Source organism: Mesorhizobium intechi, assembly GCF_002879535.1.
Taxonomy (GTDB): Bacteria; Pseudomonadota; Alphaproteobacteria; order Rhizobiales; family Rhizobiaceae; genus Mesorhizobium; species Mesorhizobium intechi.
Map to the genome: position 1 here is coordinate 1 of NZ_PNOT02000206.1, position 48,369 is coordinate 48,369.

Genomic DNA, 48,369 nt, shown 5'->3' on the forward strand with positions numbered 1-48,369 from the left:
TCCTCGCGGCGCATCCGGATCTCGCCGGCTTCTTTGCCGCCAACGACATCATGGCGCTCGGCGTCGAACGCGCCGTGCAGACCTCGGGCAAGGACGTCAAGGTGATCGGCCTCGACGGCATCGTCGACGCGCTGAAATCGATCGCGGCAGGCGAACTCACGGCCACCGTCGCCCAATATCCCTATGTCGTCGGCGCCATGGGTGTCGAAGCCTGTGCGTTGGCCGCCAAGGGCAAGGAACTGCCCGCCAACGTGCCCGCACCTGTGCTCCTGATCAACAAGGCCAATGCCGACGCCTCGCTGAAGAACTTTCCGCGTCCCGGCGGCGACTATCCCGATCCCTTCCGCGAGATGCTGAAGTGAGCAGTCCCACGGAACGCGCGCCCGTCGCCCATTCGGCGGGCGCGGCGGAGGAGAGCCGCCCCTCCCTGTCGGCTCTCCTCCTGGATCCTTCCTTCTGGGCCGACTGGGCATCCGTCGTCGGCCTGGTCGGTCTCGTCATCGTCTTCGGCATCGCCCAGCCGGTCTTTCTCAGCGTCGCCAATCTGCAGGCGCTCTTGCTGGCCGCGGCTATCCTGGTCGTGTTGTCGATCGGCCAGACATTCGTCGTCGCAACGTCAGGCATCGACCTGTCGCTGGCGGCGGCCGTCATGCTCGGCGCCATCATCCTCGGTCTGGTCAATGCGGCCGGCTACGGCATCTTCATCGCCTGCGTGCTCGCGGTGCTCGCCACCAGCGCCATCGGCTTCCTCAACGGCCTCATCATCACGGCGGGCAAGATCCCCGATTTCGTGGTGACGCTCGGCACTCTGTCGGGCATCACCGGGCTTGGCCTGATCCTGTCGGGCGGCGAACCGACCATGGTCGGCTCGACCTTCCTGCTGAAACTCGCTTCGGGCTCGTTCGGACCGTTCGGCTATCCGGTCTGGGTGGCGATCGCGGCCATCATCGTGGCGCATGTCGCGCTCTACCACACGCGCTTCGGCGTCCATCTCTTGGCGACCGGCGGCCAGGTCGAAAGCGCCGGCGCGCTCGGCATCCGCACCAATCGCGTCAAGATGGCCGCCTACACCATCTCCGGCTTCTGCGCCGGCATCGCGGCCATCCTTCTGGTTGCCCGCATCGGCTCGGCCGAGCCGCAGATCAACACCAGCCTGCTCCTGAATTCGGTGGCGGCGGTGGTGCTGGGCGGCGTCAGCCTGTTCGGCGGCCGCGCCAGCATATTGGGCCCGGCCATCGGCGCGCTGATGCTCACCGCGCTGGTCAACGGGCTGACGCTGCTCAACGTCTCGGCCTTCTACCAACCGCTTGCCGTGGGCGCCATCGTGGTGCTGGCTGCGCTGATCATGCGGTACCAGAAATGAGCGCCGTCAGCCCCTCCTCCGCCTCGGACGCAATCATCGCCTGCAATGGCCTGAGCAAGCATTTCGGCGGCGTGCGCGCCTTCACCGATGTCGCCTTCCAGGCGCGCCGCGGCGAGGTCACCGCGGTCATCGGCGACAATGGCGCCGGCAAGTCAACCCTGATCCGCTGCCTGGTCGGCGTGCATGTGCCGGATGCCGGCTCGATCGTCTTCGATGGCCGGGAGCACCCCTTCTCCAACCCGGACGGGGCGCGCAAGGCCGGCATCGAGACCGTGCATCAGAACCTGGCGCTGATCGACGAACTGACGGTGGCGCAGAACCTGTTCCTCAACCGCGAGCTCGTGAGCCGCATCGGCCCCTTCGCTTTCCTCGACCGCAAGGCGATGAAACGCGAGGCCCGTTCCATGCTGTCGCGCCTGTCGATCAACGTGCCGTCAATCAACCAGCGTGTGCGCCGCCTGTCGGGCGGCCAGCGGCAGGCGATCTCGATCTGCCGCGCCGTCGGCTCCGGCGCCAAGCTGGTGGTGATGGACGAGCCGACGGCGGCTCTCGGCGTGCAGGAGACCGCCAATGTCGAGGCGTTGATCCGCCGCCTGCGCGAACAGTCGGTCTCGGTCATCCTGGTTAGCCACAATTTCGATCAGGTGCGGCGCCTGTCCGACCAGATCTGGGTGATGCGGGCGGGAAAGATGGCCGCGACGGTGCGTGCCTCCGAGACGTCAGGCAACGAATTGGTCGCGCTGGTCACCGGCGCGGCGTGATCCGCCCAACCGTGAAATCAAGCGTTGGCCGCCTCGGCCAACCCCGCAAATGAAATCAAGGGAGTTTGAGAGTGGCACCACTTCGTGTCGGGCTTGTGGGTCTTGGGGAGGTCGCGCAGTCGATCCATCTGCCTGTTCTGGCTGACCAGCGCGACCGCTGGATAATCGCGGGCGTCTACGACGTCTCGCCAAGCCTGGTGACGCTCATTACATCCGAATATGCCGCAAGAGCCTTCGACACGGCCGAGGCGTTGATCAATTCGCCCGACATCGACGTCGTCTTCGTGCTGTCGTCGGACGACACCCACAGCCGCTTCGTGCGCGCGGCCATGCAAGCCGGCAAGCATATCCTGCTGGAAAAGCCCGCTTGTCTCACGGTGCGTGAGATCGACGAACTGCTGGCGCTGATGCCGGCCTACGGGAAGACCCTGTTCGTCGGCTACATGCGCCGCTACGCACCGGCCTATCTGGCGGCCCGGGCCGAATTGCCCGCCCATGCCGACATCACCCATGTCCGCATCTTCGACCTGATCTCGGAGGGCCGGCATTTCCTGAAGAAAAGCCAGAACATCCTCTATCCCAACGACATCGACGCTGCCCTCTTGGCGCGCGGCGCCAGGGAGCGGGACGCGCTGATCCGCGAGGTGGTCGGCACCGACGCGCCGGCCGATCTGGTGCGCGCCTATCGCGGGCTGACCGCACTGTCCTCGCACCACATCTCGGCGATGCGCGGGCTCATTGGCGAGCCCAGGGGCGTGGTTGCCGCGCACCGCACCAATGGCGGCGCCAACACATCGATCACGTTCGATTACGGCCATTTCGCTTGCCTCTATGACGCGGTGGTCGACGATCTCGGCCTGTTCGACGCCATGATCGAGGTGCGCTCCAACACCAGGCGCGTGCGCATCATCTACGACACGCCCTACATCCGCAGCCTTCCGACCCGGCTGGAAGTCACCGAAGCCGGCCCGCTCGGCCCGGTGACGAAAAGCTTCGGGCCGCTTTACGGCGATGCTTTCTCCAACGAGCTGGAGATTTTCCATCGCCACATCGCTGAAGGCACCAAACCGCTGACCGACCTCGCCGACTCGCGTCGCGACCTGGCGCTCATGGCCGAGATCATCGAGCGCATGAAGGAGAGTGCCGGAGGCACCTGAGCCCTGCCGGCAGGGCCACCGCAGGAACAACGCGTTCCGGCAAAGATCGACTGCTGGCCCTTGCCGAAGCCCGCGGGCTCGCTCATCCATGGCGTACAGACAACAGCCAGGAACCCATGATGACCGATGCCAGCCTTCATCTCGTCGAAGCGACGATCGACCAACTGCGCCGCGCGCTCGATGATGGCACGGTCACCAGCGTCGAGCTGGTCGCGGCGTATCTCAGGCGCATCGCGTATTTCGACCGGCATGGCATCAGCCTCAACGCCGTCCCCGTGCTCAATCCCTCCATGTTCGAAGAAGCCGCCGCTTCCGACCAGCGGCGGCGCGAAGGCGCTGTACTCGGGCCGCTCGACGGCATCCCCTACACCGCCAAGGACAGCTACAAGGTCAAAGGCCTGACGGTCGCGTCCGGCTCGCCGGCCTTCGAACATCTCGCCGCCAACGAGGACGCCTTCACCATCGCCCGGTTGCGCGCGGGCGGCGCTGTGCTGATCGGCCTCACCAACATGCCGCCAATGGCCAATGGCGGCATGCAGCGCGGTGTCTATGGCCGCGCCGAAAGCCCCTACAATGCCGGCTATCTGACAGCCGCCTTCGCGTCGGGCTCGTCCAACGGGTCCGGCACCGCAACGGCCGCCAGCTTCTGCGCCTTCGGGCTCGGCGAGGAGACCTGGTCGTCCGGCCGGGCGCCAGCCAGCAACAACGCGCTCGTCGCCTACACCCCGTCGCGTGGCGTGATCTCGGTGCGCGGCAACTGGCCATTGGTGCCGACCATGGATGTCGTGGTGCCGCACACACGCAGCGTGCCCGACATGCTGGAGCTGCTCGACGTCATCGTCGCCGACGACCCGCAGACGCGAGGTGATTTCTGGCGCGCGCAGCCTTGGGTCGAACTGCCGAAGAGTTCTGCGCTACGGCCGCGGCGTTATACCGATCTGGCGCTTGCGGGCGCGCTGAAAGGCAAGCGGCTCGGCGTGCCGAAAATGTATATCGGTCGCGACAGCGAGGCCGATAAACCGATCGAAACCCGCGCCTCGGTGCTTGCGCTGTGGGAACAGGCGGCGGCGGATCTACGCAGGCTTGGCGCCAAGGTGGTGGAGGTCGATTTTCCCGTCGTTTCCAACTACGAGCGAGACCGTCCCGGCGCCCGCACCATGGTCGAGCGCGGGCTGGTGCCGCCACATTTCGCCGACCGCGAGATCTGGGACCTCTGCATCTGGGGCTGGGACGATTTCCTGCGCGCCAATGCCGACCTGGCCCTGCCCGATCTCGCTTCGGTCGATGGCCCAAAGATTTTCCCGCAGCCGCCCGCTACATTGCCTGACCGCTACGAGGGCGGCTTCGACCTGGCGGACTATGTCGAGCGCGCCAAATCCGGGGTCACGCCCTTCAGCGATATCCCGACGCTTGAAGACGGCCTGAAGGGGCTGGAAGCGACACGGCGGATCGATTTCGAGGACTGGCTCGACGCGCAAGGCATCGACGCCGTGGTGCTGCCAGCCGCCGCCGATGTCGGGCCGGCCGACGCCGACATCAACGAGACGTCGGCGGCGCTCGCTTGGCGCAACGGCACCTGGGTCGCCAACGGCAATCTGGTCTGGCGCCATTTCGGCATCCCGACCGTCACCGTGCCGATGGGTACCATGGCCGACATCGGCATGCCGGTCGGCCTGACCTTCGCCGGCAAGGCCTATGACGACGAAAGCCTGCTGCGCATGGCCGGCGATTTCGAGCGCGCCACCCAGCGCCGCACAAGCCCGCCACGCACGCCTGAACTGGCCGATGATGTGTTTTCAGGTCGACCCGGCCAAGCCGGCAACGGTGAGGAACGGCCGCTCGCGATCGCGCTTGCCGCCCAGACACGCACCGCGGGCGATCAGGACGAGATCATCATCACACTCGACCTGCCGGTCGTGTCGGCGAACGCCAGCATCAAGGTGCATGTCAACGGGGAACCCATCGCGATGCAGCAGAGCGGCACGCGCTCCGGCGGGCGTGCCCTCGTTCCCGCCGCCGAGCATCGGCGCTCCCACAGCATCTGGCGCGGCTCGTATGGCTCGATCGTGACGGCGGTGGTGCGGCTTGAGGACGGACGCACCGTCGGCGCCTATGTGGTCACGGGCGGAATTGGGTGAGTGGATGGCGCCGCTGGGCTATGATACGCGGTTGGCGGCGATGAAGGCATCAATCGATCCAAAGAAGGCCGGCAGTTCGGTCTTGATCCTCTCGTCGCTCCACTCCCACCAGCGGATAGCGAGCAGACTCGCGATCTGGTCATCGGTAAACCTGTTCCGGATCAACCTGGCAGGATTACCCGCGACGACCGCGTAGGGGGCCACGTCCTTCGTGACGATCGAGCCGGCCCCGACAACGGCACCGTCTCCAATGGTTATTCCCGGCAGGATGATTGCGCGTCGTCCAATCCACACGTCGTTGCCGATTCTGGTCGGCCCGTTGACCACCAGATCATCATAGGCCGCGACCGAATTTGTCATGTGAACTTCAAATGGAAAGGTCGAGACAAAGTGCGTCGGATGATTGGCGCGACAAAGGAACAGTGTCTCCTCCGCTATCGAGCAGAACGCTCCTATTTCAAGCGGCGAGGTCTCGTCGCAGCCAAAGATGTTGCTGGGCTTCGTGTAGAAGAGCGTTCTACGGCCAATCGATGCATGCGGCGGTATCTTTTCCGGCTTTGGCGCTCGTCTGAGACCGAGCATGGTTCGAAGTTTTCTTGCAAATCCCATCTTTTCCAAGCCATGGTTGGTCTTGACCGGCCGTCACAGAGGGCTTGCGTGCGGAGGCGCCGCAGAGCACCAACATTGCTGCTACCCGCGCGCCGCCCACAGCAGGCCGCGCTCGACAATCAACGCCATTTCCGGCACCGCGAACTCATCCGCCGTGTGTCCAAGCGAACTGTAAAAGACCTTCCCAGCGCCATACCGACGCTTCCAGACCACCGGCATGACAACGCCATCGATGCCAGGAAAATGCGCGTCGGTGAACGTCGTCGTCGCCAGCACCTCGTTGCTGGGGTCGACATGCATGTAATACTGCTCCGACCGGTAGGCGAAATCACCGACGCCTTTGGTGATCGGGTCGTCGGGCCGGGTGATGACGACACGATAGTCGATGATGTTGCCGGGATGCGCGACCCATTGGCCGCCGGTCATGAACTGGTAGTCGGGCTCGTTGCGGAAACTGTCGCCCATCGTGCCGTGGAAGCCGCCGAGGCCTGTTCCCTCGCGAACCGCGGCGGTCAGGTTCTGCAGCTCGGCCTTCTCGATCGTCGACATGGTGATGGCAGGCACGATGAGATCGAAGGAAGGCAGGTCCGGATCGGCGAACATCGCCGTGCCTTGGCTCAGCGTGACATCGAAGCCGTTCCGCTGAAGCAGCGTGCGGATGACGTTGGCGCTGCGTTCGGGCGTATGGCCTTCCCAACCACCCCAGGCAATCAAAGCCTTCTTCACCATGCCGTGAACCTCCTGAATCGCCCGCCGCGATCGATGGTTACATGGCGCGGCCGTCAGCGCCAGCCCAGGGCCGGCGCGACGTGGGTCAGGATCGCCTCGATGACATGGGCGTTGTAGTCGACGCCGAGCTGGTTGGGCACGGTGAGCAGCAGCGTGTCGGCCTCGGCGATCGCCTCGTCCTGCGCCAATTCCTGGATCAGCACATCCGGCTCGGCGGCATAGCTGCGGCCAAAGATCGCCCGCGTATTCTCCTCGATGAAACCGATCTGGTCGCGGCTCTCATTGCCGCGGCCGAAATAGGCGCGGTCGCGATCGTCGACCAGCGCGAAGATGCTGCGGCTGACCGATATGCGCGGCTCGCGCTCGTGCCCGGCCGCCTTCCACGCCTCGCGATAGATCCGGATCTGCTCGGCCTGCTGGATGTGGAAGGGCTTGCCGCTCTCGTCGAACTTCAGCGTCGAGCTCTGCAGGTTCATGCCGAGCTTGGCCGCCCATTCCGAGGTGGCGTTGGTGGCGGCGCCCCACCAGATGCGCTCGCGCAGACCTTCCGAATGCGGTTCGAGCCGAAGCAGCCCGGGCGGGTTGGGAAACATCGGCCGTGGATTGGGCTGCGCGAACCCCTCGCCGCGCAGCGTGTCGAGGAAGACCTCGGCATGATGCCGCGCCATGTCGGCGTCGCTTTGGCCTTCCTGCGGCTGGTAGCCGAAATAGCGCCAGCCGTCGATCACCTGTTCGGGCGAGCCACGGCTGATGCCAAGTTGCAGCCGCCCGCCGGCGATGATGTCGGCAGCTCCCGCATCCTCGGCCATGTAGAGCGGATTCTCATAGCGCATGTCGATAACCGCCGTGCCGATCTCGATGCGGCTGGTCTTGGCGCCCACCGCCGCCAGCAGCGGGAACGGCGAAGCGAGCTGGCGAGCGAAATGATGCACCCGGAAATAGGCGCCGTCGGCACCGAGCTGCTCGGCCGCGACGGCAAGATCGATGGATTGCAGCAACGCGTCGGACGCCGAGCGCACCTGCGATTGCGACGAGGGCGTCCAGTGCCCGAATGACAGGAAACCGATTTTCTTCATGGCCCTGAAGTATATGCGGGCGGCACTTGCTTCAATGCCAAAACAGCGGGGTTACACACCGTCACCTTGCACCGTACTCTGGGCTTGAACGCCGTGGAGGGTGGAATGCTGAAGGGGACGCGAATCGTCGAGATCGAGGCGCTCGGGCCGGCGCCTTTCGCCGGCATGCTGCTCGCAGATCTCGGCGCCGATGTCATCGTCGTCCACCGCAAGCAGGCGCCAATGCCGGGCCTGCCCGAACGCTCCCTGCTCGATCGCGGCAAGCGCTCGATCGCGCTCGATCTCCGGGATGCCGGCGATGTCACCGTACTGATGCGCCTCATCGCCACCGCCGACGGCCTGATAGAGGGGTTCCGGCCCGGCGTCATGGAGCGCCTCGGCCTCGGCCCGGATGCCTGCCTGGCGGTCAACCCGAATCTGGTCTACGGCCGTATGACCGGCTGGGGCCAGGACGGGCCCCTCGCCCGCACCGCCGGGCACGACATGAACTATACCGGCGTGTCGGGCGCGCTCTGGTACGCCTCCTTGCCGGGCGAGCTGCCCATGGCGCCGCCGACGCTTACCGGCGACATAGGCGGCGGCGCGCTCTATCTGGTGATCGGCATGCTCGCCGCCATCATGAGAGTGCGCGCCGGCGGCCAGGGGACAGTGGTCGACGCGGCCATCGTCGACGGCTCGGCCCATATGATGAACCTGCTGATGGCGCTCGGCCAGTCCGGCGCGCTCGTCGCCGAACGCGGCCAAAGCCTTCTCGACGGGCCGCATTGGTGCCGCGTCTATCGCGCCGCCGACGGCGGTTTCGTCAGCGTCCAGTGCATCGAGCCGAAATTCTATGCGCTGTTTCTCGACAGGCTCGGCCTCGCCGCCGATCCGCAATTCTCCAAGCAATTCGACCGTGATCTCTGGCCGGAACTCGGCAACCGGCTGGCGGCGATCTTTGTTGCAAAACCGCGCGACGAATGGACCGGCCTGTTCCAAGGCTCGGACGCCTGCGTCTCCCCGGTGCTCAGCCCATGGGAAGCAGCACAGCATCCGCATATGGCCGCGCGTGGTTCCTGGCTGGCGGTGGACGGCGTCCTGCAGGCAGCCGCTGCTCCGCGCTTTGCCGGATGGGCGCAAAGGACGCCGGCGAAGGGTCCCGCGCGCGGCGAACACGGCGCCGAGATTCGCGCAGAACTGGCGGATTTCGATACAAACCGTTGAATGCAGACAGTTTCAGGCGGCTGAAAGTCACCATTGGCTGCCGGCGCCCGACACCGGCTTGCGCTGCGCTGCCCGGCCCAGCTATTTCCCGCAATGATGATCGTTGATCTTGTTCAACGCGTTCGCATCCGGCCCGACCCGGTGGTAGGAACAGGCGCCTGCCGCCGTCGTGAACAGTTGCTGATCGTAGTAGCGCGGACCGCCGAACAGGAAGCCGATGAGATCGTCATCGGCGGGAACGTAGCGTTCCGGCTCGGCCTGGTGATGGCGATGCCTGGACCCGGCGGATGCCGAAATTGACATGCCACAGGCCATCGCCACGGCAAGAGCGCAGATTGCAAACCGTTTCGTCGTCATCGGCAACACCCTCCTGGCCGTTCGCATTTCAATATAGGCAAAAATCACCAGCCGAACAAAGGTTCCCTGGCAACGGTTTGCCTGCCCCGTGATTTGCACGCCCGCCAGGGTGAACAGCGCATCAGCCCCGCACACGCGCCAGGGTGTGTCGAGATCCAGGTCGTTCGCAGACCGGCCCCACCTGGATATCGCCACAGCCGTTAGTCGGTCTGGATCCAGACGGATTTCGTCTCCAGATATTCATGCAGATGCTCGATGCCGCCTTCGCGTCCATAGCCGGACATCTTCATGCCGCCGAACGGCACCGCCGGGTCGATGGCATGGTACATGTTGACCCAGACCGAGCCGGCCTTGATGCGGCGCGCCAGCTTGTGGGCGGTGCCGAGATGCGTGGTGAAGACACCGGCCGCCAGCCCATAGGGCGTCGCATTGGCGCGCGCCACAGCCTCATCCAGCGTGTCGAAGGGCATGGCCGAAATGACCGGTCCGAAAATCTCCTCGCGCGCGATGGTCATCTTGTCGGATACCGCACCGAAGACGGTCGGCGCGATGAAGTTGCCGCCGTCATAGGGCGCGCCCGCCAGCCGCGAGCCGCCGGCGACCAGTTTCGCGCCCTCGTCGCTGCCGGCCTTGATATAGCCCTCCACCTTGCCGGCCTGCCTGGCATTGATCAGCGGCCCGATTTCGGTTTCCGCCTCGATGCCGTGGCCGATGCGCAATCCGCCGGCGAATTCCGCGACGCGGCGCACGAACTCGTCATGGATCTCGCGCGCCACGAAAAGACGCGAGCCGGCGATGCAGACCTGGCCCGAATGCACGAACACCGCCATTGCCGCGACCGGTACGGCCTTGTCGATGTCGGCGTCGCTGCAGACGATGATCGGCGACTTGCCGCCAAGTTCCAGCGAAACGCGCTTGAGGTTGGTCACGCCCGCCCGCGCGATGGCTTGGCCGGTCAGCGTCGAGCCGGTGAAGACGATCTTGTTGACGTCGGGATGTTCGGCGAGCCGCACCCCGGCCTCCGCCCCGGTGCCGGTGACGATGTTGACGACACCGTCAGGCAAGCCGGCTTCCTGCATCAGACCCGCTATCAACAACGGCGTCAGCGACGCCTCCTCCGAGGGCTTCAGCACGATGGTGCAGCCGGTCGCGAGCGCCGGCGCGATCTTCCACACCGAGGCGGCGGTCGGCGCGTTCCAGGGAATGATCGCGCCGACGACACCGACAGGCTCGCGTCTCGTGAAGGAGACGATCTCGCCGGGGATCGAATTGTCGATCGCCTCGCCGTGCAACGCCGTCGCCATGCCGCCATAGAAGCGCAGCATGCCGATGACGCGGCGCCGGTTGGCCAGCGTACGGGTGATCGGCAGCCCCATGTCGAGCGTGTCGGAAACGCTGAGCTCTTCCCAGTGCGCCTCGAACAGGTCGGCGATCCTGAGCAGCACGCATTGGCGCTCATAGGGCGAGAATTTCGACCACGGCCCTTCAAAGGCGGCGCGTGCGGCGGCCACCGCCGCGTCGACATCGGCCGCCCCGCCGCGCGGCACCGTGGCCAGCACCTCGCCTGTCGCCGGGTTCAGCGCCTCCATCTCCTGGCCGGACTGCGCCGCGACCCATTTGCCGCCGATGAACATCGGCCGGAATTCGCCTTGGTAGAGCGTCGTGGCCTTCGCCTTCGGGTCGAAATTCAACGTCATCTCTTCCTCCTCGCGAATTCCGCCGCGACTATTACTCCCGGCGCGGTCGACCTCAACAAGGAAAGGTGAGCTTGGGCTCCATGCCGGCCACGGTCACCACGGCAGGCATCGCCCGGGCGACTGTCGAAAACCGGCGTCAGGCACCCGCTCGCATGGAGAAACGAGGATGGTTCAGTCGAAAAAGCCAGCGTCCTCTTCGCTGAGATACTTCCTGGCCGCTTCGGCGTCGATATCGAGCCCGAGGCCGGGCGCTTCGAGCAGGTCTATCATGCTGTCCTTCACGATCCGCGCCGGCAGGCCGATCACCAGATCCTCCCACCAAGGGTCCGAGGCGCTGGGATATTCGAACGCCACGTAATTTGCCGGCAAGGTGGCGCAGACATTGATCAGCGCGCCGAGGCCGAGCAGGCCGTTCGCCGTGCCGTGCGGCGCCATCAGGATCGAATGCATATAGGCATGCTCGGCCACCCATTTGAGCTCGGCGATGCCGCCGATATCGGCCGGGTCCGGACCGATGACCCGCACCGCCTGCGTCTCGATCAGTTCCTTGAAATTATGCCTGAGGTAGATCTGCTCGCCGGTATGGATCGGCGTCGAGGTGGAGGTGGTCAGCTCGCGATAGGCCTGCGGATTGACCCACGGCACATAGTCGCCGGTCAGCATGTCCTCCAGCCACATCAAATTGTACTTCTCGACCGCGCGAGCGAACCTGATCGCATCGGGCAGCATCCAGCCCGGGCCGCAGTCGAGGGCCAGGCTGACCTTGTCGCCCAGCACTTCCTTCATCGCGATCACGCAGTCGAGCATGTGATTGAAGCCGCGTTCGCTGATCACGCCCTGATCCATGGCGCCGTGATAGCCGGCCTTCTTCTGCGTCACGCCGTAATGGAAGCCCTCGATGCTGTCCTTCATGTTGGAATGGAACGAGATCCCCTGCTTGACCATAAAGAAATTCTGCGGCTGCTCCATCATCCATTTCACGTCGGCGGCGTAGTCCTCCGGCCTGTCGCCGGTGCGCTTCCGGCGGATCGAACCGTTGTAGACGCGCACCTTGTCGCGCACCTTGCCGCCAAGCAGCTTGTAGACCGGCACGCCGGCCGCCTTGCCGGCGATGTCCCATAAGGCATGCTCGATGGCGGAGACGGCGGCGCCATAGGGCTTGAACGAGCCGCGCTGGCGGATCTTCAGCATCACCCGCTCGACATCGGTCGGGTCCTCGCCGATCAGCGCCTCGCGGAAATGCAGCACAAAGGGCTTGAGATAAGTCTTTGTGAACTCGACCTCGCCAAGGCCATGGAGGCCCTCGTCAGTGACGACGCGAACGATGGGATGCCGCCCGATGACAGCGCAGCGCAGGTCGGTGATCTTCATGGCGCGGTCCTATTTCACAGACGAGAAAGCTGTCGGTGTGAGCACCTGGCTGCTGATATTGGCAACGATCGGTCCGTCGCGCTCAGACTCTTCCCGGGCCCTGTGCCATGCCGGATCGGTGACGAAAGCCGTCCATTTCGCCTCACGCTCGGCCAGCGATTCCCAGGCGAGGAAATAGGTGAGACGATTGCTGTTTTCGCCGATCGCCGTGGTGAAAAACCCGGCTTGGCGGATGCCATGCCTCTCCCATAAGGCCAGCGTCTGGTCGGAAAAGCGCTTGAGCAAAGCCGGCAGCCTGCCCGGCAGGCAGTCATAGATACGCAGTTCGTAGATCATGGTTTCGTCCGTTTCTTTCTTCGCTTCTCCCTTGGGAGAGGTCGACACGAATGGCCGGTCGTTGGCCTGTGAGTCTGGGGGGGGGATGATGGCAGCGGGCCTGGGCTAACTCCAGGTCCGGTCCCAGCTATGTTCATTGTCCCAATGCTCGGTGGATTGCCATATCCCCGTGACACCGGTCTGCAGATGCTGGCTGATCACCTCGTCGACCACATCGTCTATGCCCAGCCCCGGCTTGTCGGGCACGGTGATGAAGCCGTCCTTGACGAGCGGCTTGGGCAGACCGGTGACGATATCGTCCCACCAGTCGACATCGGCGGAGTGGTATTCGAGCGCCATGAAGTTCTCGGTCGCGGTGGCGACATGCGCGGCGGCCATAGCGGCGATAGGGCTTTCGGCCATATGGATGGCCATGGCGACACCGTGATCCTGCGCCATGTCGCCGATCTTCTTGGTCTCGAGGATGCCCCCGCTGGTCAAAAGGTCCGGGTGGATGACCGAGAGGCCGCCGCTCTTGAGCAGCGGCTCGAAGCCTTCCTTGAGGTAGATGTCCTCGCCGGTGCAGATCGGCACCGTGGTGGCGCCCTGCAATTGTCGGTACTGCTCGGTGTGTTGCCAGGGGATCACATCCTCCAGCCAGGCCGGCACGTATTTCTCGATACGGCGCGACAGGCGTATGCCGTCCTGCAGCGAGATATGGCCGACATGGTCGATGGCGAGCGGGATCTCGTACCCGATCACCTCGCGAACCTCGTGTATGTACTGCTCGAGCAGGTCGATCCCCTTTTCGGTGAAATGCAGGCCGGTGAACGGGTGCTGCACGTTCTGCGCGTCATAGGCGAGATTGCGCGCCTTGCGCTCCTCAAGCGTGCCGCCGCGGCCGCGGGAATTGGCATGAAACCCTTCGAGCGCGCCGGCGGGCGCGGACACGGCGCCCGGGACATGGGCGATCTGCATCAAGCCAAGGTCCATCTTGAGGAAGGTGAAACCCCGGTCCATGCGCTGCTTGAGGCGCTTTCCGGTTTCGGTGCCGCTCGGCTTCTCGGCATCGGTATCGCAATAGACACGCACGTGATCGCGAAACCTGCCGCCGAGCATCTGGTAGATGGGGATGCCGTAGGCCTTGCCGGCGAGGTCCCAGAGCGCGATCTCGACCGCCGAGACGCCGCCGCCTTGCCGGCCGTGACCGCCAAACTGCTTGATGCGGCGAAACAGACGATCGATGTCGCAAGGGTTCTCGCCAAGCAGCCGGCTTTTCAGCATCAGCGCGTAGGTGGCGCTGGCGCCGTCACGCACCTCGCCGAGCCCGACGATGCCCTGGTTGGTATAGATCTTGAGCAGCGCCGAAGTGAACGGCGCCCCGACGATTTCGGCCACCCGCATGTCGGTGATGCGAAGGTCGGATGGCCTGGAATTCGTGTTGACCCGATTGAGAGCCTCGCCGGCTCCGCCCGTCTTTGGCATGACTTGTCCTCGTTCTTGTCCGGGGCTTGCCGCTCCCCAAGCGCCGTCCGGCATTTGAGCGTTGCTAGCTCAGCGCGATCTCATGGGCTTGCAGGTAGTCGCGGTTCATCTCGACACCGAGACCAGGCTTCGACGTCAGCTTCAGGCTGCCGTTCGAAACGTCGAGCGGTCTGTCGATGAGGTGATCATATTTGCCCAGGTTCCACTCCGACGTTTCGAGCTTGTAGAAGTTCGGAACGGTCATCATCACCTGCGCCCCGGCGACCACGTTGATCGGCCCCGCGGCATCATGCGGCGAGACGGGGATGTAGTAGGCTTCGCACAGGGCGGAAATCTTCTTGAGTTCGGTAATGCCGCCGGTCCAGGTGACGTCGGGCATGATGTAGTCAGCGAGCTTGTTCTCGAGCACCGGCACGAAATCCCATTTCGTGTGGCCGCGCTCGCCCCATGAGATAGGGGCACTGACCTTGTCGCGCACCTGCTTGAGCGCGTTGAGGCTCTCGGGCGGACAGGGCTCCTCGAACCAGTCGATCTGGCCGGCTTCCTCGAGGCTGCGGCAAAGGCGAATGGCGGTGGGAACGTCGAAGCGACCATGCGCATCGATGAGGATGTCGACGTCGGGGCCCGCCGTTTCGCGGATCAGCGCGGTGAGTTCGGCTGCTTCGCGCTCGTCCTTGCGGGTCATGCTGCCATCGAGATAGCCGTCCCGCTGCTCGCGCGACAGCCCATCAGTGCCGCGGCCCTGATGCGGAAAAGGGTCGAACTTGAGTGCCGTGTGTCCGGATTCGACGATATCCCTGATTTCGCGGACCACAGCCTCCTTGCCGGTGAATTTGGACTGGTTTGGATGGGTGTAGAGCGCGATTTCCTCGCGCACCGGTCCGCCCAGCAACTCGTAGATCGGCTTGCCGAGGACTTTGCCACGGATGTCCCAGAGAGCTATGTCGATGGCGCTCACGCATTCGACGGCGGCGCCGCGGCTGCCCATATAGGTGAAGCTGCGGAAAATCTTGTGCCAGAGGTGCTCGATGCGCGCCGGATCCTCGCCGGTCACGGCGGCACCGATCTGCCGCAGGATCGTGCAGAGCGCACGGTTGGCCAGCTTGGTCGTGGTGGTGATCTCTCCCCAGCCACTCACCCCCTCGTCGGTCGTCACTTCGACGAACAGGTACTCTCCCCAATAAGAAGCATCGGATTTGATCAGCCACGGCCGGATGCTCGTGATTTTCATCTCTCAACTACCTTTATCTGGAAGACCCGAAGAGCGGTGTTCTGGGCCGATTGTTCTACCCTGCACGCGCGGCGTTGCGCGCGCGCATGTGTTCGAGGACATGCCGACCGGAGCCTTCGACGTGGCGGGCGATGAGTTCGGCTGCCTCGTCGGCATTTCCCGCCTTCACATGCGCGATGAGCTCCCGGTGCTCGCGGATGATCGCGGCACGCCGGGCGAGCGTGAAGTTGAAACGCCGGCTCACGGCGCGCAGCACTTCGCGATGCTTCCACCAAAGCTCGGCGGCATGGCGGTTGTAGTGCCGCTGGTACATCACTGTGTGAAAGGCGGTGTCCAGCTCGCTGTGCCTGAACGTGTCGGCGAAGTTGTTCTCTTCGATCAGACCTTGAAGACGTTCGAGTTCGGCGATGTCCTCGTCGGTGGCCATGTTCACGAACCATCGCGTCAGGGCCGGCTCGATCAGCACGCCGATCTCGTAGATATCGCGGACAAAATCCTGATCTATGGGTCGCACGCGTGCCCCGCGATTGGGGAGAAAGGTGACAAAGCCTTCGCCACGCAACAGTTGCAAGGCCTCGCGCACCGGATTGGTCGAGGTGCCGTGACGTCGGGCCAGATCGGTGACCACAAGCCGCTCGTTGGCGGCGAGCCGGCCCTCGATGATGTCCTCCCTGATCAGCTCATAAAGCGAGGCGCCCTCGCTCGACGCGCCGAGAGGATCGATCCCCTCGGGTGGCTCTGCCTTAAATTCCCGCGTTTCGGCCAAGGCCGGTTCCCCCTTCCATGAATACACGCCTTTTTCGATATCACGCACGATTTCCATAAACAATGTACGATTTGTTGCGTTGACAGCCAATCTGCGATCTGAAAACGTATAAAGCGCTCGAAGGGATACATTTGAGGAGATGTCCCCGCGGCCGACGAACAAAGCCGCTTGCCCCGATGCAGAGCGGCGTGGGAGAGAAACCTGGAGGATACCTATGACGAGGTTCACACTCGGCGGTGCCGTCCTGCGCGGCACTGTCTCCACTGCATTGATCGCATCGTTGATGTCCGCACCGGCTCTGGCTGCTCCGCCGGTCGACTTGAGCAAGTGGTCGCCGGAATATGTGCGATCCATTGCGGGCACGCAGGACTTTGACACGGCGGCCGATTGCGCCAAGGTCACCCCGCTCGACTACAAGGGGCGACTGACCTTCTGGTATCAGGGCGTGTTCGAGGGCGACCCCGATCTCTTGCGCCAGTACTACAAGGATTTCTTCGAGACCTTCCGCAAGACCTATCCGAACATTCAGCTCGAGGAACAGGCCCTCACCTACAACGATCTCCTGGACAAGTTCCGCACCGCGCTCCTCGGCAATGCGGCGCCGATGGCGGTCCGCCTGCAAATTCTGGGTGGCACCGAGTTCGCGTCAAAGGGCTATCTGCAGCCGCTCAAGCCCGAGGACGTAGGGTATTCGGCCGATGATTTCTGGCCCGGCGCCATGAAAGCCGTGACCTGGGACGGCGTGACCTACGGCATCCCAACCAACAATGAAACGATGGCGTTCATCTGGAATGCCGATATCTTCAAGCGCGCGGGCCTCGATCCGGACAAGGCTCCGGCAACCTGGGACGACGTCGTCAAATATTCCAAGCAGATCCACGACAAGCTCGGCATTGCCGGTTACGGCCTCGTGGCTCGCAAGAATGCCGGCAATACCCCGTATCGCTTCATGCCTCAGTTGTGGGCCTATGGCGGCGGCGTCTTCGACGAAGCCACGGCGAACCCGACCTATCAGCAGATCGAACTCGACAGCCCGCAGAGTAAGGCCGCGCTGCAAGCCTCTTACGACATGTATGTGCGCGACAAGTCGGTTCCGGTTTCGGCGCTCACCAACCAGCAGGCCGACAACCAGCCGCTGTTCCTCGCGGGCCAGCTCGGCATGATGATCTCGCACCCGTCCGACTACAATGTCATGCTCGACCTGCAGAAAAAGGCGACCGGCACCGACAAGGACAAGGCGCAGACCGTCATCGACAACATGCGCTACGGCCTGATCCCGACCGGCCCCGACGGCAAGCGCGCGGTCGTGTTCGGCGGCTCGAACATCCACATCCTGAAGCCCGAATATGTCGAGGGCGGCAAGGTGGACGAACCGGCCGCCAAGGCGATCATCTGCATGTGGTCGAGCCCCGAGTGGTCCCTGAAGATGGCTTATGCCGGCTCGAACCCGGGCAACCTCAACGGCTTCAAGACCAAGTGGATGAAGGAACGCCTGGACAGCATCAAGTTCCTCGATGTCACCACCTCGATGCTGCCGTACGGCATTCCATTCCCGGCGCTGCCGCAATCTCCCGAGATCATGAACATCATCATCCCGGACATGCTGCAGAATGCCCTGACCGGAGCGATGACCGTCGATCAGGCAGCGGACGACGCGGCCAAGAAGGTGAAGGACCTGATGGGCGGACTCTAGTCCGAGCCTGACCTGCGATCTTGACCGGCTGCTCCGCGGGTCAGCCGGTTCGTTCCGAAGAACAAGGGCACGCCAAAGTGACGATAGTGACCGGCAAGGCCGAGGCTCGCCGAAGATTGCAAACCGGTAGAGCCGGCGTGCTGCGCAAGATCTGGGAGCATCGCGCCGACTACGCGTACGTGCTGCCCGCGATCGCCGTGATGCTCGTCGTCATCGCCTATCCGATCTACTACACGATCGATCTGTCATTCTTTAATACGCCGCCTGGCCTGCAGCTCCGCGACAAGACTTTCGTCGGCTTCAACAACTACACGACCATCCTCACCAGTGCGGTGTTCTGGAAGGTCACCTGGAACACGCTGATCTGGACGGTGGGATCCACCGTCATCTCCTTCGTTCTGGGGTTTGCCGCGGCGCTGGCTCTCCACCGCGACTTTTTCGGCCGTGGTGTCCTGCGCGCCATCCTGATCATTCCCTGGGTCATCAGCGCGGTCGCCGCCTCCTATATCTGGAAGTGGATCTACCATTCGGACTTCGGCATCATCGGCGCGGTGCTGGTCGGCCTTGGATTGGCCGACCGGCCGCCGAATTTCATCGACAGTGTCTCAACGGTGCTGCCCTCCCTCATCGTCGTCAACATCTGGCGCGAATTTCCGTTCGCCATGATCATGATGATGGCCGGCCTCCAGACGGTTCCCGACCAGTTGCTGCGCGCCGCCAAGGTCGACGGAGCCAATGCGTGGCAGCGCTTCTGGCACGTCACCTTCCCGCATTTGAGCAATGTCTCGACAGTGACGATCCTGCTGCTGGCAGTCGCCAACTTCAACTCCTTCATCATCCCCTGGATCATGACCGGCGGCGGCCCGTCGAACGCATCGCATATCTGGATCACCCACATCTATGAGCTCGCCTTCGGCCGGCAGCGCTGGGGGGTGGCATCGGCCTATTCGGTGCTGCTGTTCATCATCCTGATGACGCTGGGCTACTTCTATGTCCGCGCGCTAAGCGGCAACGACCGGAGGGATGAAGGCGCATGAGCACGATTGCCGAGACATCGCGTCGAGGCCAGGCCCATCGCCGCATGCGCATAGACGGATGGCGCTGGGGCGGGCGCATCTTCCTCGTATTCATGCTGCTTTACACCGCGTTGCCGATGGCCTGGATGCTGATCACCTCGATCAAGTCCGGCTTCGCCGCGATGCAATTCCCGCCGCAATGGTGGCCTGACCAACCGACCCTGGCCAGCTACCAGAAGCTGCTCGATCCGCAGAACAGTGTCGGCCAGGACTTCCTCCGCTTCTTCTGGAACAGCCTCTACGTCTCCGCCGCCACGACTGTCCTTTCGGTGATCGTGGCGGTTCCGGCGGCTTACGCGTTTTCGCGCTTCACCTTTCCGGGCCGGAACTTCCTGTTCTTCACCGTCTTGCTTCGCAACATGTTCCCGGCGGTGATCTTTCTCGTCCCGCTGTTCATCCTGATGCGCGCGATCGGGCTGGTGAACACGCATGGCTCGCTCGTTCTCACCTATCTCACCTTCGGCCTGCCGCTGGCGATCTGGCTGCTCAAGGGCTTCTACGACAACATCCCGGTGCAGCTCGAGCAGGCGGCGCGCATCGACGGGGCAACGAGGTTCCAGGCCTTTATCCTGATCGTGATGCCGCTCTCGACGCCGGGGATCATCGCCACGGCGATCTATTCCTTCATCGGTGCGTGGAACGAGTACATCTACGCCTACACCTTTCTCTCCAAGAACGAACAATTGACGCTGCCGGTCGGCATCCAGCGCTTCTTCTCGGAAAACACGACGGACTTTCCGGGCCTGATGGCGGCCAGCTTCATGATGAGCGTGCCCGTCGTCGTGCTGTTCCTGGTCCTGCAACGATACTTCGTACGCGCCCTTACAGAAGGCGCGGTCAAGCATTAGGGAGTTGCCGATGGCCCATGTGGTCCTCAAAGATCTCGTCAAGACCTATGGCAGCTTCAAAGCCGTCAACGAGGTTTCGCTGACCGTCAATGACGGCGAGTTCGTCGCGCTCGTCGGCCCCTCGGGCTGCGGTAAGACGACAACGCTCAACCTCATCGCCGGGCTGATCCCGATCACATCGGGCGACATCGTCATCGGCGACCAGGTGGTCAATGACCTCGACCCCAAGGACCGGGACATCGCGATGGTGTTCCAGAACTACGCGCTCTATCCGCAAAAGTCGGTCTACATGAACCTCGCCTTCCCGCTGCAGATGCGCAGGCTGCCCAAGGCCGAGATCGACAAGAAGGTCCGGGAAGCAGCGCGTGTGCTCGACATGACGCAGTTGCTCGAGCGCAAGCCGCGCGAACTTTCGGGCGGGCAACAGCAGCGCGTGGCGCTTGGCCGCGCGCTTGTTCGCGATCCGGCGGTGTTCCTGATGGACGAACCGCTGTCAAATCTCGACGCAAAGCTGCGCGTCCAGATGCGGTCCGAAATCAAGCGGTTCCATCAGGACCTCAAGGCGACGATCGTCTATGTGACGCACGACCAGCTCGAGGCCGTGACCATGGCGGACAGGATGGCTGTGATGAACGGCGGCTATCTGCAGCAATATGATTCGCCGGCGCAGGTTTTCGCGCATCCCGCCAACATGTTCGTCGCCAGCTTCGTCGGCAGCCCGGCGATGAGCCTTATTCCGCTGGAGGCATCGACGGCAAACGGCGACACCGTCCTGAAGAGCGCGGAAGGCTGGAGCCTCGGGCTGTCGCAACTCAACGCACGCAAGGCCCAGAGAGCGACCGGCAGGAAGGTCGTGCTCGGTGCGCGACACTCGACGATCAAACTCCACAAGAGCGCGGTTCCCGGCGCCATTCCGGCCAAGGCCTATACGGTGGAACCAACCGGAGACGTGACCTTCGTGCAGGCGCTGCTCTCGGGCGCCATCGTCAACATCAGCGTGTCCCCCAACATTGCCGTCAAACCTGACGAGCAGATCTGGCTGGAGTTCGATCAGGAGCGGATGCACCTGTTCGACGGCGAAACTGAAATGGCTCTAGAGGCCGCCTGAGACAGGCGTTTGGGACACGGGCGTGGATGACGACGAAGCTCAAGATCACCGCGATCAAGCCCTACCCGGCGTGGGTCGGAACGCGCAACCAGATGCTGGTGAAGGTCGAGACCGACCAGGGCATCTTCGGCTGGGGCGAGAGCGGCTTGAGCGGCCGCGAGAGAGCCGTCACCGGCGCGGTCGAGCACTATCGCGAATTCTTCATCGGTCGCGATCCCCTGCAGATCGGCCGCATCTGGCAAGAGGCCTATCGCAGCCAGTACTTTGAAGGCGGGCGCGTTTTGCAAGCGGCGATTTCCGCCATCGACATCGCGCTTCACGATATCAAGGGCAAGGCGCTGGGCGTGCCGGTATACGAACTGCTCGGCGGCAAGCAGCGCGACCGCGTCCCCACCTTCGCCTCGACCGGTGACGAGGCCGAGGGAGATGTCGCCATCGAACGAGCCCGCGAACTGTGCGAGCAGGGCTGGCAGGCGATCCGCTTCTTCCCGGCCGGGCAAAACAGCAAGGACATCTTCGAGCCGCGCGAGTCGATCGGCGTGACCGCTCGGATGCTGAACAAGGCCCGCGAGGCACTGGGCGACGAGGTCGTCCTCGGCATCGACTATCATCATCGGCTGTCGGTGGCCGAGGCGGCGAGCTTCTGCAACAAGCTCGGCCGCGGCGTGCTCGATTTCCTTGAGGAGCCGATACGCGACGAAACCCCGGAAGCCTACGAATCCCTGCGCACGATGACCGACATCCCGTTCGCCATCGGCGAGGAATTTGCCAGCAAGTGGCAGTTCCTGCCCTACATCGAGCGCGGCATCCATCAGTTCAACCGGCTCGATGTCTGCAATGTCGGCGGGCTCACCGAAGCGATGAAGGTCGCTGGCTGGAGCGAGGCGCACTATGTCGACCTGATGCCGCACAATCCGCTCGGGCCGGTGTGCACGGCCGCGACCGTGCATCTCGCCGCCGCGGTCCCCAATTTCGCCTGGCTCGAGACCAGGGTGCCTGAAAGGAAGCTGGGCTTCGACAGTTCCGAGTTCTTCCCCGTGCAACCACAACTCGAGGGGCCCGCCTATCCGGTCGGCGATCTGCCGGGGCTCGGCGTCGAGGTCAACGAGGCGGCGATCCAGGCGCAGAGCTTCCGCTTCTGGGAAGCGCCCCACCTCAAGCGCCGCGATGGTTCTGTCACCAACTGGTAGTTCAATTTCAACCGGAGTCCACCATGACGCATACCTCCGACATCATTCGGCCGCCCAAGGACCTGATCGAGGGGCTGAGGGAGATCGGTGCCGCGACCGTTGCCGGCACGCTCGGCCATATGGGCTTCCGCAATCCGCATATGGTCGGACCGGTGGCGCAGAACCACGGTAAGTCGATCGTCGGGCCGGCGCTGACGCTGCAGTTCCTGCCGCAGCGGCCTGATCTCTTCAACGAGGGGGAGTATGCCGATCCGGAGACACAATTGCATCGGCATGTGCTCTATCACGCCCAGGAAGGCGACGTGGTCGTGGTCGACGCGCGCGGCGACATGAGCTCGGGTGTCTTCGGCGACATGATGTCGACCTATTTCAAGGGCCGAGGCGGCGCGGGCATCGTCATCGACGGATGCATGCGCGACAGGCCCAATGTCGAAAAGCTCGACCTGCCGCTTTGGCTGCGCGGCTGGACGCCCAACTATCATGTGCAGACCAGCATCTATCCCAATGCCGTCAACGTTCCGATTGCCTGCGGCGGCGTCACGGTAATCCCCGGCGACATCATCGTTGCCGACGATGATGGCGTCGTGGTGGTTCCCGTCGCAATGGCCGCAAAGGTCATCGAAGAGGCGAAGACACATCACGATTGGGAAGAGTTCTCGCGAGAGAAGCTCCTTCAGGGCGCCCCCTTGCAACGCTACTATCCGCTGCATGACGACGCCCGCGCAGAGTACGAGGCGTGGCGCAAGACAAACGGCTTGGGCAACCCAACTTAACGCAGGGATCGAGCGCGGCGCGCGGCAGCCCTTCCAGCGGCGCGATGGCCATTCGCCGTATCGTCGCGCCGCTCACACCGACATTTCGGTCGCCACGCGGATATTTCGGGTCCGCTTCACCAATAGGCGGCCTGAATAGGCTGCCTGAAGAAGACGCAACGTATCAGGCAACTCGGCCACGCCGTCCCGTTCCCTTGTGCAGAAGCGCGCCGCCGCCACAAGCGGCCGTCCGGCCTCTTTCCGGATACGCATATTCCCGAGACTCGCGATCGCGACGGGAACCGCCATGAGCGTGTTGCACTTCACGTGACGGCGCGTTGGCATGGCAGCCCTTGAGTCTTTAGACTTGTCATTTCAGGCAAGTTCAGTAATTGCGCCAGTTGACCGGCCAGCATGGCATCCGGGAGCATACAACGAAGGATTGAGGAACTTGGTCGGACTCAACAGCCGAATTGCGCATGCTGCGCGTGACAGGAACTTCCCGCGCGTCGTCGCGGTCCTGACAACACGGAACGAGGAACGGTTCGTCGCTGGATGTATCGAGAACCTCCTTCGTCAAGGCGTACAGGTCTACATTTGCGACAATCAGTCGACGGACCGAACGCTTGAGATTGCCCAGCGCTACCGCGGGGCCGGATTGATAGGTTTCGAAAGCATCCCGCACAACGGCTGGTATTGCTGGGAACAGCTTCTTCGCCGCAAAGAGGAACTATTTCAGTCGCTTGATGCTGACTGGTTCATGCATCTCGACGCTGACGAGATCCATCTTCCGCCGACCTCGTACTCATCGTTGGTCTCCGCCATTGCGGCAGCCGACGCACTCGGCTTCAATGCGATCGAGTCTTCGGAGTTCACGTTCATTCCCACCAGGGAAGCCCCCGATCACGACAATCCCAATTACCAACACACGCTGCGCAGCTACTATCCGTTCCGGCCGTTCTCCCCGCACTGCGTGCGTGCGTACAAGAAACAGGACGGCCCCATGGAGATCGCTTGGTCAGGGGGCCATCGCGTGCGCTTCGGGGAGCCGGTGAGGCTATCGCCCGAGCGTTTTCGCATGAAGCATTATCTGTTCCTGAGCGCAGAGCACGCCGCGCGCAAGTATGGTGGCCGCCGGTTCCTGAGCGAGGAGGTCAATGGTCGTGGTTGGCACGGATGGCGACCCCGCTTGCGACCCGGCGATATCCAACTGCCGGACGCTGCCCAGGTGCGCACCACTGTGACGGACGATGATCTGGACGACGCCAATCCATGGTTGGCGCACTGGCTGGCGCGGTACGCCTCGTGAGCGATGGACAGCTCCCCCGCATCTTGGCGATCGCGGACCGACCCGGCTGGGCGATCGATAGAAAGACCCAGAATCTTCGGCGCGTGCTGGCAAGAAGGTTCGAGATCGTCGAACGATTTCAGCATGATGTGACTGAGTCCGACGTGAACGCGGCGGATATCGTGCTCATCTTCTACTGGTTCCAGATCGCGAAGCTGCCTCTGCCGGAATCGGTCCTCGCCCGGCGGTCCGACAGGCTGCTCATCGGGATCTGCAGCCACAGGGAGATGGAGGGCGAATTCCGCGAGCCCGGGCTCGCTATCCTGCAGCGGTTGGCGCGCGCCGTCTTTGTCAACAATCGGAAGCTCGAGCACGAATACGCTCCTCTGCTGCGTATTCCGGTCCACTACACGCCCAATGGAGTCGACACGACATTCTTTTGCCCCCCGCCAGAGCCGCAACCCTATCCCGGTGAGCTCCGCGTCGGATGGGCGGGAAGTCTCGGCAACCATGGTCCGGCACATCGCGGCTTCCACGACGTCATCGAGCCCGCGGTCGCTGCCGTGCCGGGCGTGCGACTGCAGACCGCGATTCGGGAGCAACACTGGCGCAACCATGACGAAATGCTCGACTTCTACCGGGATCTCGACGTTTATGTCTGCGCCAGTCGCAGCGAAGGCACTCCCAATCCTTGCTTGGAGGCGGCGGCGTGCGGCGTCCCCTTGGTGACGACCCGTGTGGGAAACATGCCGGAGCTGATTCGGGATGGCGACAACGGGCTGTTCTTCGATGGGACCGCGGAAGGGCTAGCGAACAGGCTCGCCCTGTTGCGGGACATGCCATCGCTCCGGGCGCGGATGGCCGCCCGCATGATCGAGACGATCCGAGAGTGGGATTGGGGCGTGCAGGCAGAGAACTACGCGCAGATGTTTACCTCGTTGCTCGCTGCGCCGGAGCGGTCGGGCCCGTGAGACTTGCCCGGCCAAACCTGATCTTTGACGGCCGGGCTCGATGCCGAAACACGTCGCGCCACGTTCCCGCAAAACGAAGCAGAATGGCGTAGGACCTGTGGCACCGGCGCCTCTGCCGTCGGTGGATTTCGAGTGCCTCTGCTGCAAGGATCGGCAGGATGGCGAGGAGCCTCGCGTATTTTGAGCCTGTGGCGTGCGCGCCCTTGGCCGGCGGTCGATCCAGGGCCATTGTGTGGCGCGTAGGCATTCACTAGTCTTTCGGCCGGGTCGAGGATCGCACGCATGACGCCGAAACTGAACCGCTGGAAGCGCTTCGCCGACTGGGACGAGCGGCCGTTGCGGCTGGACAAGTTTGCGGCGGAAGACCCCGCCAACGGCTTCTCCGCTTTCTCCAGTCCGGCCGATCCGCAACCTGGCATCGGCATCGAGGGCGGGCGCGTCGTATCCCTCGATGGGGTGCTCGAACACGACTACGACATGATCGACCGCTTCATCGCCCGCCATCACATCGATCCGGAGGTGGCGCCTGAAGCGATGGCGCTGGACTCGGCGACCGTCGCACGCTGGCTGGTCGACATGAATGTGCCGCGCGAAACGCTGGTGCGGCTCGCCCATGGCATGACACCCGCCAAACTCGCCGATGTGGTGTCGCGGCTCAACGCGCTGGAGATCGCCTTCGCCTACTCTAAGATGCGGGCCCGCAAGACGCCCGGCAACCAGGCGCACGTCACCAACGCCAAGGACGATCCCCTGCAACTCGCCGCCGATGCAGCGACCGCCGTCGCCTTCGGCTTCGACGAGATCGAGACAACGATGCGCGTGTCGCGCAACGCCTGGTCCAACGCGGTGGCGTGCGCGGTAGGTGGCGCTGTCGGTCGCTGGGGAACGCTGTTCCAATGCTCCAGCGAGGAAGCCGAAGAGCTGCGCATCGCGATGGCCGGCTTCACCTCCTACGCCGAGACCGTTTCGGTCTACGGCACTGAAAAGTCGTTCACCGATGGCGACGACACGCCGTGGTCCAAGGCATTTCTGGCCGCCGCCTACGCCTCGCGCGGCGTCAAGATGCGCTGTACGTCGGGTGCCGGCTCCGAGTTGCTGATGGGCTTCCACGAAGCCAAATCGCTGCTCTACCTGGAAGCGCGCTGCCTCTGCCTGCAGCGCGGCATGGGGGTGCAAGGCACGCAGAATGGCGGTATCGACGGAGCGCCTTTGACCGCCACCATACCCGGCGGTGTTCGCGAACTGATGGCCGAGAACCTCATCGCCGTCTGGCTCGATCTCGAATGCGCCTCGGGCAATGACGCGCGCTCGACCGAATCCGAAATTCGCGTCGGCGCCAAGATCCTTCCCTACCTGATTGCCGGTTCGGATCTGATCTGCTCCGGAATGGGATCGATCCTGAAATACGACAATTCTTTCAACCCGTCGCTGATCAACGGCGAGGAACTGGAAGATTATCTTGTGCTGCAGCGTGATTTCGAGGCCGATGGCGGGCTGACGCCGCTGCCCGAGTCGCGCGCGATCGAGCTGCGCGAGCGGGCGGTGGAAGCGATCGCCGCCGTGTTCGAGGAACTCGGCCTTTCCTCACCGACCGAGGACATGAAGAGCAGCGTGGTCTATGCGTCCGGTTCCGACGATACGCGCAGCCTGATGCCGCGTGACGTCAGCTTTATCAGCGAAGCCATCAAGGAGCGCGGCATCACCGTGCTCGACGTCGTCAAGGCGTTGGCCAGGCGTGGGTTCCGCGAAGAGGCTGAGAACCTCCTCGACGTGGTCAAGCTGCGCCTTTCCGGCGACTATCTCCAGACATCGGCGATGATCCGCAATGGGCGGATCGTCAGCGCGGTCAACGATCCAAACGACTATCTCGGCCCGGGTTCCGGCTACCGCGTGTCCGAAGAACGGCGCCTGCAGCTCAACGACATCCGCGATGTGCTGGACCAGAAGGAGGTGCTGCGCTCGGAAGCCCTGCACGAAAAGGACGAGACAAGGCATATCCGCTATCGCAACCTGGGGCCCGCGGCCAACGGATCGGCGAAGGACGATGTGGTCATTGGCATCAGCCCGGCTTTCGGGCTCAAGCTTTACCGGACGACGGCCGGACATCGGCTCTCCGAAGTGCTCGGCGCCATGCTCGATGCTATCCGCGCGCGGGGGCTCAAGGCGCGCGTCGTCCGCTTCCGCCATACGGCCGATACCTCCTTCCTCGGCCTGTCCGCCGCCCGGATGGCCGGCAGCGGCATCGGCATCGGCATCCAGGCCAAGGGCACGGCCGTCATCCACCAGCGTGACCGCCAGCCGCACAACAACCTCGAACTGTTTTCCAACGCGCCGATCACCAGGCTCGAGCACTATCGCGCGCTGGGCGCCAATGCGGCAGCCTATGCGCTGGGCGAAATGCCGGAGCCCGTCGTGGTGCCGCAGCGCGGCGAGGCCATGGGGTCGCGCTACCACGCCCGCGTCGCCCTCATCTACGCCATCGAAACCGGACTGACCGAGGCTGGTGCGGCTCCCGAAGAGGTCGACGTCACCCTGACGGGAGTGAAATCGTGACCCATACGCGCGCCGACTATCCGCTCGCCGAAACACAGCCCGGCGCCGTGACGGGCAAGCGCGGCAAGTCGCTTGCCGACATAACGCTGGATTCGGTGCTCGCGGGCGACGTGACGATGGAGGACCTCCGCATCACCCCACAAGCGCTGCAGGCACAGGCCGATGTGGCGCGCGATGTCGGACGGCCGACACTGGCACTCAACTTCGAGCGCGGGGCGGAGCTTGTCGAGGTGCCGCAGGATTTCATCATGCAGGTCTATGAACTGCTGCGCCCCGGCCGCGCCAAATCCAAGGAAGAACTGCTCGAGGCCGCGGCCACGATGCGCCATACCTATCAGGCCGAACGCATCGCCCGTTTCATCGAAGAGGCCGCCGAGACCTATGCGGCGCGAGGGCTCTTCACGTTCCGCTTCTGAAAGGACCGCATGAGCTGGAAAACCGGATTCCGTTCGCTCTATTACCTCGGTGCGCCCGAGCCGGATGATCCGGTGCTGGTGCCGGCGCAAACAGCCATCCTCGTCATCGACGTTCAGAACACCTACCTGGAGCGGCCGGATCGCGCATCGCTTTCGCCGCAGGAACAGCACCGTTACGATCTGTGGACGCCGTTCCACGAGCGTATGCACGGCACGGTCATACCGAACACGGCAAGACTGCTGGCACTGGCACGGCAAAACGGCATCGAATGTCTTTTTGCCCGCATCGCCTGTCACACCAAGGACGGGCGTGACCGCTCGCTCTCCCAGAAAATGCCGGGCTGGAACAACTTGCTGCTGCCAAAGGACGACGCACCGTCGCAGCTGGTTGCCGAGCTCCAGCCGGCCGGCGACGAGATCGTGGTGACCAAGACCACCGATTCCGCGCTGACGGGGACGAATCTGCGCCTGATCCTTCACAATCTCGGCATCCGAAATGTCATCTGCTGCGGTATCTTCACGGACCAGTGCGTGTCCTCGACGGTGCGCAGCCTGGCGGATGAGAGCTATGCCGTCATCGTGCTCGAGGATTGCTGCGCGGCGGCGACCGAGGAGCTTCACCACAAGGAGCTCGAAATCATCAACATGATCTATTGTCACGTGATGTCGAGCGGCGAGCTATGCAAAATCATGGCCTTGGCAAAGTGACGCTGCGTCCGTAGTGTCATCGCGGCACGAGCAGGCCGGGACACATCGGCCGCCCTGTGCGGGGAACTGCATTTAGCTGTCACGAATGGAGAGGGCTTCATGGCCATTGAAACTGCACGCGGGACGATCGACGTCTCGAAGAGCAACAGCATCAATCTTTTGCACTCGAAGGCCGTTGGGCTCGCCGGAGTGCTCTTTCTGGCCGTCACCGGCGCGGCGCCAATGTCGGCGATGCTGGGCAATGTCCCGTTCGCTGCCGGCTATGGCATCGGCAAATATACCCCTGCCGCCTTCCTCATGGCGACGATCGTGCTGACCATCTTCTCGATCGGCTATGCCGCGATGGCATCGCGCGTATCGTCGGTCGGCGGCTTCTACTCCTTCATCAGCCAGGGGCTCGGCCGCGAGGTCGGCATGTCGGCGGGCATCGGCTCGCTCGCCTGCTACTCGCTGTTCGAGGCCTCGCTCACCGGGCTGTTCGCCTTTTTCGGCAATCTGTGGCTTTCGCAGCATTTCGGCATCAACGTGCCGTGGATCGTGCTGGCGCTCGCCATGATCTTGGTCATCGCAGCGCTCGCCTACCGCGATGTGAAGGTTTCGGCACGGCTGCTCGGCATAGCCCTCATTCTTGAAGTGATCATGCTGGTGATCTTTTCGCTGGGTGTGATTCTTGCCCATGGCGGGACGAATTTTTCCGGCGATTCGCTCAATGTGTTCAAGGTGTTCACGCCTGTCGCCGAGCAGAAGGTCGGCAGCGTCGCCATACCGGCGGGKGAAGCGGCCGTCGGCATCTTCATGGCGTTCTGGTCGTGGGTCGGCTTCGAGATGGCGCCGAACTATGCCGAGGAATCCCGCGATCCGAAGCGCATCATTCCGCAATCGCTGCTGATTTCGGTCATCGGCCTTGGCCTGTTCTACACCTTCGTCAGCTGGTGCGCGGTGGCGGCCTATCCGACCGAGGCCGATATGGTAGCCAAGGCCTTCTCCGATGGCGTGAACTTCTTCCTGACGCCGGTGCAGAGTTTTGTCGGCGGCTGGGGTTACCAGCTGATGTCGCTGCTCATCCTGACCAGTTCCTTCGCCTGCGGCATGGCTTTCCACAACACCGCTTCCCGCTATCTGTATTCGCTGGCGCGCGAGGGCGTTCTGCCGCAGGCGATCGCCGAGACGCATGACCACCACAAGAGCCCACACAAGGCCTCGGCGCTGCAGTCGGTGCTGGCGGCGGTATGGGTGCTGCTCTACGGTCTGGCCTACGGCTTCGACGATCCGTCGGGACAGGCCTGGCTTGGGGTCTATACGCTGTTTGCCGTGCTTGGCACCGGACTGCTTTTGGTGCTGCAGGCGGTTGTCTCGCTGGCCATCTACATGTGGTTCAAGAAGAACGGCGGCGGCAGCATGCTGACGACTGTCATCGCGCCGTTGATCTCGCTCGTTGTGCAGTTGGTCCTCGTCTATACGCTGGTCGCCAATCTGGCGACTCTGGGCGGCACCAATGGCTTTGCCAGGAGCATCCCCTATGTCGGGCTTGCGATCCTTATCGTCGGCCTGATCTGGGGCTTCGTGCTGAAGTCGGCCAACCCCAAGGCGTATGACAACATCGGTCACATGGTGAACGAGGGCTAGGGCATTCCTCGCCCTGGATTTCTTGCGTCAACGGGGACGGGGCATCACTCTGTCCCCGTCTCATTTTGGAGCTTCAAGTCATGACCCAGTCTTTGAAGGGTCGGTCCGTCGTCGTCACCGGCGGGTCGAAAGGCATCGGCAAGGGCATAGCGCGGGTGTTCGCACTCTCGGGCGCCAAGGTCGCCATCGTTGCACGCCATCCCGACCAGGCCGAAGCCGCGGCCGCCGAGATCGGTCATGGCGCCTTTGGCGTGGTTGGCGACGTCACCTCGCTCGCCAGCATCGAGAGCGCGCTTGAAGTGGCGGCCAAGAGAAGCGGCGGTATCGACGTATTGTGCGCCAATGCCGGCATCTTCCCCCAGGCACGGCTCGAGGACATGACCTCACAGCAATGGGACGAGGTTGTCGACACCAACCTCAAGGGCACCTTCCACGCGGTCAAGGCGGCGGTTCCCTATCTCAAGACATCCGACCAGGGCCGCGTTGTGCTGACGTCGTCGATCACCGGCCCGATCACCGGTTTTCCCGGCTGGTCGCACTACGGCGCCACCAAGGCGGGACAGCTCGGCTTCATGCGAACGGCCTGCATCGAACTGGCGAGATACGGCATCACCGTCAACGCCGTCATGCCTGGCAACATCGTGACCGAGGGCCTTGCCGGCCTGGGCGACGACTACCAGAAGACCATGGCCGCCTCGATCCCGCTCAAGAGGCTCGGACGCGTGGAGGACATCGGCCACGCCGCGCTCTACTTTGCGTCGAAGGAAGCCGGCTACGTGACGGGACAGACACTCATTGTCGATGGCGGCCAGATCCTGCCGGAGAGCCTGGAGGCTCTGGCATAGGGTGGTTCAAAACTTGCTCAGATAGGCCTCGCACAGCCCAACCGTTCCCTCGGTATAGGGAAGGCCCATCGACTTGGCGAGGTCTGTCTCGGCGTGCGAGCCGATCCACGCGACCAAGAGCAGGCGGCGCAGCATCACGAAGGTCGGGATCTCGTCTTCGTCCGCCCTGGGCAGGTCAAGCACACGCCGATAGCCAGTCGTCCATGACCGGATGAGATCGGCCGCCTGTGGCTCGTGCTCGTAGAAAGAGATGGGCGTCGCCGCGTCGTACATGTACCAGCCAAAGCCGCAGTCGTCGAAGTCGATGACCTTCACCGTCTTGCCGTCGATCAGAAGGTTGGCGAGCCGCAGGTCGCAATGGATGAGGCCGAAGCGGTCATGGCCCTTGCCGAAAGCGGCGAGCCGGCGGCCGATCAGCTCCGCGGTGCGCCCAAAAAGCCGGGCTTTCGCGGCGTCGACGCCGATGCCGTCACGCCAACGTCCCCAATGCGGCCTCTCCTCGCCGAGGCTCGTTTCGAAATCCCACACAGGACGGCTGAACCAGGAAGGGCGCTTCCACTGCCGGGCGTGGATGTGCATGCGGGCGGTCACCTCGCCCAGCAGCTCGAAAGGTTCGCCAAGCGCCTCGCCTATGCCCGGCTCCGAACCGGTCTCCCATTGCGACAGCACGACATGGCGTGGTTGCGCCAATCTGGCATGGCCGACACGCTGGATCTGTTCGCCGTCCTTGCCCGCGACCGGCACGGGCGTGGCGACGATCCCGGTCTGGCGCAGATCGGTCAGCCAGGCCAGTTCAGATTGAATGGCCGTCCTTGAATGGTAGCCGTCGCGATGGATGCGGAGCGCCCAGCGCCGGCCGTCGCGAGCCGCAATCTTGTAGGTCGCGTTCTCCGACAGGTTGATCATCTCGACGGAAACGTCCGCCGGCAGGTCGTAGTTGGCGGTGGCCGCCTCCGCGGTTTCCCGCAGGATCCCGAGTTGCTGGTCGTGGGTGAGCGCGTCGAAATCCATTACCGTCCGTCCTGCCTTATCCCAGCACACCTGCTCCCTGCCGGAACCCGCGCGATCTCGGCAAGCCCAGCCGCCCGTTCGCACGGGACGCCTGACAATTTCAGCGAGGTTTGGACCATGTCAACTCGCCTTGCCTGCCTCATGCAGCAACGCCCGCGCGCGCGGCATTGCCGCATCGAAGCGCTCCAGGATGTCCCGGCAGGTCTCGTCGTCCAGGAGAACGCCTGGCTTCCATTGCAGCACCCGCTTGTCGAGCGACGAGAAGATCGCCCAGACGCCCTGCTCGTAGAGCGCACGCGACACGAAGACCGCGCCTTCCGGGTGATTGCTGAATTCCAGCCCGAGGATCACGCCTTTCTGCCGCACCCCGGTGAAGATGTCGCCGTGACGAACCTGCATCTCGCGCATGGCCTGCGCCATGAACTCGGTCACGGTGCCGACATTGGCCACCAGTTCGGGCCGCTGCAGCATCTCGATGACCTTGTGGGCGACGACACAGCCGAGCTCGGCCCCGCCGGTCGTCGAAATGTGGGCTGCCCCATCCTCGTTCAGCCAACCGCCGGCTCTGTCGTTCACCAGCGCCGCGCTGATCGGATAGAGGCCGCCGGACAGGCCCTTTGCCGTCACCATGATGTCCGGCTGGACGCCGTAGGCCTGCCAGCCCCACATGCTGCCGGTGCGCATCAGGCCGGTCTGAACCTCGTCGGCGATATACATCGCGCCATGCTTTTCGCACAGCGCCTTGCAGGCGGCGAGATAGCCGTCCTTCGGCATCGGGAAGCCGTATGTGGCGGGGATTGTCTCCATGATCAGCGCCGCGACGTCTCCGCCCTTGAGCGCCCGTTCCATGGCGTCGATATCGTTGAAGGGAACCTGGATGAACGTCTCGGGCTGGTCGGAGAGAAAGATCTTGGTGAAGCGATCGTCGCCGGTTGCCACGGCGAGCCCCGAATGCCCGTGATAGCCCTTGACGATCGACACGATCTTGCGCCGCTTGGTGGCATAGCGGGCGCTCTTGATGGCGATGTCCACCGCCTCCGCGCCGCCCGGCGCGAAGATCGCGTATCGCATTCCCGGCGAGACATTGACGAGGGACTCGGCCAGCGCCGTTCGCGCCACGGAAGGGAACCAATGGTTGCCGATGTCGAAATAGTCGAGCGCGCCCTTCAGCGTCTCGACCAGCTCCGGATTGCGGTGACCGAGATTGTAGGTGCCGCCATTGAGGTGCAGGTCGATCAGGCGCCGCCCCGACATATCATAGAGGAAATAGCCCTCCCGCCTGCCGATCACCAGATCGATCCCGGCCTTCTGCCAGAACCTGGTTTTGTCAGGATTCCAGAAACGCATTGCCTTGTCGAAAAAATCCTGCTTCGACTCGAACTCGAAGGGGCCGAAGTCGTACATGCCTGTTTGTCCTCAACGGTTGGTCGGCGCGCGCCGGAGCGGGCGAGGCTCGCCCGCCGGATGATGCAGGATTACAAGCCGGCGAGAAAGGGTGAAGAGGGATGATCCTGAAGGACAGGACCGCGATCGTCACCGGCGCGGGATCCGGCATCGGCAGGGCGGCGGCGCTGATCATTGCGCGCGAGGGTGCGGTGGTCGGCGTCGCGGATCGTAGCGCCGAAGGCGCCAACGCAACCGTCGAACAGATTCTTGCCGCGGGTGGCAGGGCAAAGCCACTTGTGTTCGACCTGACCGACGATCAGGCGCTTGAAGCCGGCTTTCACGATTTCATCCACACTCAGGGCAGGATCGACATCCTGCACAATCATGCCGGCGTACAGGTCGAAGGCGACGTGCTCGGCGTAAGCGTGAAAGGGTTCGACACCTCGTGGACGCTCAATGTGCGGGCACACTTCCTCGGTGCCCGCATCGTCCTGCCATTCATGAAGAAGGCGGGCCGTGGCGTCATCCTCAACACGTCGTCGAGCTCGGGCGTGCTCTACGACCGCGAGATGATCGCCTATACGACGACCAAGCACGCGGTGATCGCGATGACCAGGCAGATGGCCGGCGACTATGGCCGCTACGGCATTCGCGTCAACGCGCTTTGTCCGGGCTGGGTGGACACGCCCTTCAATGCTCCTTTCATCGCCCAGATGGGAGGCCGGGAAGCCATCGAAGCCTACATCCGCGAAAGGGTGCCGCTTGGCCGTTGGGCAAGCGTCGAGGAAATCGCGGAAGCAGTACTGTTTCTGGTGTCCGACCGGTCCTCGTACATGACGGGCCAGATTCTGGTTGTCGATGGAGGAGAGACGGTGATCTAGCAGGTTGATGAAAAAGTCTCGGAGATACCTGTTTCGACTCTGATCTGTGCCCGGTTTGATTCCGATGCGTTCCGTGCACAAAACAGTTTTTCGACGGCCTGCCGGAGCAACGCCAGGAAAAGTGTTGCCGGTTTACCCTGGAAAGCGCATGGCGCGCACCTTGGGAATTGCGTCAAAACAAGGGGTTAGAGCGGTTCGCCGTCTCCATGAACGGTGAGGCGCGCCGGGAAAGAGCGCAGGGGCTTTAGCCTGGCGCGAGTGCCTTTCACGAGTGCCGGTGCGCCAATGATTGGCCTGACCGGTCATAGGAATGCGCTTTGGCCCGGGCTGCGGAGCGAACGGCGAAGATCTATTCGAAAGAGTAGGTAAATCCTTCCGACGTGGCCCCGACGGTGACTTTTGTCATCTTCTTGCCCTCGAGCGAGCGATTGAGCACGCCGCGGCTGAGTTCCGGCAGCAGCGTGTTGGTGAGGATGGCGTCGATCATGCGTCCGCCGGATTCGATCTCGGTGCAGCGCGCCTTGACCATGTCCATGACGCCGTCGCCGATCACCAGCTCGGCATCGTTGGTTGCCTTGAGGCGCCGCGCGATCTTGCCGAACTGGTGCCTTGTGATCGCCTCGATCATCGCGTCCGAGAGCGGATAGTAGGGGATTGTCACCACGCGGCCGAGGAAAGCGGCCGGAAACACTTTCAGCAGCGGGCCCCGCAAGGCGGTGTCCAGATCGTCCATGCCGGTGCGCAAGGTGCCGTTCTTCGTGCGGTCCATGATAACCTCGGAGCCGACATTCGAGGTGAGCAGGATCAGCGTGTTCTTGAAGTCGATCCGGCGGCCTTCGCTATCATCCATCATGCCCTTGTCGAAGACCTGGAAGAAGATCTCGTGGACGTCCGGGTGCGCTTTCTCGACCTCATCGAGCAGGATCACCGAATAGGGCTTGCGCCGCACGGCCTCGGTCAGGATGCCACCCTTGCCGTAGCCGACATAACCGGGCGGCGCGCCCTTCAGCGTCGAGACCGTGTGCGCCTCCTGGAATTCGGACATGTTGATCGAAATCAGGTTCTGCTCGCCGCCATAGAGCGTTTCGGCCAGCGCCAGGGCTGTCTCGGTCTTGCCGACGCCGGAGGGGCCGCAAAGCAGGAACACGCCGACCGGCTTCTCCGGCGCGCCGAGGCCGGCACGGCTGGTCTGCACACGCCTCGCGATCATCTCCATCGCATGGTCCTGACCGACAACGCGCTCGGACAAAGTGGCGGCGAGCTTGAGCGCCTTCTCTGTCTGGCTGGACAGCATCCGTCCCGTCGGGATGCCGGTCCAGTCCTGGACAACGGCAGCCACCGCATTGCGATCGACCGACGGCAGGATCAGCGGGCTCTCGCCCTGCGCCTCGGCAAGTTCAGCCATCAGTTCGCGCAGTCGCGCCAGATCGGTAGTGGAATCCGGCCCGCCGACAGGCTCGTGCGCGGCGGCCGCCTCCATCTTTGCCGCCTTTGTCTTCGTGGACTTGCTCTTCGAGACCTTGGGTTCGGCCGTCTCGGGTTTCGGCGTTTTGGCCCCAGGTGCCTTGCTTTCATGCGCCTCGGCGGCTGGCGCATCGACGGCCTCGCCCGGGGCGGCTTCCCCGCCCTCCTCCACCGTGTCGAGCGGCACGCCCTCGCCTCGGAGTTTGGCGCGCAGGTCGAGAATCTCGGCGACAAGCGCCTTTTCCCGATCCCAGCGCGCTTGCGCTGCCGCAAGCGTGTCCTCTGTTTCCGCCAACCCGGCCTCCACGCGAGCCCGTCTGTCGGCCACTTCGATGCCGATCGCCGCCTCGCGGCCGATAATGCCTTCCTCGACCTCGAGCGCCTGGCGGCGGCGCAGAATATCCTCGACCTCCGCCGGCGTGGCGTGCTGCGAGACGGCAACGCGGGCGCAGGCGGTGTCGAGGAGGCTGACCGCCTTGTCCGGCAGTTGCCTGGCCGGGATGTAGCGGTGCGAAAGCGAAACCGAAGCCTCGATCGCCTCGTCGAGGATCTGTACCTTGTGGTGCTGCTCGAGAACGCCGGCGACACCGCGCAACATCAGCACGGCCACCGCTTCGGAAGGCTCTTCGATCTTGACCACCTGGAACCGACGGGTCAGCGCCGGATCCTTCTCGATATGCTGCTTGTATTCGGCCCAGGTCGTGGCGGCGATGGTGCGAAGCTCGCCCCGCGCGAGCGCCGGCTTGAGGAGATTGGCCGCATCGCCGGTTCCCGCCGCGCCGCCGGCGCCGATCAGCGTGTGCGCCTCGTCGATGAAGAGGATGATCGGCGTCTCCGAGGCCTGAACCTCGTCGATGACGGCCTTCAGCCGCTTTTCGAACTCGCCCTTGACGCTGGCGCCCGCCTGCATCAGCCCGACATCGAGCATGCGTACGCTGACATTCTGAAGCGTCGGCGGCACGTCGCCCTGGGCGATGCGCAAGGCAAAGCCCTCGACGACCGCCGTCTTGCCGACACCTGCCTCGCCGGTCAGGATCGGATTGTTTTGCCGGCGCCGCATCAGGATATCGACGATCTGGCGGATTTCAGGGTCGCGGCCGACGACCGGATCGATCTTGCCGTCGCGAGCACGCTGGGTCAGGTCGGTGGCATATTTGGCCAGCGCCGAATCCCCGCCCGGGCCGCGTCTGATCGGCGTCTCGGCGGCCGCCGCGGCAGGAGGGGCGCCGGCTTCGAGCGAGCCTTCGGTGACGTCGGCGAAGCGGGCAATAACCCCGTCCGCATCGATCTTGTCGAATTCGGCGCTGATTTTCGAAACCAGCCCTTCCAGTGCCGGTGTCTTCAGACAGGCAAGAAGAATATGCGCGCTGCGCACCTCCTCGACACCGAATTCCAGTGTGGCCAGACTCCAGCCTTCCTGTATGGCGTGGAAGATGTGATCGGAGAATTCCTCGACCGAGGTCGCGCCGTAGGGAAGCTTGTCGATGGCCCGGGTCATATCGGCCGTCAGCCGGCTGACATCCAGCCCGGCATCAGCAACGATCATCTGCACATCCGAGCGCTCGGACAGCACCAGTTGCTGGACGAAATGAACGAGCTCGACATAGGGGTTGCCGCGCATCTTCGCCGTGTCGGCGGCGGCCTTGAAGGCGCGCACCCCCGTGGGATTGAGCTTTGCAACGAGTTCCTTGCGCTTGAAACTCTGCGACGATCGGCGCTGTTCCATTGAACCTGCCCCCGAAACCTGCTGACCGTACCCTGCCATAGAAGCGGCCGCTTGACAAAGCCGCGTGACGAAAGAGGCCTTCCGACCCGGTTCGGGCGGCACCTCGTGGTTACACAAGCCCTGCAAACTCCTCAAACAAACCCGCACTGCGGTCCGAACCATGCGAGCCATTTCGCATGCCCGGCCCGCCGATCGCGCAATGGGTTTGGTTGAAGGATTACGGGAGATTCAGCTTCTGTTAGTTTTTGAGGAAGTGCTCAATTGTCGTGACATGGGACCGATGATAACGTTGCGTCACATGGGTCACGGGGCCCTTTGCTGGGGGTAGGTGTGATTGATCTCGCACTCTGGCTGAATCCTCTGGACGGTGCGAACCCGTCGGGAGAGGACTTACGCAACGACCCGGCTTTTCACGAGCTGGAGCGGCTGACGGAAGCCCAGCTCAAGGTCGTCCACGACGGTGGCAACAAGGCCTCCCAGTCAACGAGTTCGGTCGACTGGGCGGCCGTCCTCGAAAAATCGGAAGAACTGCAGTCGCGCGGCCGCGATTTGCGCCTTCTGGTCATCGTCACGCGCGCGCTGACCAATGAGGAGAAGCTCGCCGGCCTCGCGCAGGGGCTGACCTTGATCGCAAGGACTTTCGAACAGTATTGGGATACGATGCATCCGGCCTTGCGAACGGGTGCCACGCCCCGCGACGCGGCGCTGCGACGCGTCAATGCGCTGCTTGATCTCCAGAACGGCCAGGAAGGCCTGCTGGCGAACCTCAGGCAGACCGTCTTCTTCTCACCGCGCGCCATCGGGCCGATCAGCGGGCGAGACCTGGAACAGGCAGCGGTCGACGAGCGCGTCATGCTCCAGGAAGCTGCGTCGGGCCTCGGAACCGCCGAAAAGGCGGCGCTGACAGCCGCCCACAGCCAGCTGCTAAACCGGGTGCGAACAGGATGCGCGGCGCAGATCGATCAGGCAGCGGACACTGTCACGACACTTTTGGCCGATGCGCGCGCCGCGATTTCGGCGCTGGAGGCGGTGGACACCGCGCTCAATGCCCGCATCGACGGCAATGGCGCGTCTGTTCCGGATCTGAAGAAGTTCCTGCAGCGCGTGCTGACGACGCTGGAGCGGAATTCCAGCGCCGGCGCCATGGCCAACGGTGCGGCAAAGCCTGCCCCGCAGCTGGCCCAACCGGCATCGACGCCCACCCAAAACGGTCATGGAGCCGAAACGATGGCAAGTGTGGCAAGCTCTGTGGAAGCCAGCGCAGGCCTGCCTGACCGGATCTACTCGCGCGACGATGTCGTCAAATGCCTCGATCTCGTGGTCGCCTTCTACGACCGCACCGAACCGTCGAGCCCTATCCCGCACCTCGCCCGGCGCGTGCGCAGGATGGTGCACATGGATTTCGTGGAACTGATGGAAGATCTCGCCCCGTCGGGGCTGAAGGAATTCCGGCTGCTTGCCGGTGTCGCCGATCCCAAGAAGCCGGCCCAGAAGGATGAAAGGTAACAAGCATGCCAGCAGAGAGCAAAGCCAAGGTCATCGAAAGAAACCGCGCCCCGCGGGTGCAGATCGCCTACGACGTCGAAACCTACGGCAGCCCCACGACGATCGAGTTGCCGTTCGTCATGGCTGTAATGGCCGACCTTTCCGGCGCCTCGCAGACCAAGGAAGCGTCGAAGTCGGTTCTGGACCGCAATTTCGTCGAAACCGACGCCAATCGCTTCCCCAAGTTCATGGAAGCGATGGGACCGCGCGTGAAGGCGCGCGTGAAGAACACGTTGCCGCAAGCCGAAGGCGCCGAGAGGGACGAGGAATTGGCAATCGATCTCACCTTTTCCAAAATGGGTGATTTCGCGCCGGACAAGATCGCCGAGCAGGTGCCGCAACTGGCCGAGATCCTCAAGATGCGGCGTCAGCTCGAGGAACTGCTGGGCTTCATGGATGGCCGGGTCGACGCCGAAAAGCGCATCGCGCAGCTTCTGAACAACGAGCCGCTGCTGAGCAAGATCGCCAGCCAGGCGATTTCCGACGGCAAGGGCGAGGAGTAAGTCATGGCCGAACAGCAAAAGACCGCAGCCGCTACCGCCGAGGCCGAAGCCATCGATCTCGGCGAATTCAGCGGCCTCCTTGAAAAGGATTTCAAGGTCAAGAAGGACGACAGCGAGAAACTGCAGCAGTTGGTGCGCAACCTGGCGCTGGCCGCTCAGTCCCGTTCCGAGACGACGACCATCTCGTCCAACGCGATCAAGTCGATCAAGTCGCTGATCGCGGGCATCGACAAGATGCTGACGACGCAGGTCAACGAGATCCTGCACGCCCCGGAAGTGCGGGAGATGGAAGGCACCTGGCGAGGCCTTTGGTACCTCATCAACAACACCGAGACGGACACCAAGCTGAAGATCCGGGTGATGAACATCTCCAAGGAGCAGTTGGGCGACACGCTGGAAGACTATGAAGGTCAGATGTGGGACCAGAGCCCGATCTTCAAGAAAGTCTACACGGACGAGTATTCGATGCTGGGCGGCGAGCCGATCGGCTGCATCATCGGCGCCTACGAGTTCTCCAACCACCCGCGCGACGTCGGCCTGCTGCGCAACATCTCGGGTGTCTGTGCCTCGGCGCACACGCCATTCATCGCGGCCGCCTCGCCGCGGCTGTTCCGCATGGATAGCTGGCAGGAGCTGCCGAACCCGCAAGACCTGCAGATGATCGTCAACAATCCGGCCTATGCCTCCTGGCAGTCGCTGCGCGAGAGCGAGGACGCCCGCTATATCGGGCTCACCATGCCGCGCGTGCTGGCCCGCCTGCCCTATGGCTCGGAAACCGTTCCGGTGAAGGGCTTCACCTTCGAGGAAGAGGTGGGCGGCGACCACAACAAGTATGTCTGGATGAACGCCGCCTTCCCGATGGGCGTCAACATCAACCGCAGCCACAAGCTCTATGGCTGGGGAACGCAGATCCGCGGCGTCGAGAATGGCGGCACGGTGCTCAACCTGCCGGTGCACGCTTTCCCGACGGACGACGGTTCGATCGCAATGAAATGCCCGACCGAGGTCGCCATCGACGACCGGCGCGAGGCAGAACTGGCGAAGCTCGGCCTGATGCCGATCCTGCACCGCAAGAACACCGATCTCGCAGCCTTCATCGGCGCGCACTCGCTCCAGGATGACGAGACGCGCGCCGGGCGCCTCGTCGACCCCGACGCCCAGTCGAACGAACGGCTGAGCGCCAACCTGCCCTACCTATTCCCGGTGTCGCGTTTCGCGCATTACCTCAAGGCGATCGCGCGCGACAAGATCGGATCGTTCAAGGAACGCACCGACATGGAGATCTGGTTGACCGAATGGATCAACCGGTACGTGCTGGCCAATCCAGCCTTCGCCGACGACAAGGCGCGGGCCAAGCGTCCGCTCGCCGCTGCCGAGGTTCAGGTCGACAGCGTCGAAGGCCGGCCCGGTTACTACAACGCCCGTTTCTATCTGCGTCCGCACTACCAGCTGGAAGGCATCAATGCCTCCCTCCGACTGGTGTCGGAACTGCCGTCAGTGAAGGGCTGAAGTCGCAGCGAAGTCATCTTGTTTCGTTTGAAAGCGGTGGAGAAAGACAATGCCGACCACAGAGAGAAGCGAGGCTCCTTCCATGAAAATCGATGGTTTTTTGAAAGTTCCGGACATCAAGGGCCCGAGCAAGCGCGACGGCCATGAAGACGAGATCGAAGTGCATGGCGTCGATTACAAGATGATAGCGCCCTACGACCCGAACTCGCTTTCGCGACGCGGCCGTGTGTCGATGGGAATGATCAAGTTCACCAAGCACTACGACAAGTCGTCGCCATATCTGAAGAAGGCGCTGTTCGAGAACAAGGCGCTCGACGAGGTGGTGTTCTCGGCACGCCGCACCATTGACGGAGAGACCAGCGACTATCTGGTCGTGACGCTCACGGACGCCTCGGTCATGGAGTACGATATGCGGCAGGCCTCCGACGAGGCCGATCTTATCGAGGAAGAAGTCAGCTTCGCCTACAAGAAGATCAAGTTCGTTTACGACAAGGACGACGAGATCGAAATGGACGTCTATGTCGGCAAGTGAGGCCAAGCGGCCTGGCGCGAAGCCGCAGCTTGCCGGCAGTTCGCGGGCAAAGCGCGAGGCGGTCCAGCCCTCGCTCTGGGACCGCCTCGTCAACGACTTGCCTGGGCTGGCGTCGGAGATCGACGGGCTGCGCCGGCTGCTGGATCAAGAACTCGGCGCCGAGCGCGTCGAGGCTCTGCTTGCCGGCAGCGCGCGCGGCATCGATACCGACGCCGACCTGACGCCCGAGCAGCGACGGCGCCTGCACCGACTGGTCTTCCAGGCCGAGCATCGCGCCGAGATCGAAAGCCGCGGCGTGGTGGTTTCGGCACGCGTGTTGAGAGAAGCCGTGCGGCGCGACATCGAGGCCCTGTTCAACACCGAGCGCTTCGAATCCGTACCGATGCTCTCCGATGCCGAACACGAACAGCCCCTGGACGAACTGCCGTCACTGGCCGACTTTCCCGAGGTGCGCCGCAGCGTCGTCAATTATGGCGTGCCCTCCTTTTCCGGCCGCTCTTCGCGGGATTTCGACCGCGATGCGCTGGCGCGCGAAATCCGCACGGTGCTTGCCACCTTCGAGCCGCGCCTGAAGGAGAGCGCCACGACCGTCAACGTCACGCTCGGCGACAAAACCGTCGGCCTCAAGATCGAGATCGACGCGGTGCTGATCATGACCCCTACACCGGAGCGTATGCGGCTGCGCACCACGATCAATCTCGACAACGGCCTGGCACGAACCGAATTCCGGGAGACCTGAGATGGATCGGGTCTTCGTGGAATATTACGAAGAAGAACTGACCCATATCCGGGCGTTGGCCGCGGAATTCGCCGACATGCATCCGGCGGTCGCCCGTAACCTGTCCCTCGACACGGTCCCCTGCCCCGACCCTTATGTGGAACGGCTGCTTGACGGCGTGGCCTTCCTGGCCGCACGCACTCGTCTCAAGGTCGATGCGGAGCGCTCGCGCTTCTCGCGCGCCGTGCTCGATGTGCTTTACCCGGATCTGGTGACGCCGGCGCCGGCAACGGCGATGGCTGTGCTGAAGCCCGGCCAGCAGGTGCAGTCGATGATTGCCGGCCACGCCGTTGCGCGCGGCACACGATTGGTCTCCGGCCTCAATCCAGGACTTTCGACGCGCTCGACCTTCACCACCGCGCAGGAGGTCACGCTGTGGCCGATCGCGATCACCTCGGTCGGCTATTTCCAGGATCGCAGCGCGCTCTCCGCCGCCGGAATCGCGCCGATCGGCAACGCGCGCGGCGAAGCGGCGTTTCGCGTCACCCTCTCCCGGACGGGAAAAGGCAAGCTCAGCGAACTGTCGCTCGACCGCCTCGACCTCTATTTCGCCGGGCGTGCCAGGGCACCCTTGCTTTTCGACGCAATCTTCGGCGCCTGCTCGGCTCTCGGCGCGCGGGCGGAAGGCAAGACCAATCCGCTGACGGCGCTGCCCGAGCCCGAAATGATCGGCATCCGCGACGACGAAGCGCTGATGCCGCGCACCCGCCCGACCTTCGAGGGATACCGGCTGCTGCGCGAATATTTCATGATCCCGGAGCGCTTCCATTATGTGCGGGTCGCCGGCCTCCAGCCGGTGGTGCGCAAGTGCGATGGGGGAATCGAGATCATCTTCCTGTTCCGGCGTCCGGTGCCCGAGCTCGCCGATGTGACGGTTGGCGACTTCGAACTGTTCGTGACGCCGGTCATCAACCTCTTCGAACGCGAATGCAACGTCATCGAGATCGATCCGCGCAAAACGCGTCAGGTGCTCCACGCCGACCGCACCCGGGCGCGGGATTTCGAGATCTTCCGGGTCACCCGGGTCGAGGACGCCGACGCGGAGAGCGGCGAGGCGACAATTCCCGAACTGTTCAGCCTGGGGCAGAACCGCGGCAGCGGCTGGGTCTATTCGACGGAGCGACGTCCGCGCCGGGCCACCGAAGACGAGCGGCGCGAGGGCCTGACCCGTACCTCCTACACGGGCGACGATGTCTTCATCGCCGTCTCACGGCCGGCAGGAAGCTCGCCGAACCGGCCGCTCAAGCGTCTCGACATCTCGGCGCTGTGCACCAACCGCGACCTGCCGATCCTGGACGACACGCCGACACTGACGCTGGAGACGGCCGATCCGGTCGAGGCGGTGCGCTTGCTTGGAGCACTGCGGGCGCCGCAGCCGGCAATCCCGGCGTCCCTTCCGGCCAGCGCGGCCGGCGAATCCCGCGCCGACAATCTCGCCTGGCGGCTGGTGGCGCAGCTCTCGCTCAATTTCCTCAGCCTTGCCCAGGAAGGCCGTGGCGTCGATCCGCTGCATGCCTTGCTCGACCTCTATGCCGATCGCGGCGATCCCAGCCTTGCCCGCAACGTGCATTCGATCGTGCGCATCGATTCACGGCCGGTGATCGAGCGGCTCAAGATCGACGGGCCAATGTGTTTCGGACGCGGCACCGAAGTGACACTGCATGTCGACCAGTCCGTGCTGGCAGGGCAAAGTTCGCTGCTGCTTTCGGCCTTGCTTTCGCGGCTGTTCGCCCGCCATGCAGGGATAAACGGATTTGTGCGAACCCGTACCCGGTTGCTGCAGAAGCAGGAGGATGTGCCATGGCCGATGACGCCCGGCAATCGCTACCTGATCTAGCGGAGCCCGCAGCGGTTGCGGCCGAACCGTTGCTGGAGACCTCTGACTTTTTCGAGCTGCTGCGGCGGCTGGAGCAGCGCGGTGGATTGTTCGGCCATTCCGGAACGGCCGACCGCGAGCCGGCGCGACTTGGCCAGCATGTGCGCCTGAGCTTCGCGGCCCGCGACGTCGTCAAGCTTCAGGACGCAGGGGACAAGGCCCCCGCCCGTGTGACCGTCGCCAATCTCGGGCTGCTTGGACCGGAAGGACCGATGCCGTTGCATCTGACACGCTGGGTGCTCGACCGGCTGTCCCAGCGCTGGTTCAGCGGGGCCGATGCCGAGCAGACCAGCGACACGACCTTCGTCGATTTCGTCAACATCCTGCAGCACCGCATGATGGCCCTTTACTATCGCGCCTGGGCCGACGCGCATCCGGCGGTACAGGTCGAGCGGTCCGTCGGCGGGCGTGTTCGAGCCATGCTGCAGGCAATGTCCGGGATCGGCCTCCCCGGCACGCAGGACCCCGAGCTCGACGCCGTGCGACTGCGACAGGCTGGATCGCTCGCCAACCAGGTCGACGGCGTGGAGCGGCTGACGCTGTTTCTCGCCACCGCCTTCAAGGTGCCGGTGCAGATCAAGGAATTCGTCGCCGCTTGGATCACCATACCGAAGGCACTGCAGACGCGTCTTGGCGAGGCCCATGCCGGGCTTGGACGTGGCGCGACGATCGGGCCCCGGGTCTTCAGCCGCCAAAGCAGGATCGAACTGCGCGTCGGTCCGCTCAGCCTCGACGACTTCAGGTCGTTCCTGCCCGGCGAACGGCGTCTTGGCCTGTTCAAGAAGGCGGTGCGCGACATGATCGGCGAGACGCTCGACGTCGATTTGCGCATCGTGCTCGCGCACGCCGCCGTGCCGCCGCCACGGGTCGGGACTGTCCAGCTCGGCCGGACGGCCTGGTTGGCGCGTCCCGCCGAGAAGGGTGACGCCGACGATCTCAGACTGCAGACCATCGTCGGCTGGCGGCCGGAAATGGCGGAGGCGGCCGCATGAGCCTGCTGCTGACGCTGGAACAAGGCCCGCGCTCGCAAGTGGTCAGGCAGACCCGGCTGGACGAGGGCGAATTGGTGATCGGGCGCAGCGCCGACGCCGGCTGGCAGATCGACGACCCGGACATGTTCGTCTCGCGCGCGCATTGCAAGATCAGCGGCGACCGGGATGGTTATTTCATTACCGACACGTCGAGCAGCGGATTGTTCGTCGACGACTCCGACAGCCCCCTGGGTCCTGGCAGGTCGATGCGACTGCAGAGCGGCATGCGGCTGCGCATGGGCGACTATATCTTTCACGTCGAGGTTCAATCCAAAGCGAACCGGACGTCAGTAGGCCCTGTTCCGCTCGCGAGCCAAACCACGCCTGCGTGGTCATCACCGGGAGCGCGAACGCCTGCCAGCATCGGCGGCGACGACTTCTTCTCGGCCAAGGTCGAGGAAGAACCCCGCCCACCACGCCCGGCGGACCTGCCGAACCCGTTCGAGCAGCCTGTTCCCGGGGCTTATGACCGTGCATCGAGCCCACGCAGCTCGCCTGCGTTCGACGACCCGTTCAGCCTCGACCCGGTGGCGACGTCGCAATCCAGCGAGGCCGCTGCTCCAGGTCAGCCAGATCCGTTCGGGTTCGGCGAAATGCCTTCGCGCAACGATGTGTCCGGGCACCCGGCAAAGCCGGCCAGCTTCGATGACGATTTCAGCTTTGGGCCGGCCGCGACCCCGCCTCTCGCCAACGGCGCTGGCCCGGCGGGACGTGTGCAGCATCAGGCTGAAAAGCCCCGCGCCGGGCATCCCTGGGACGTGCCGGTGCAGCCGGCCGAGCCACCGCCGCCGCCGCGACGCGCCGCTCCAACACCCAGGCCGGCGCGCCCGGCGCAGCCCGCACCCGGCGATATGGCGCTTCGTGCCGCATTCTTGCGCGGCATGGGCGTCGAGGAGGCCGATTTCCCAGGCGGCGATCCGATCGCCGAAATGGAAAAATTCGGGCGTGAATACCGGCTGATGCTGGGTGGCTTGATGCAGCTCCTGCGCAAGCGTGCAGAGGAGAAGGGAAGCGCGCGCGTTGCCCAGACGGTGGTCGGCGCTTCCGAGGTCAATCCGCTTAAGTTCCTGCCGACGGCCGAGGATGTCATCGCCACCATCATCTCTGAACGCAGTCCGGGCTTTCTCTCCGGCGAGGCAGCGATCAACGATGCGGTAAAGGACCTCGCGCAGCATCACATACGAGCTTGGCGCGGCGTTCAGGCCGCGCTTCGGCGCATGATCGACCGTTTCGATCCGGCCGCGATCGAGGAAGAGCTCAAGTCCAATTCCGCCATCGGCAATCTGCTCTCCGGCGGACGTAACGCCAAGCTGTGGGAGCTCTACCAGAAACGCCATCGCGACATCGCCCAGAGCGCGGAATCGAGTTTCCTGGGCGAGATCGGCGCAGACTTCAGGGACGCATATGAAGAGGAGGAGTAGGATATGATTGACAGACGCGAATTCGTCGTTGCCCTCGGCGCGACGGGGCTGCTTGCGGCTTGCCAGAGCGGCCCGCCGAAACCATCGGTTATCTCGGTCAACGTGACCGGAGGCGCCGGCATGAATCCAGGACCAGGCGGCGGTGACAGGCCGGTGACGGTATTGGTGATGCGGCTTGCCAGCACAGGCAAGTTCAACTCGGCCGACTATTTCGCGCTGCAGGGCGACGCGGCCTCGGCGCTCGGTGCCGACCTCATCGGCTCCGACACGATTTCGGTCGCGCCAGGCAAGACGGCGGCCAAGACCATCACGGTCGAGCCGAACGCCACGGCGCTCGGCTTCGTGGCGCTGATCCGAGAGCCGGGCGGACGCAACTGGCGCACGACCAAGTCGGTATCGCCAGGGTCGAAATTCACCGTCAATGTCAGCCTCGGCAAGGGCGGCATTTCCGCCTAGCGACAGGGGCCACGGATGGTTGCGTACAGAAAGTAATGGCATGAGCGATGCAAACAGGGTGCTGTGGTCGGAGGGCCTGTTCCTCAGGACCCAGCACTTCCAGCAGCAGGATCGGTTCTTCGAGGGCATGGTGCGCGGCGCATTGCAGGCCGGCCAGCTCCATACTTTCGGCTTCCAGCAGCTGACCCTCGACCAGTCGCTGCTCGATGCCGGCCAGGTCTCGATCGTGTCCGCCCGGGGTATCTTCCCGGACGGCACGCCTTTCTCCATCCCGGAACTGATGGATGCGCCGAAGCCGCTGCCCGTCACGGCGGACACCGGCGCCGGGCCGGTGCTGGTCGCATTGCCGCTCGAGCCACCCGGTGGAGTCGGATTCGATCCGGCGCATGCGGCATCGACGGGCGCGCGCTACCACGGCAAGATCGTTTCTGTGCGCGACGCCGTCCAGAGCGGCGCCGATCCGGAAGAGATCGAGATCGCCCGGCCGCAAGCCGTCCTGCTCGCGCCCGGCAAATCGGTCGGCGGTTATACCGCCTTGCCGATCGCAGACATAAAGGGTGTGCGCGCCGACGGCGGCATCTCGCTCGATGAGACGTTCCTGCCGCCGACGCTGACCACCGGTGCGGTCCACTGGTACCGGCAATTGCTGCAGGAAGTGGTCACCGGCCTCGACCAGATCGCCGAAGCGCATGGCAAGATGGTGATGGGCGGCGCCGGCCGCAGCGTCGAGGACCTTTTGATGCTGCACCTCGCCAATGCCGCCCGCCCGCGGCTTGCCCACATGCTCGCGCAGGATGTCTTTCATCCGGCCGAACTCTATCTCGAACTGGCCGGACTTGCCGGCGAGATGGCAACCTACGGCTCGAGCTCGCGGCGGCTCGGCGAATTGCCGGCCTACGATCACATGGCGCCCGGCCC

The 48,369-nt window shown here is 63.8% G+C and carries 44 protein-coding genes; 30 read left to right on the forward strand and 14 right to left on the reverse strand.

The window, feature by feature from the left end; translation table 11 throughout:
• The 5 genes from C1D09_RS17250 to C1D09_RS17270 form a co-directional block, all read left to right on the forward strand.
• Positions 1–362 (forward strand): substrate-binding domain-containing protein (locus C1D09_RS17250; RefSeq protein WP_143975450.1); only part of this gene is annotated, 362 nt, incomplete at its 5' end.
• Entirely contained in the window at positions 359–1,363 is a 1,005-nt protein-coding gene (locus C1D09_RS17255; RefSeq protein ID WP_143975451.1) for an ABC transporter permease, read from the forward strand. The genes C1D09_RS17250 and C1D09_RS17255, both read left to right, overlap by 4 nt.
• Positions 1,360–2,124: an ATP-binding cassette domain-containing protein gene (locus C1D09_RS17260; protein WP_143975452.1), complete on the forward strand. Its 765-nt coding sequence runs from the start codon at positions 1,360–1,362 to the stop codon at positions 2,122–2,124. Before C1D09_RS17255 ends, C1D09_RS17260 begins: the two co-directional genes overlap by 4 nt.
• A gap of 71 nt (positions 2,125–2,195) precedes the next feature.
• Entirely contained in the window at positions 2,196–3,281 is a 1,086-nt protein-coding gene (locus C1D09_RS17265; RefSeq protein ID WP_143975453.1) for a Gfo/Idh/MocA family protein, read from the forward strand.
• A gap of 119 nt (positions 3,282–3,400) precedes the next feature.
• Entirely contained in the window at positions 3,401–5,419 is a 2,019-nt protein-coding gene (locus C1D09_RS17270) for an amidase (RefSeq protein WP_143975454.1), read from the forward strand.
• Positions 5,420–5,437: 18 nt separating this feature from the next.
• Here C1D09_RS17270 and C1D09_RS34250 read toward each other — a convergent pair whose 3' ends face one another.
• The 3 genes from C1D09_RS34250 to C1D09_RS17285 form a co-directional block, all read right to left on the reverse strand.
• Complete coding sequence (locus C1D09_RS34250) at positions 5,438–6,001, reverse strand: CatB-related O-acetyltransferase (RefSeq protein WP_342780240.1); 564 nt, start codon at positions 5,999–6,001, stop codon at positions 5,438–5,440.
• Positions 6,002–6,109: 108 nt separating this feature from the next.
• Positions 6,110–6,754: a ThuA domain-containing protein gene (locus C1D09_RS17280; RefSeq protein ID WP_167514657.1), complete on the reverse strand. Its 645-nt coding sequence runs from the start codon at positions 6,752–6,754 to the stop codon at positions 6,110–6,112.
• Positions 6,755–6,810: 56 nt separating this feature from the next.
• Positions 6,811–7,833: an LLM class flavin-dependent oxidoreductase gene (locus C1D09_RS17285; RefSeq protein ID WP_143975456.1), complete on the reverse strand. Its 1,023-nt coding sequence runs from the start codon at positions 7,831–7,833 to the stop codon at positions 6,811–6,813.
• Positions 7,834–7,938: 105 nt separating this feature from the next.
• On the opposite strand from C1D09_RS17285, the gene C1D09_RS17290 reads away from it, so the two are divergent.
• Positions 7,939–9,036 (forward strand): CaiB/BaiF CoA transferase family protein, encoded by a 1,098-nt coding sequence (locus C1D09_RS17290; protein ID WP_143975457.1) that lies wholly within the window; start codon positions 7,939–7,941, stop codon positions 9,034–9,036.
• Positions 9,037–9,117: 81 nt separating this feature from the next.
• On the opposite strand, the gene C1D09_RS17295 is transcribed toward C1D09_RS17290, so the two are convergent.
• The 7 genes from C1D09_RS17295 to C1D09_RS17325 form a co-directional block, all read right to left on the reverse strand.
• Positions 9,118–9,393, reverse strand: a complete 276-nt coding sequence (locus C1D09_RS17295) for a hypothetical protein (protein WP_143975490.1) — start codon at positions 9,391–9,393, stop codon at positions 9,118–9,120.
• Positions 9,394–9,593: 200 nt separating this feature from the next.
• On the reverse strand, positions 9,594–11,090 hold the full coding sequence (locus tag C1D09_RS17300) for an aldehyde dehydrogenase family protein (protein WP_143975458.1): 1,497 nt from the start codon (positions 11,088–11,090) through the stop codon (positions 9,594–9,596).
• 171 nt (positions 11,091–11,261) lie between these two features.
• Positions 11,262–12,461, reverse strand: coding sequence for a mandelate racemase/muconate lactonizing enzyme family protein (locus C1D09_RS17305; protein WP_143975459.1), 1,200 nt, complete (start codon positions 12,459–12,461; stop codon positions 11,262–11,264).
• A gap of 9 nt (positions 12,462–12,470) precedes the next feature.
• Complete coding sequence (locus C1D09_RS17310; RefSeq protein ID WP_143975460.1) at positions 12,471–12,797, reverse strand: NIPSNAP family protein; 327 nt, start codon at positions 12,795–12,797, stop codon at positions 12,471–12,473.
• A gap of 105 nt (positions 12,798–12,902) precedes the next feature.
• Entirely contained in the window at positions 12,903–14,261 is a 1,359-nt protein-coding gene (locus C1D09_RS17315) for a mandelate racemase/muconate lactonizing enzyme family protein (protein WP_143975461.1), read from the reverse strand.
• Positions 14,262–14,325: 64 nt separating this feature from the next.
• On the reverse strand, positions 14,326–15,492 hold the full coding sequence (locus C1D09_RS17320; protein ID WP_143975462.1) for a mandelate racemase/muconate lactonizing enzyme family protein: 1,167 nt from the start codon (positions 15,490–15,492) through the stop codon (positions 14,326–14,328).
• Positions 15,493–15,547: 55 nt separating this feature from the next.
• The gene (locus tag C1D09_RS17325; RefSeq protein ID WP_096455061.1) at positions 15,548–16,258 is read right to left on the reverse strand and encodes a GntR family transcriptional regulator; all 711 of its coding nucleotides are present in this window, start codon (positions 16,256–16,258) and stop codon (positions 15,548–15,550) included.
• Positions 16,259–16,472: 214 nt separating this feature from the next.
• On the opposite strand from C1D09_RS17325, the gene C1D09_RS17330 reads away from it, so the two are divergent.
• The 6 genes from C1D09_RS17330 to C1D09_RS17355 all read left to right on the forward strand — a co-directional run bounded on the left by C1D09_RS17330 (position 16,473) and on the right by C1D09_RS17355 (position 22,946).
• The gene (locus C1D09_RS17330) at positions 16,473–17,951 is read left to right on the forward strand and encodes an ABC transporter substrate-binding protein (protein ID WP_143975463.1); all 1,479 of its coding nucleotides are present in this window, start codon (positions 16,473–16,475) and stop codon (positions 17,949–17,951) included.
• 77 nt (positions 17,952–18,028) lie between these two features.
• Entirely contained in the window at positions 18,029–18,988 is a 960-nt protein-coding gene (locus C1D09_RS17335) for a carbohydrate ABC transporter permease (protein ID WP_143975464.1), read from the forward strand.
• Entirely contained in the window at positions 18,985–19,875 is an 891-nt protein-coding gene (locus C1D09_RS17340; RefSeq protein WP_143975465.1) for a carbohydrate ABC transporter permease, read from the forward strand. Before C1D09_RS17335 ends, C1D09_RS17340 begins: the two co-directional genes overlap by 4 nt.
• A gap of 10 nt (positions 19,876–19,885) precedes the next feature.
• Positions 19,886–20,983, forward strand: a complete 1,098-nt coding sequence (locus C1D09_RS17345) for an ABC transporter ATP-binding protein (protein ID WP_143975466.1) — start codon at positions 19,886–19,888, stop codon at positions 20,981–20,983.
• Between the two features lie 26 nt (positions 20,984–21,009).
• Positions 21,010–22,173, forward strand: a complete 1,164-nt coding sequence (locus C1D09_RS17350) for a mandelate racemase/muconate lactonizing enzyme family protein (RefSeq protein ID WP_143975467.1) — start codon at positions 21,010–21,012, stop codon at positions 22,171–22,173.
• Positions 22,174–22,196: 23 nt separating this feature from the next.
• Positions 22,197–22,946, forward strand: coding sequence for a ribonuclease activity regulator RraA (locus C1D09_RS17355; RefSeq protein ID WP_143975468.1), 750 nt, complete (start codon positions 22,197–22,199; stop codon positions 22,944–22,946).
• A 72-nt stretch (positions 22,947–23,018) separates the two neighbouring features.
• Here the strand turns inward: C1D09_RS17355 and C1D09_RS17360 are convergent, their stop codons facing one another.
• Entirely contained in the window at positions 23,019–23,234 is a 216-nt protein-coding gene (locus C1D09_RS17360; protein ID WP_143975469.1) for a hypothetical protein, read from the reverse strand.
• Between the two features lie 142 nt (positions 23,235–23,376).
• Here C1D09_RS17360 and C1D09_RS17365 point away from each other — a divergent pair, with 142 nt between their 5' ends.
• From C1D09_RS17365 to fabG, 7 genes are all read left to right on the forward strand, one after another.
• The gene (locus C1D09_RS17365) at positions 23,377–24,234 is read left to right on the forward strand and encodes a glycosyltransferase family 2 protein (RefSeq protein WP_246135786.1); all 858 of its coding nucleotides are present in this window, start codon (positions 23,377–23,379) and stop codon (positions 24,232–24,234) included.
• Positions 24,198–25,184, forward strand: coding sequence for a glycosyltransferase family 4 protein (locus C1D09_RS17370; protein WP_143975470.1), 987 nt, complete (start codon positions 24,198–24,200; stop codon positions 25,182–25,184). Before C1D09_RS17365 ends, C1D09_RS17370 begins: the two co-directional genes overlap by 37 nt.
• 282 nt (positions 25,185–25,466) lie before the next feature.
• Entirely contained in the window at positions 25,467–27,737 is a 2,271-nt protein-coding gene (locus C1D09_RS17375) for a propanediol/glycerol family dehydratase large subunit (RefSeq protein WP_143975471.1), read from the forward strand.
• The gene (locus C1D09_RS17380) at positions 27,734–28,153 is read left to right on the forward strand and encodes a diol dehydratase small subunit (RefSeq protein ID WP_143975472.1); all 420 of its coding nucleotides are present in this window, start codon (positions 27,734–27,736) and stop codon (positions 28,151–28,153) included. The genes C1D09_RS17375 and C1D09_RS17380 overlap by 4 nt, the downstream gene beginning before the upstream one ends.
• A 9-nt stretch (positions 28,154–28,162) precedes the next feature.
• Complete coding sequence (locus tag C1D09_RS17385; RefSeq protein ID WP_143975473.1) at positions 28,163–28,861, forward strand: cysteine hydrolase family protein; 699 nt, start codon at positions 28,163–28,165, stop codon at positions 28,859–28,861.
• Positions 28,862–28,960: 99 nt separating this feature from the next.
• The gene (locus C1D09_RS17390) at positions 28,961–30,487 is read left to right on the forward strand and encodes an APC family permease (RefSeq protein ID WP_143975474.1); all 1,527 of its coding nucleotides are present in this window, start codon (positions 28,961–28,963) and stop codon (positions 30,485–30,487) included.
• A gap of 80 nt (positions 30,488–30,567) precedes the next feature.
• Entirely contained in the window at positions 30,568–31,332 is a 765-nt protein-coding gene (gene fabG / locus C1D09_RS17395; RefSeq protein WP_143975475.1) for a 3-oxoacyl-ACP reductase FabG, read from the forward strand.
• A 6-nt stretch (positions 31,333–31,338) separates the two neighbouring features.
• Here the strand turns inward: fabG and C1D09_RS17400 are convergent, their stop codons facing one another.
• On the reverse strand, positions 31,339–32,343 hold the full coding sequence (locus tag C1D09_RS17400; RefSeq protein ID WP_143975476.1) for a phosphotransferase enzyme family protein: 1,005 nt from the start codon (positions 32,341–32,343) through the stop codon (positions 31,339–31,341).
• Between the two features lie 120 nt (positions 32,344–32,463).
• Positions 32,464–33,747 (reverse strand): class-III pyridoxal-phosphate-dependent aminotransferase, encoded by a 1,284-nt coding sequence (locus C1D09_RS17405; RefSeq protein WP_143975477.1) that lies wholly within the window; start codon positions 33,745–33,747, stop codon positions 32,464–32,466.
• A gap of 101 nt (positions 33,748–33,848) precedes the next feature.
• Here C1D09_RS17405 and C1D09_RS17410 point away from each other — a divergent pair, with 101 nt between their 5' ends.
• Entirely contained in the window at positions 33,849–34,610 is a 762-nt protein-coding gene (locus C1D09_RS17410) for an SDR family NAD(P)-dependent oxidoreductase (RefSeq protein ID WP_143975478.1), read from the forward strand.
• Between the two features lie 349 nt (positions 34,611–34,959).
• Here the strand turns inward: C1D09_RS17410 and tssH are convergent, their stop codons facing one another.
• Entirely contained in the window at positions 34,960–37,800 is a 2,841-nt protein-coding gene (tssH, locus tag C1D09_RS17415; RefSeq protein WP_143975479.1) for a type VI secretion system ATPase TssH, read from the reverse strand.
• Between the two features lie 330 nt (positions 37,801–38,130).
• Here tssH and tssA point away from each other — a divergent pair, with 330 nt between their 5' ends.
• From tssA to tssK, 10 genes are all read left to right on the forward strand, one after another.
• Positions 38,131–39,306, forward strand: a complete 1,176-nt coding sequence (tssA, locus tag C1D09_RS17420) for a type VI secretion system protein TssA (RefSeq protein WP_143975480.1) — start codon at positions 38,131–38,133, stop codon at positions 39,304–39,306.
• Between the two features lie 5 nt (positions 39,307–39,311).
• Positions 39,312–39,848 carry a type VI secretion system contractile sheath small subunit gene (gene tssB, locus C1D09_RS17425; protein ID WP_140744474.1) on the forward strand — a complete coding sequence of 179 codons (537 nt, stop codon included), beginning with the start codon at positions 39,312–39,314 and terminating at the stop codon, positions 39,846–39,848.
• 3 nt (positions 39,849–39,851) lie between these two features.
• Positions 39,852–41,357, forward strand: coding sequence for a type VI secretion system contractile sheath large subunit (tssC, locus tag C1D09_RS17430; RefSeq protein WP_143975481.1), 1,506 nt, complete (start codon positions 39,852–39,854; stop codon positions 41,355–41,357).
• Positions 41,358–41,439: 82 nt separating this feature from the next.
• Positions 41,440–41,889, forward strand: a complete 450-nt coding sequence (locus C1D09_RS17435) for an Hcp family type VI secretion system effector (RefSeq protein ID WP_167514656.1) — start codon at positions 41,440–41,442, stop codon at positions 41,887–41,889.
• Positions 41,876–42,628 (forward strand): type VI secretion system baseplate subunit TssE, encoded by a 753-nt coding sequence (gene tssE, locus C1D09_RS17440; protein ID WP_143975483.1) that lies wholly within the window; start codon positions 41,876–41,878, stop codon positions 42,626–42,628. Before C1D09_RS17435 ends, tssE begins: the two co-directional genes overlap by 14 nt.
• 1 nt (position 42,629) lies before the next feature.
• A complete protein-coding gene (tssF, locus tag C1D09_RS17445) occupies positions 42,630–44,504 on the forward strand; it encodes a type VI secretion system baseplate subunit TssF (RefSeq protein ID WP_143975484.1) in 1,875 nt (624 codons plus the stop codon).
• On the forward strand, positions 44,468–45,535 hold the full coding sequence (gene tssG, locus C1D09_RS17450; RefSeq protein WP_143975485.1) for a type VI secretion system baseplate subunit TssG: 1,068 nt from the start codon (positions 44,468–44,470) through the stop codon (positions 45,533–45,535). The genes tssF and tssG overlap by 37 nt, the downstream gene beginning before the upstream one ends.
• Positions 45,532–46,995 carry a type VI secretion system-associated FHA domain protein TagH gene (gene tagH / locus C1D09_RS17455; protein WP_143975486.1) on the forward strand — a complete coding sequence of 488 codons (1,464 nt, stop codon included), beginning with the start codon at positions 45,532–45,534 and terminating at the stop codon, positions 46,993–46,995. The genes tssG and tagH overlap by 4 nt, the downstream gene beginning before the upstream one ends.
• A gap of 3 nt (positions 46,996–46,998) precedes the next feature.
• Entirely contained in the window at positions 46,999–47,451 is a 453-nt protein-coding gene (gene tssJ, locus C1D09_RS17460) for a type VI secretion system lipoprotein TssJ (RefSeq protein ID WP_143975487.1), read from the forward strand.
• 40 nt (positions 47,452–47,491) lie between these two features.
• Positions 47,492–48,369, forward strand: an 878-nt coding sequence (gene tssK, locus C1D09_RS17465) for a type VI secretion system baseplate subunit TssK (RefSeq protein WP_143975488.1), incomplete at its 3' end; no start/stop codon positions are given.

Coding starts and splice junctions, on each gene's coding strand:
- tssE (WP_143975483.1), top strand. CDS start 41,876: ATGTCGGCAAGTGAGGCCAAGCGGCCTGGCGCGAAGCCGCAGCTTGCC.
- tssJ (WP_143975487.1), top strand. CDS start 46,999: ATGATTGACAGACGCGAATTCGTCGTTGCCCTCGGCGCGACGGGGCTG.
- C1D09_RS17260 (WP_143975452.1), top strand. CDS start 1,360: ATGAGCGCCGTCAGCCCCTCCTCCGCCTCGGACGCAATCATCGCCTGC.
- tssC (WP_143975481.1), top strand. CDS start 39,852: ATGGCCGAACAGCAAAAGACCGCAGCCGCTACCGCCGAGGCCGAAGCC.
- C1D09_RS17310 (WP_143975460.1), bottom strand. CDS start 12,797: ATGATCTACGAACTGCGTATCTATGACTGCCTGCCGGGCAGGCTGCCG.
- tssH (WP_143975479.1), bottom strand. CDS start 37,800: ATGGAACAGCGCCGATCGTCGCAGAGTTTCAAGCGCAAGGAACTCGTT.
- C1D09_RS17400 (WP_143975476.1), bottom strand. CDS start 32,343: ATGGATTTCGACGCGCTCACCCACGACCAGCAACTCGGGATCCTGCGG.
- fabG (WP_143975475.1), top strand. CDS start 30,568: ATGACCCAGTCTTTGAAGGGTCGGTCCGTCGTCGTCACCGGCGGGTCG.
- C1D09_RS17370 (WP_143975470.1), top strand. CDS start 24,198: ATGGTTGGCGCACTGGCTGGCGCGGTACGCCTCGTGAGCGATGGACAG.
- tssF (WP_143975484.1), top strand. CDS start 42,630: ATGGATCGGGTCTTCGTGGAATATTACGAAGAAGAACTGACCCATATC.
- C1D09_RS17300 (WP_143975458.1), bottom strand. CDS start 11,090: ATGACGTTGAATTTCGACCCGAAGGCGAAGGCCACGACGCTCTACCAA.
- C1D09_RS17435 (WP_167514656.1), top strand. CDS start 41,440: ATGAAAATCGATGGTTTTTTGAAAGTTCCGGACATCAAGGGCCCGAGC.
- C1D09_RS17405 (WP_143975477.1), bottom strand. CDS start 33,747: ATGTACGACTTCGGCCCCTTCGAGTTCGAGTCGAAGCAGGATTTTTTC.
- C1D09_RS17285 (WP_143975456.1), bottom strand. CDS start 7,833: ATGAAGAAAATCGGTTTCCTGTCATTCGGGCACTGGACGCCCTCGTCG.
- C1D09_RS17270 (WP_143975454.1), top strand. CDS start 3,401: ATGACCGATGCCAGCCTTCATCTCGTCGAAGCGACGATCGACCAACTG.
- C1D09_RS17355 (WP_143975468.1), top strand. CDS start 22,197: ATGACGCATACCTCCGACATCATTCGGCCGCCCAAGGACCTGATCGAG.
- C1D09_RS17305 (WP_143975459.1), bottom strand. CDS start 12,461: ATGAAGATCACCGACCTGCGCTGCGCTGTCATCGGGCGGCATCCCATC.
- C1D09_RS17295 (WP_143975490.1), bottom strand. CDS start 9,393: ATGACGACGAAACGGTTTGCAATCTGCGCTCTTGCCGTGGCGATGGCC.
- C1D09_RS34250 (WP_342780240.1), bottom strand. CDS start 6,001: ATGCTCGGTCTCAGACGAGCGCCAAAGCCGGAAAAGATACCGCCGCAT.
- C1D09_RS17340 (WP_143975465.1), top strand. CDS start 18,985: ATGAGCACGATTGCCGAGACATCGCGTCGAGGCCAGGCCCATCGCCGC.
- tssG (WP_143975485.1), top strand. CDS start 44,468: ATGGCCGATGACGCCCGGCAATCGCTACCTGATCTAGCGGAGCCCGCA.
- C1D09_RS17315 (WP_143975461.1), bottom strand. CDS start 14,261: ATGCCAAAGACGGGCGGAGCCGGCGAGGCTCTCAATCGGGTCAACACG.
- C1D09_RS17320 (WP_143975462.1), bottom strand. CDS start 15,492: ATGAAAATCACGAGCATCCGGCCGTGGCTGATCAAATCCGATGCTTCT.
- C1D09_RS17360 (WP_143975469.1), bottom strand. CDS start 23,234: ATGGCGGTTCCCGTCGCGATCGCGAGTCTCGGGAATATGCGTATCCGG.
- tagH (WP_143975486.1), top strand. CDS start 45,532: ATGAGCCTGCTGCTGACGCTGGAACAAGGCCCGCGCTCGCAAGTGGTC.
- C1D09_RS17345 (WP_143975466.1), top strand. CDS start 19,886: ATGGCCCATGTGGTCCTCAAAGATCTCGTCAAGACCTATGGCAGCTTC.
- tssB (WP_140744474.1), top strand. CDS start 39,312: ATGCCAGCAGAGAGCAAAGCCAAGGTCATCGAAAGAAACCGCGCCCCG.
- C1D09_RS17375 (WP_143975471.1), top strand. CDS start 25,467: ATGACGCCGAAACTGAACCGCTGGAAGCGCTTCGCCGACTGGGACGAG.
- C1D09_RS17350 (WP_143975467.1), top strand. CDS start 21,010: ATGACGACGAAGCTCAAGATCACCGCGATCAAGCCCTACCCGGCGTGG.
- C1D09_RS17410 (WP_143975478.1), top strand. CDS start 33,849: ATGATCCTGAAGGACAGGACCGCGATCGTCACCGGCGCGGGATCCGGC.
- C1D09_RS17330 (WP_143975463.1), top strand. CDS start 16,473: ATGACGAGGTTCACACTCGGCGGTGCCGTCCTGCGCGGCACTGTCTCC.
- C1D09_RS17385 (WP_143975473.1), top strand. CDS start 28,163: ATGAGCTGGAAAACCGGATTCCGTTCGCTCTATTACCTCGGTGCGCCC.
- C1D09_RS17290 (WP_143975457.1), top strand. CDS start 7,939: ATGCTGAAGGGGACGCGAATCGTCGAGATCGAGGCGCTCGGGCCGGCG.